Source organism: Aliiglaciecola sp. CAU 1673 (genome assembly GCF_029223185.1).
Lineage (GTDB): Bacteria > Pseudomonadota > Gammaproteobacteria > Enterobacterales > Alteromonadaceae > Bowmanella.
The window spans coordinates 55,919-113,589 of sequence record NZ_JARHUG010000016.1 but is presented as its reverse complement, the minus strand read 5'-3'; the positions used below and the strand labels follow the sequence as shown (position 1 = coordinate 113,589).

The window sequence follows — 57,671 nt, the reverse complement described above, 5'->3', positions numbered from 1 at the left end:
GAAGATCACTATACCATGTGCAGCGCGCACAAAGGCTTCCAGACGCTTCTCGATATCCGGCATGATGACCAGTTCATTGACAATGGGATTTGGCGGCTCTGCGGCAATAATGCTGGGTTCGGTAATACCCAGATAACGTCCATTTTTGTAGCGTTGCTTGGCGTGGCCAATGGTGGCGCCTTTCATCGGACCTTTCATTGCCCCTGGACCACAGCCGGTGCAGATATTCATCTGCCTTAACCCCAATTGGTAGCCCACTTCCTTGGTGTAGCGATACTCTACTTCGCCGATGGAATGGCCGCCCCAGCAGACCACCATATTCGGATCCCAGTTGTGGCGAATGACTTCGGCGTTACGCAGCATGTCAAAAACCATGTGAGTGATATGCGTAGATTCGGTGATGCTGCCGAAATTCTCGTATCTGGCACCCATATGCAGCATGTCGCGCAGTACGGCAAACAGGTGTTCATGCACCCCGGTAATCAACTCATCGTCCACGAATGCCCGCTCGGGCGGGTTGATGAGTTCAATTTTTACGCCGCGTTCCCGCTGTAGCAGGTTGACGTCGAAATTAGCATAGGGTGCAAATAAATGTTCAAAGTCATCGTCATCGGCCCCGCTGTTAAGGACCGCAAGGCAGCAATTTCTGAAGATTTGATAGAGTTCGCTGGAGGTGGAGCGTTTGAGGCTATCGACTTCTAGCTGGGAAAGCAGGCTGAGTGAGCCTACTGGATTAAGCTGTACGCTTCTGTTCATGATACACCTCGCTCGACTATACAACGGTTGCGCCCTTCGCGTTTGGCTTGATACAAAGCACGATCGGCACGGTCAAAGACGCTTTCAATACTGTCACCTGCACAGAAATTGGAGGCGCCGATGGAAACCGTGATGGTGACGCTTATATCTTTAAATTTAAAGGGAATATTTTCTATTTGCTGGCGAATATGTTGTAGCGGCTTTTCCAGTTCATCCACCGGCGTCTGCGGCAGTAAAATCACAAACTCTTCTCCGCCCCAGCGCGCTAAAAAATCGGTGCTGCGCAAACATTTACTGATCTGCTGTGCAATCACCTGCAAGGTCTTGTCGCCGCCCGCATGACCATAGTTGTCATTGATGTCCTTAAACCGATCGATATCTACGAGCGCAAGGCAAAGATCTGTACCATGGCGGCGCCAACGCCGGTATTCCATATCCACTCTGTCATTGTAGGCATTTCTGTTGGGGATCTGAGTGAGCGGATCATGATGGCTATGGTAGCGTTGTTGCAGCAGACGATGCCGGTAGTCAGCGGTATCTTGCTCTAACTGTGACAGCTGATCTTTCATATCCTGGAGCAAAGACATCAGCATCATCTGCTCTTCCTTATCCACCGAGTCACGGCTGTCCAAGGTCTGCGCGATACGGGCCAGATAATCGACAGCCTGCTGTTTCAATTGCGATAAGTCGTTGGCCTTACCAATAGCCTGTGCCATGTCTGCCATTTGCTCGCGCATGGCACTGCTAGTTTGTATCTTAAGCTGATATTTTTCCTGGCTGTCCTCGATGGATTTACCTACATTGCTACTAACGGTACTAAGCGTCTTATACAAACTCGAAATAAAGCGCTCGGCATGTTTTCGTTCTTTGACCAGATCCTTAAGGATGGCCCTGACTAGCACCAAGCAGCATTCAAGCAATTCGCGGTGGCTTAATCCTCTGACTAACTTTTCCTTGATACTTTTCAAGTGGTCGCCGTTGTCATCAGTCGGACTTAATTGGGTTACCAGTTCGCGCAACTCATTGCAGATTTCCTGATGCAGCTCGGCCACTTCGCTACCTGTCGGCTGGTTATTTGAGGAGGATTTTGCCCCCTGCCCCTGAGGTTTATTGGCCAGCGCTTTTTGATAGAGTGCCAATGCCGCTTCAAAATGCGATAGGGAGCTGTTGATATTAGGTTGGCCTTCTTTGAGGGTCAGCAGGAAACCCTGGATATCCTCTTTAAGGGGAGAGGGCAGGCCATTGTCTTGCTGCAAGGCTTTTACCGCAGACTCCAGCATGCTCTGTGTTTTAGCCGTATGAGCGCGAAGATGATCGGCATTTTCCATCAGCAAGCCGGTAAGCTTGCGGATGCTGACATCGGCCAAAGTAAAATTTGCCTTACCACCGAGGTGAGAGCGAAGTTGCTGCAATTCCTTATCCAGCTGTGGGGAGACACCCTCGTAGAACTTACTGATCCTGATAATGAATTGGGCAAGAGTATCTATCTGATGCTTTAGTCCGCGAAGGGCTTTTTGCTGCGAGGAAGTAGAGTTCAATTGCACCATTATGATATCCGAATCTATGTCCTTCTCAGGTTGAGGACGCCCCTTTGAGACCTTAGGTGAGTGTGGCGGCGTTAACCACCATAGGGTCAGTATAATGGCTGTTTTGCTCTATCAAAATCTTTTTCACTAAGAGTGTGATGCAGTGGGGATTGGCGAACAGTCTGGAGACAGCCAGAAAAGAAAAAAGCAAGGAACCGAAATTACCTTGCTTTTTTTGTCAGTCGTCTGACAAAGGACGCTTAACCAAGTAGTAGGGCAGGCGTTCTTGAGGATATTGGTTTGACATTGTGAGTCCGCCAAGTCTTTGAGAAACGCTCACATTCTAACCTGATTTTGCAAAAATGAAAGTCTTGCTGAAAGTTTTCTGTCGGAAAGTCATTTTCTATTGTCTTATCAGCCTGCCATTGGCATACGGCCGTTCATAGTTGCTACGGAACGGATTGATGTCTAAACCGCCCCGTCTGGTGTATCTGGCATAGACGGTCAGCTTTTCCGGTGCACAGTGACGCATGATATCGCAGAAGATCCTTTCAACACATTGCTCGTGAAATTCGTTGTGTTGCCTGAAAGAAATCAGATAGCGCAACAGGCTTTTAGGTTCAATCTGTTTACCTTCATAACGAATTTGGACGCTGGCCCAATCGGGTTGATTGGTGATCAAGCAGTTAGATTTCAGCAGATGACTCACATAGGTTTGGCTGACCTGGTTATCCAGCGTCAGCAAACAGCTTGGCTGCAGCTGATATTCGGACACCTCGATATCCAAATCATCCAACAAGTCGCCTTTTAGCGAAACAACCTGATAGGCATCAATATCGTCCAGATGAAACAATCGTACTTTGACCGGTGCCCCTGCGCAGGCGGAAAGATCTTTGCTCAGGGTTGCTGTTAAGCTTGCTTCGTTCTCCACTTTCCACTGATTAAAGCTGTTTAAATAGAGCTTGAAGGATTTTGATTCGATCAGGTTCGGGCTGTCGGCCGGCAAAATAGCCTGCATCAACGCTACGCGGGGCTTGCCTTTGCTGTTCAGCCAGGACAATTCGTAGCTGTTCCAAATATCGACTCCGCTGAAGGGTTGCTGTGCCACTATGCCTAATTCATCGCGGTTTAATGAGCGGGGCACTGCTTGCAAGAGTTCGGGAGCATAAACTTCAGGGTAGGCAGATGTTTTACCCAGAGTCAGTGAATCTAATTGGAAAGCTGATGTCGGTTTTGTCATGAACTGGCCGCTATGGTTAGAATGGCGCCATTCTAACATTTTTAAGTGCAATCCATGAATCAGCAGTTGTGTGCCACTCTTGATGCCTTTGTAGATAAGTACATGGCCTGGCATCAGGCGCAAGAGATCGCTTTATGCACTGACTGGGATCCCGACTGGCCGTCGTCATGTAAGCAGTCAGAGCCCAATGGTGAAGGTGTTATTCACTGGCAGCCGGTGCGCAATACCAACACCCTGGATTTCAGCAGTACTGAACAGGCGCTGGGCATAACGTTTCATCCGGATCTCAAGACGTTTTACAGCCGTTATTGGTCGGAAGGCCTCAATGCCAGTACTGACAGGGGACGCTTACAGCTTTTGCAATTATGGAACGAACAAGATTTTGAACGCTTACTGCAGAATTTAGTAGGGCATGTACTAATGAAACGCCGCTTAAAGCAACCTATTACAGTCTTTATTGCGGTTACTGACAATGAAGACTATGTCATCAGCCTCGACAATGACAGCGGTCAAGTAGTGTTGGAGCGGGTTGGCTTGCCGGCACAAGAAGTCCTTGCTGACAATCTTTCGGCATTTATCGATAGCCTGAATGTAGAAGCGACATTAGATTAGTCATCTGCTTTAGCTTCAATCAGGGCCTCGAGCCTGGCTACCCGCTCTTCCAATGCCTGAATACGCTCCTCCTGGCTCAACCGCGCCTTTGTCGTTTGTGAAGGCTGTTTGCTCGCCGTAAGTTTGCCACCTGTTTGTTTCCATTTCTGTAATACAGACAAAATGTCGGGTAAAGGCAGGGTTTTTTGGCTAATGGCTTTTATTAGGGCCACTGAAGGTTGCTTCCCCTGCTGTTGCAAAGTCTGACAAAGTTCGATGATGTAATTGCTGTTACTCATGCTGATCCGTTGATGTTTTTAATTTGGCAAAAATGACCACTAATTGGTTGGTTAACTCACCTTTGCTGTTTCTGAACCCATGTTGATAATTTAAAAGTTAATAAAAACAATAGGATATGGATTGGCTTTATTCTTGCTGTCTGAATGTGACCGTGAAGGTTTCAAGCGTCAAATCTTCACCATAATAAATCACCATCAAATTTTCGGGGATACTATGAGAACAAAAAAACTACTGGTTGCGGCACTGATCCCAGTGGCTTTGACTTTATCTGGCTGTGTGATATCCGTGGATGGCGACGGACACTATGTGGATGATGCCGAAAAACGCGAACTTAAAAATCGCAAACACCTTGCTAACCTGCAACCGGGTATGAATGTGAATCAGGTGATGGACAAGATGGGCACGCCTGACTTCAATGAATTTTTGCAAAGTGGCGAGAACAACTATCAGGTCCTCTATTACCGTACTCAGCGTATGGCCGGTGACGGTATGACCACCAAGGATGAATGTACACCGGTGGTAATTAAAAACGGTCAGCTGTCGGGCTGGGGTGAATTGGCCCTGACCAAAATCTAGTTCGGGAGGGCTGCCGATGGCAGCCCTTTTCTTGCCGGCAACTCTATCTCAGCCGCATATTCAGCTGATCGATCACTTCCGCCCACTCAGCATCTTCCGTCAGCGCACTTTTAATAAAACTGGATTGTGCATTGTTCCAAAAAGCGGCCTGTTCCAGTTTCGTTTCGCTATCTAAGCCACGGTATCGTTCAATAAATTGGTTGATGGACTTCTCATCATTGTCCAAGCCCAATTGTTCAAACAGATCAGAAATCGTCGGTGCATTCAGATTCATTACTTCACTCCAAAGTGCAACTTAACAAGTTGTTAACATGAAAGTGCTGGGTTACATTGTCTTTGAGCCTATTGCTGTCCATATAAAGGAAAGGATAGCCAGGCTTCCCGGGGGCACTGTGGTGATAGCTCCCTTAGCTTTAAATATAGTCAAATTTAAGTGGGGCAATATGATGAGTGCGGCAACGCTATCTGAACAAGAAATCAAAGCGGTCTTTCTCAGTGCAGAAGACTTAAAAGTGGCCTGCTCCATTTTGTACCAGGCCTATCATGATGACCCACTCTTTATGCAGATTTTTCAAGTTGACAAGGAAGGTTATGAATCACGCCTGCGCGCTGCTATCCGAGAGGAGCTGAACAGCTTCTGGATGGCTCGTCAGCCTATGATTGGACTCTTTGAGGGGGAGCGGCTGTTAGCTGTTGCATGCCTGATAAGTCCTGATGCTTGCTTTGGTCCCGGGCGTTTCTGGCATTGGCGGTTGAAGATGTTGCTGACCGCAGGATTCTTTGGCACCAGACAGATGGTGGAAAAGGAAATTAAAGTTAAAGCCCATGTGCCAGCGGCTCACTACCATATGCTGTCCTTTATTGGTGTACACCCTGATCACCAACACCACGGACTTGGCCATATCCTGATGGGCGCCATAGATACTTTGTTACAAGAAGATCCGGTCAGTGAGGGGGTGGCGGTATATGTGACGGTGCCCAAGTGCAAAGCCTTTTTTGAAGATGGTGAATATCAGTTGCTGGAGGACTTGGAAACAGGGCAGATTAAAGGCCAGCTAATGTTCCGCAAGAGGCAATAATGGCAAAAGCGCGCTTCACTTCCTTCGCTGAATTTTATCCTTACTATCTGCAAGAGCACCGGGATAGCAGATGCCGGCGATTACACTATCTTGGCAGTACCTTGGTGCTGTTGGTATTGGCCTTTGCCCTCTTCACTGGTCAATTTGTGTGGTTATGGTTAATGCCACTGGTGGGGTACGGGTGTGCATGGCTCGGTCACTTTTTTTTCGAACACAATAAACCCGCTACTTTTTCTTATCCCTTTTATAGCTTTTTGGGTGACTGGGTAATGCTAAAAGATGCCTGTAAGTCGGCTCTTGGCAGAAAAACGCCCCTGGACCAACTGACTGCCCAGGAAAAGGTGTAGGAAAGTCTCTCCATACTTTGTAAGACATCTCTCACAATTTTGTAGGAAAAACAGGTTTTATGCTGTCGATAAAGCTCCTACGAAAAATCCTAACCTTTTGAAATAAAAGTGTTTGTAAGGCATCTCTCTGAAGTGGGATAGGTTCCTACACGTCAGTTTCATTTTCCTGTCACACACAAATCGTCTGCGCTGGTATATCTTTATACCCGTCACAAGGAAACACGATGGGTCACGGATGAACTTGGACAACCTCAGGATGAGGAATGCCGCTAAGAGGGAGGCGGCGCAAAGGATAAAGGAAAAGGGACACGCTCAGGATGAGTGTCTTACTCGGGAAGAGTAAGTTAAAAGGGTTAGAAATGCCAGAGGGAGCTGGGTCAAGGATCAGTGAAAGCAAGGGTTGCTTTATAGGGATTTAGAAATTGGTAGGGGCGTGGCCATTTGGCCACGCCTTTATTATTTCAGGCTGACGTTTTTTTATACGCGATAGGGCGGCAGGTCAGTTTGCAGCACTTTCAGCCCACCCATAATCAATTTGCCTTGATAAGCATCTTCACCATTGCCTGAGAACTCAAAGGTAAATTCAGAGTGCCAATCCAGCTTCCCGCGGATAGATGTGAGCCGGGTTTTTACCCGCGACAATGAAATAAGCTGAAGTCCCTGTTGCTGACAATACTGCTCAAGATAGACATGGGCCTTTTCTGAAATGGCGCGAATGCGCCAGAACTGAAGCCCAACCACCACTATTACCATCATCAGAATGAGATCAAACAGGGTCATCAGTTTTGCTCGCTAAAGAGTTGGCCGATGGCTTGGGTCAGCGTTTCACTTTTCTGTGGTGCCCTTAGCAATTTAAGCAGGCCTTCTCTCAACACAGGAATACGCACTAAATCGGCAAATACAGGCGAGAATAATTCAGGACATTGTGCCGCCAGATTGTTCAAATAGTCTTGCAGTAACGCCTCATCGCTGAGGTGCTGCCAATGGCGACCTGAGATCACAATCAGGATATCTCCACAACTGGCCCAGGATTGACCCAATAGCCAATGCAGATGCTGCATTACCACAATGTTGTCGACGCTTTGAGACAGGGCTCTAAGACAGGCTTGTTGCAGTGGAATGTCACCGGAATGCATCTGTGCCATCTGAACAAGCTTCGCTGTCAGCGCTGTGTCGATAGCTTGGTTTTCCATGGCTCCCAAAAGAGTGTGCAGGACATCTGGATGCAACTTCTCCATTTGGGTTGCAAGCAGTGCTCCTGTTTGCGGCTCGTCGAGGTTTGCCACTACGTCGGTGAGCCCTTGCATGGGGACCTCTCGCCAGTCTTGCTCGTGTGGCGATGTCAAATAGCTGATGGCTTGCTCAAAATAGGAAGATTTCGGCAGTGCCAGGGCTTTTCTGACCAGGCTATTGAAGCTGGCTAACTGTTGTTGTCCGGGTAAAAAGCGGTAAGGATGTTCAGGTAGCTGGTCTGTCAGCCCTTCCTGGCTCGATGCCAGCGCTTCGAGCACAATCCCCAAAAAGTGATTACGGGCCGCACCGACAAGCAGGCCTCGTTCATCCAAAGGCAGCTTTAAAAACCAAATATAGTGCTGGTGGGATAATTGCTTATTCCAGAACACCAGGCCAAACCAGGCATACCCTAAACGCGGGTATGGATGGGGGATTTTATTGGTTTCAATGTCCAGAAATTGCTGACTATCGAGCCGGCGGATCCCCCGGCCGAGATCGAAGACCAGATATTGGCAGCCAGCTTGAAGCAGAAATTCACTAATCGTACCTATTGAGGTCATGATACCCTTCGTCATTAAATCAAAGAGGCTGATGGCAAAGCACTGTTTACCAATCTGAATAGCCTCAAAGGCGAGCGATTATAACCCGAGTTGTAACGATGTCGAATGACGCCCCTAAACCCTGGGAACAGCATTCCCACAAAAATACCAATTTATATGAAGCCAGCCATTCACTGGTGCATGCGCTAGAGCATCGTCTTCGTGAGCAAGGTTACTGGAGTGACATCGAACCCAGTGCACAGGCATTGGCCAGTCAGGCCCCCTTTTGTTGTGACACCCTGCGCTTTGAGCAGTGGCTGCAATTTGTGTTTATTCCCAAAATGCGCTTATTGATTGATTCCCAACAACCGCTGCCGAAGGCTATGCAATTGCAACCCATGGCTGAGATAAGCTGGGGAGAAAAGGCTAATCCGGCTCTTGTGGCTGCGTTGCTTGCCTTTGATCAGCTTTATTCGAAGGACCGTTAGCGTGCTCGATATCCTCTACCAAGATGAGTACATGGTTGCTATCAATAAACCCGCCGGTTTGCTAGTGCATCGCAGCATGATCGATCGCCATGAGACCCAGTTCGCTATGCAAATGGTCAGGGATCAGATCCAACAGCGGGTGTTCACTGTGCATCGCCTGGACAAGCCCACTTCTGGTGTTTTGCTCTTTGCGCTGGATGCGGAGACAGCCCGAAAGTTAACCGAGCAGTTTGCTGCCGGCCTGGTGAACAAGACTTATCAGGCTATCCTTCGTGGTTACCTGAAAGGGCAGGGCACAGTGGATTATTCGCTAAAGGAAAAGCTGGATAAGATTGCCGACAAAAAGGCCCGTCAGGATAAAGCCCCTCAAGATGCAGTAAGTCATTATCAGGCACTGGCCCATTATGAGTTGCCTTTTGCGGTAAGGCCCTATGCCACAGCCCGTTATACCTTGGTTGAACTCAAACCCGAAACCGGACGTAAGCACCAACTGAGACGACATATGGCACATCTTCGCCACCCTATTCTGGGGGATGTGAATCATGGTGATGGCAAACACAACGCCTTGGCCAGGGAACAGTTTCAATTCCATGGCTTGGCCCTCACCGCCAGATGCATGCAGCTTCGACACCCAGTAACCGCAATTCCCCTTACTATTGAGGCGCCGCAAGATCCCAGGATCGCTGAATTACTCAATCAGTGGTGCGATTATCAACAGACAATGGAGTAACTATGGCCCAAATCAGTATTTTCTTCGGTAGCGTGTATGGTAATGCCGAACAGCTTGCCGAGCAGGTAGCGTCCAAACTTAAAGAAAAAGGCCACGACGCTCAGGTTATTGCTGAGCCGCAAATGGATGACTTTCAGATGGCCGAAGAGCTGCTATTTATCAGCTCAACCACCGGGCAGGGGGATATTCCCCCAAACTTGGAGGGCTTTATCCTCGATCTGCAATCTCGCTTTCCATTGCTACACGGCAAAGAGTTTGCGGTGGTGGGATTGGGCGACAGCAGTTACGGTGACACCTACTGCGGTGCAGGTCGAAGCATCTTTGCTTTACTGGAAGAGTTACAGGGCACTGCCAAGGCGCCTCTATTGCAGGTTGATGCCTGCGAGACCCTTGAGCCGGCTGAGGAAGTACTGCCCTGGATTGACGAGATTTATGGATAAAAAAACGGGCCTGTCGGCCCGTTCTCCCGCAGAGGTTATTCTGCGCCTCGTAACAGTGCATTAATGCCCACTTTGGCGCGCGTTTTCGCATCCACTTTCTTGACGATAATGGCAGAGTAAAGACTGTACTTACCGTCTTTTGATGGAAGATTACCAGGCACCACTACGGAGCCGGCCGGTACCCGGCCATAGTGGATTTCTCCGGTCTCGCGGTCGTAAATACGGGTGCTTTGGCCGATATAGACGCCCATGGAAATCACGGCACCTTCTTCTACAATTACCCCTTCGACAATCTCAGAACGGGCACCGATAAAGCAGTTGTCTTCGATAATCGTTGGGTTGGCCTGTAAAGGCTCAAGCACACCGCCAATGCCCACCCCGCCGGAAAGGTGCACGTTTTTACCAATCTGTGCACAGGAGCCCACGGTAGCCCATGTATCGACCATGGTACCTTCATCCACAAAGGCGCCGATATTGACATAGGAAGGCATCAAGACCACGTTTTTGCCGATGTAACTGCCGGTGCGCACGGTCGCCGGTGGTACTACTCGTACACCTTCGGCGGCGAATCGATTGGCATCATAATCACTGTATTTGAGCGACACTTTGTCGTAAAAGCGGCTCTGTGCCCCTTCCATCACTTGGTTGTCATGCAGTCTGAAGTACAACAGCACAGCTTTTTTCAGCCATTGATGGACTACCCATTCGTCGGCAATCTTCTCTGCCACGCGGGCTTCTCCTGAATTTAACAAGGCAATAGCTTGTGTGACTGCCTGTTTGATTTCCGCGTCCACATTGGCGACTGAAATATGATTACGCTGCTCGAAGGCGGTTTCGATGATGGATTTAAGTTCTGTCATGATTCACCTGGTATTTGGTCCAAGGCCGAGATTAACTGCTGCTTCAGTAATACTTGTTCACTTGACGTCAGTGCCTGCCCTTGGCTGTTTGTTAGGATAAAAAGGTCTTCCGCCCGCTCGCCGATGGTGGTGATTTTGGCCATATGTAGCGACAAGTCAAAGGCCACAAATTGCTGACTGATTTTGGCTAAAAGTCCCGGTGCGTCAAGGGCTTCTAACTCAAGCAGGGTCATATTCGCCTGATTAGTGAAAAATCGCATTTTGGTGGGCACATTAAGCTGTTTCATCAGTCTGGGCATCTTGCGGTTATTCACATGCCGCTGGCCCGGCTTAGCCAATTGGCTGAGCACAGCTTGCTTAAGACTTTGTTGCCTGGACGGGGAGCTGATGCGACTGCCATCGTGCTCCAGGATAATAAAGATATCAAAAACGTATCCGTCATTGGTACTCATGATCTGTGCATCATGAATGGAGCAATTGCGACTATCCAGTACTGAGGCTACCTGGGCAAACAGGCTGGAGCGGTCTTTTCCATAGAGGATAAGTTCCGTACCGGCTTTGGAGGTATCGTCGCTAAGCTCCACCAGATCCCGTTCGGGCTCTTGATGAGAGAGGATCATATTGGCATGCCACACCAACTGGTCCGGCTTAAAACGCACAAAATAGTCCCAGTCCAACCTACTCCAGAAGGCCTGAACTTCTTGCTCCGATTTACCCATAGCGAGCAAATGTTGCAAGGCAGAGTGCTGATGCTCCTCGACTTTGGAGCGCAAATCTATCTGATATTCCTCACCGCTTTGCAGGGCTTTTTGGGTCATCAGATATAACTCACGCAATAATGAGGCTTTCCAGTCGTTCCACAGATTGTCGTTAGTGGCGCGGATATCTGCCAGGGTCAGGGCGTATAGGTGTTCCAGATAGGTTTGATTGCGTACCTTACTGGCAAACTCACGGATCACTTCAGGATCGTAGATATCCCGTCGCTGTGCGGTGACGGACATCAGCAGATGATGCTTTACCAGCCACACACACAGGGCTTTATCCTTTTCGGCGATACCATGACTGTCACAAAATGCCGCCAAATCCTGTGCCCCCAGATCAGAGTGATCGCCGCCACGGCCTTTACCGATATCGTGGAAGATGGCTGCGATATACAGCAGTTCTGGCTTGTCCAGATTGAGCATAATGCGGTGGCAGCGGGGGAACTGCTTGGCTGAATCTGTCTGACTGAAATAATAAATATGTTTAACCAGTCGGTGGGTATGTTCATCCACGGTGTAGGCATGGAAAAGGTCAAACTGCATCATGCCGACAATCAGGTTCCACTCATTCAGGTACGCTTGCATGATGCCGTGTTTATGAGCTAAATCCCAAGCCAGGCCGAAGAAGGCGGGATGGCGAACCAACTGCATAAAGATAGCGCGGCAGGTCGGATGTTCGCTGAAATAATGCTCGCGGAACTGGCGGCGGGCGTTTCGTAATAATCGTAAGGTTTGCGAATGCAGGCCGGTAGCCTTGGGTGTGTCGGCCACCAGTAACAAGAAAGCCAGGAGTTTTTCCGGTCGATCGAATACTTGCTCATGTTTGGCCTGGATCAGGCCATCTGCCAACATGAATTCCTGATTGATAGGTTCATACTGACGGACCTTTAAGGCCAGGATATCCTGACGAAAGCGCTGCAGCAGCATGTCGTTGAGTTCGGATATGCGCCGAACCGTACGAAAAAATGCCTTCATCATGGTTTCGACAGAGGCTTTACCGTCGTCACCATAACCCAAACGTCGGGCTACCTCGGGCTGATAATCAAAGAGCAGTCGGTTTTCGCTGCGTCCAGCCACCAGGTGCAGGGTAAAGCGGATTCGCCACAGGTGGTTGCGACACTCGATCAATTCCTCAAATTCGCGGCGGGTAAAATACTCCTGCTCCACCAATTCCTGGCCCTTAAGCACTTTAAAATGCTTCTTTGCCACCCAGCCGATGGATTGGATATCGCGCAGACAGCCCGGGTTTTCTTTGACGTTGGGTTCGAGGTTATAGGAGGTGCCATTGAATTTGGCGTGTCTGGCCTGCTGCTCTTCAAATTTGGCCAAAAAGAAGTCTTTGCTGGTCCAGAATTGCTTGCCTTGTACCTTGTGTTGCAGGGCATCGAAGGTATCGCTGCTACCAGCCAATAACCGCGCTTCAATCAGGTTCGTGGCGATAGTAATGTCCTGATTGGCCAGCTTAATGGTCTCGCTTAGAGTGCGCACCGATTGGCCGACATCCAGGCCGATGTCCCATAGCAGAGTGATAAAACGGCCAAGTTTTTCCTTTATATCCGGGGCCAATGCCTTCTTGGAGAGTAGCAGAAGGTCAACATCTGAATGGGGCTGTAACTGGCCACGGCCGTAGCCGCCCACGGCTACCAAGGCTAAATCCTTGTACTGATGCATTTCCAGCAATCGCCAGGCGTGACGCAGTATGGCATCGACGAAGGCGGCTCGGCCGGTAACCAGGCTATCCACTTCAGCCAGGCCGGCGTCATCATTAAGCCACTGATAACAGTTTTCGACACAAGCCTTAAAGGCGGCCTGGTTGTCGATAGTACTGATTTGTTTAATTTGGCTGAGCAAACTTTGCAGCGACAAGAGATACCCTTACACGCACATGGTTAATGGCCGGCCTTTAATGGATCAGGCCGTTTTTTCCTCAGCTTTTAAAACTCTGGCAATGCTTTCATCATTACGCAGGGTCAGGATTTCGCAGCCGTCTTCGGTGACCAGCAAGGTATGTTCCCACTGGGCGCTTAAACTGCGATCTTTGGTGACCACCGTCCAGCCGTCTTTGAGCATTTTGGAATAGCGTTTCCCAGCATTAATCATGGGTTCAATGGTCAGACACATACCGGCTTGAAGCACTTCACCGGTACCAGGTTTGCCGTAATGCAAAACCTGCGGTTCTTCATGAAATTCTTTACCAATACCATGGCCACAATATTCCCTGACTACTGAGTAGTTATGCTGCTCGGCATGTTTTTGAATCACATGACCAATATCCCCGAGGCGAATACCGGGGCGAACCATCTTAATGCCCAGATACAGGCATTCCTGGGTAACCCGAATCAGGCGTTCGGCCAGAATGGAAGGTTCGCCTACGACAAACATCTTGGATGTGTCACCGTGATAGCCATCTTTGATGACAGTTACGTCGATATTGATAATGTCACCGTCTTTGAGGATCTTATCTGACGGAATGCCATGGCAAATGACATGGTTGACTGAGGTGCAGATGGATTTGGGAAAACCATGATAATTAAGCGGTGCCGGCGTTGCCTTCAATTCGTTGACTATGTAGTCATGGCAAATCTGGTTAAGCTCATCGGTACTGACCCCTCTTTTTACATAAGGGCCAATCATTTCCAGGACTTGGGCAGCCAGTGCGCCGGCCACACGCATTTTCTCGATTTCGGCCGGAGTCTTGATTATCGCAGTCAATCTCTTGATTCCGTTGGTCAATTTTTATCAAAGTTGAGGCGCATTCTAGCCTGAATGAGTCCCTGCGTATAGGTTGAAGACCAATCCAGCGCATCACCAAAGTTGTATCCTCAGAGCGCATATGGTATAAAGCGCCCGCAAATTTCAGACCTCCTGGCCAACTGGTTACGGGGTCATTGCAAAAACCATTAAACAACACACATACATCGACACAGTTCTCGGGGTGTCTGCGTTCGCTGAAGCGAATGACGGATCGAGGTCTGGGATGTATGGAGGCCTAACCCCGTTTGAGGAAATATTATGGCAAACGTATCTATGCGTGACATGCTGCAAGCCGGCGTTCACTTCGGTCACCAAACTCGTTACTGGAACCCTAAGATGAAGCCTTTCATCTTCGGTGCTCGCAACAGAGTTCATATCATCAACCTGGAAAAAACCGTTCCTATGTTCAACGACGCGTTGAACTACCTGGGTAACGTTGCCGCTAAGAAAGGTAAAATCCTGTTTGTTGGTACCAAGCGCGCTGCTGGTGATGCCGTTAAAGAAGCTGCAGGTCGTTGTGACCAGTTCTACGTCAACAAGCGTTGGCTGGGCGGTATGCTGACTAACTGGAAAACCGTTCGTCAGTCTATCAAGCGTCTGAAAGAGCTGGAAGTAATGGCTCAGGACGGCACTTTCGACAAGCTGACCAAGAAAGAAGCACTGATGTTGACCCGTGAAATGACCAAGCTGGAATCCAGCCTGGGCGGTATCAAGGATATGGGCGGTCTGCCAGATGTATTGTTCGTTATCGATGCCGATCACGAACACATCGCAATCAAAGAAGCCAACAACCTGGGTATTCCAGTAGTTTCTGTGGTTGACACCAACTCCAACCCTGATGGCGTAGACTACATCATCCCCGGTAACGACGATGCTATCCGTGCCGTTCAGCTTTACCTGAATGCTGCTGCCGATGCTGTCAATCAAGGCCGTGAGAAGAATCTGGAAGCCCAAGCCGAACGCGACGACTTCGTAGAAGCTGAATAATAAGTCATTCGACTGTAACAGCGGACCCCGATAATGGTTCGCAAACACAGGGGCGGTCACGCCCCTGTTTTTCAACGAACAACCTATTGAGGAATGAATAATGGCAGTGACTGCAGCCCTCGTAAAAGAACTTCGTGAGCGCACTGGCGCCGGCATGCTGGATTGCAAAAAAGCCCTGGAAGAGACCAGCGGTGATATCGAGCTGGCCATCGAAAACATGCGTAAATCAGGTCAGGCTAAAGCCGCCAAGAAAGCTGGCCGTATCGCCGCTGAAGGTGTGATCCTGACTAAAGTGGTTGGCAATATTGCTTCCATGATGGAATTGAACTGTGAAACTGACTTCGTTGCCCGTGACGACAGCTTCCTGGCGCTTGGTGAGCAACTGATCGAATTGGCCCTGGCCAACAAAATCAATGACGTTGACAGCCTGAATGCCCTGGAACTGAACGGTGTCAAGGTTTCCGAAGTTCGTGACAACCTGGTTGCCAAAATTGGTGAAAATATCAACGTACGTCGCGTAGTGACTGTTGAAGGCAACACGCTGGGTGCTTACGTACACGGCGGTCGTATCGGCGTATTAACCATCCTTGAAGGTGGAAACGAAGATTTGGCTAAAGATGTTGCGATGCACGTAGCTGCTGCTAACCCACAGTTCGTTAAGCCAGAGCAAGTATCTGCTGAAGTCGTTGAGAAAGAGCGTGCCATCCAGATCGACATCGCGATGCAAAGCGGCAAGCCTGCTGAAATCGCAGAGAAGATGGTTGCTGGCCGTATGAGCAAGTTCACCGGTGAAATCAGCCTGACTGGTCAGCCTTTCGTCAAAGATCCTAACCAATCTGTTGGTGATCTGCTCAAGTCAAAAGGTGCCGACGTGATCAACTTCATCCGCTTCGAAGTGGGTGAAGGTATCGAGAAGAAGGCCGATGACTTTGCCGCAGAAGTAGCTGCTCAGGTAGCCGCTGCTAAGAAATAAGGCGCTTGTCCCGATTTGCCCATTAGAAGGCCGATCGGGGCGAATAAATTACGCCTGCGACTTTTGCCATAGGGCATTGTCATATACACTACGGGCACCTCACATTGAGGTGCTTTTTTTTAGCCTTTGCACTCATTGGCAAGGCCTATCAGATGAAACTTCAGCCAAGGTTTATAATTACCAGCTGAATCAGTGGATTAAATATCCCTGCTGAGAGGTTAGTGAGCGCTTTGAGCCGGTGTCTGCGCCCAGTCGAATGATTTATATAGGAAGCATCTACCCATGAGCATCAACCCGAAATCTGCCTATCGACGAATTCTGCTTAAACTCAGTGGTGAAGCCCTGATGGGGGATGAAGGCTTCGGCATTGATCCCAAAGTGCTGGATCGGATGGCTCAGGAAATCAAAGAGCTGGTGGAACTGGGGGTGCAAGTAGGCTTGGTTATCGGTGGTGGTAACCTGTTTCGTGGCGAAGGCCTGGCCAAAGCCGGGATGAACCGCGTGGTTGGCGACCATATGGGTATGTTAGCCACAGTGATGAACGGCTTAGCCATGCGTGATGCCCTGCACCGTGCCTTTGTCAATGCTCGTCTGATGTCTGCTATCCCCCTCAATGGCGTATGTGACGCCTACAATTGGGCAGAGGCCATCAGTCTTCTGAAATCCGGGCGTGTGGTGATCTTCGCCGCCGGTACCGGTAATCCCTTTTTCACCACAGATTCTGCAGCCTGCCTGCGAGGTATAGAGATTGAGGCTGATGCGGTATTAAAGGCCACCAAAGTGGATGGCGTTTATGATTCAGACCCTGCTAAGAACCCCGATGCAGTAATGTACAAGCAGATGAGTTATCAGGAAGTGCTGGAAAAGGAGCTAAAGGTAATGGATCTGGCCGCTTTTACATTGGCCAGAGATCATAACCTGCCGATTCGCGTGTTTAATATGAATAAACCCGGTTGCTTAAGAGCCGTGGTGATGGGCGAAAATGAAGGTACGCTTATCGACCATAGCGAAAACCTGGACCAATAGATTCCATACCCGGAGGAAACCGGGTTTTGCTTGGCGGCGAGAGTCGCTGCGACAAGGGTGGCAACAAGTTACCCCCGATGAAAATAAAGAAAACGGCAAATTTCAAACAGGATAGTGAAGATGATCAACGATATTAAAAAAGACGCCCAAGAGCGTATGAGTAAAAGCATCAGCGCGCTGAAGAGCCAGTTCAGTAAGATCCGTACTGGTCGTGCGCATCCCAGCCTGTTGGACGGCATTATGGTGTCTTATTACGGCGCTGATACCCCCTTGCGTCAGCTTGCCAATGTCCATGCCGAGGATGCCCGTACCCTGACCGTTCAGGTATTCGACAAGAGCGCCACTCAAGCCGTTGAAAAAGCCATCATGCAATCTGATCTGGGCCTCAATCCCATGAGCTCCGGCACTACGCTGCGCATCCCATTGCCGCCACTGACCGAGGAACGTCGTAAGGACTTGATCAAGGTAGTTCGTGGTGAAGCTGAAGCCGGCCGTGTTGGGATCCGTAATGTGCGTCGTGATGCCAATGCCGATATCAAAGAACTGGTAAAGGAAAAGGAGATCAGCGAAGACGAAGGTCGTCGTGGCGAAGAAGACGTACAAAAGCTGACCGATGATTACATCAAGCAAGTGGATCAGTTGCTGGCTGAGAAAGAAAAAGAGCTGATGATCATCTGATCCAGCAGCTCAGTCGAGGTCCTTCTTGAATAACGACGAGAAACTTCCCAGGCATGTTGCCATCATCATGGATGGCAATGGCCGCTGGGCAAAGCAGCGGGGTAAAATCCGCACTTTTGGTCACAAAGCCGGTGTCGACTCTGTGCGCAGCGCGGTGTCTTTTGCCCGCAAACGTGGCATCGAGGTACTGACTTTATTCGCTTTTAGCAGTGAAAACTGGAACCGTCCCGCTGACGAAGTCGGCGTGTTGATGGAGCTGTTTAATTTGGTGCTGAAAAGCGAAGTCAAAAAATTGCACAAGAACGATGTACGCCTGAAAGTTGTCGGTGATACCAGCCGCTTCGATGCCAAGTTGGTGGCGCGTATTCATGAAGCAGAAGCCCTGACCGCCAATAATCAATCCTTAGTCCTGAATATCGCAGCCAACTATGGCGGCCGTTGGGATATCGTGCACGCAGCAAAAGAGCTGGTTGCACAGGCTGTTAGTGGTCAAATCCAGGCTAGTGACATCGACGAGTCTTTATTTGATCGTCACACCAGCTTAAGTGAGCTTCCGCAATTAGATCTGTTAATTCGAACCGGTGGTGAGAGCCGGGTCAGCAACTTTTTGTTATGGCAGCTGGCATACGCAGAATTGTATTTCACGCCGACCCTGTGGCCGGACTTTGATGAAAATGCCTTTGCCAGTGCCATCAATGATTACTCGGCCAGGCAGCGACGTTTCGGTCTGACCGGTGAACAAGTAGATGCCTAATCGCCAAAGGACGAGCCCCTTGTTAAAACAAAGAATAATAACAGCATTGGTTCTGGCGCCCCTGGCACTGGGCGCCATTTTGTTCCTGCCTGTGGATGGCTTTCAATTGTGTATGGCGCTGATCATCGGTTTGGGCGCATGGGAATGGGCCAATCTGATGAGCATCAGCAATAAGCTCGGAAAAGCGGCCTATACATTGTTAATGGTTGCCGCATGTGCCGGGCTGGCCTTCTATGTGCCGGTAGCGGCCATCTGGTATCAGGGACAGCTTAACAGCCTGTATCTGGGTATTCTGGCTGCGTCGGCCTTATGGTGGGGCATTTCCCTGTTAATGATTTTGGCCTATCCCAAATACACTTCTGGCTGGCGTAACAGTCTGTGGTTAAGGGGCTTGTTTGGGATCTGCACCTTACTGCCAACCTGGGTGGCGGTGGTAGCCTTGCGCACAGAGCTCTATGATGTGGAGCCGCTCTTCGGTGCGTCACTGATCTTTTATGTTCTGGGTATTGTTTGGGCCGCCGATATTGGCGCCTTTTTTTCCGGCGTCAAGTTCGGACGCCACAAACTTCGCCCCAATGTTTCTCCTGGCAAGACCCTGGAAGGGCTGGCTGGTGGCGTTGCTGCTTCCTTGGCAATTATTGGTTTTGCCGCCATGCATTATCAGGTTAATGCCAGCATGATTTGGACCCACCTTGCCATTGGTATTATCACAGTGGGTGTATCGGCCTTAGGTGATCTCAATGAAAGCATGTTTAAGCGCTGTGTGGGCTGTAAAGACAGCGGCACGCTGCTGCCCGGCCATGGTGGAATTTTGGATCGTATCGACAGCCTGACGGCGGCCTTGCCGGTATTCACCCTCTGCCATGTGCTGTGGATGACATAATGCAGAATGTCACACTGCTGGGAGCAACTGGCTCCATCGGGCAAAGCACTCTGGATGTGTTGTCGAGGCACCCTGATGAATATCGCGTTTTTGCTCTGACAGCGCATCGTCAGCTCGACGCTTTGATGGCGCAGGCAAAGGTGTATCAGCCACGCTACGTGGTGATTGCCGACGAATCAGATTATGCAAAAGCCAAGTCTCTGATGAGTGAGACAGGTGTCAATGCTGAGTTATTGGCGGGTCCACAGGCGCTCGAATTCGTCAGTGGCCATGACGAGGTGCACACTGTCATGGCCGCCATTGTCGGTGCGGCAGGATTAATGCCTACCATGGCGGCAGTAAAAGCGGGTAAGCGGGTTTTACTGGCCAATAAAGAGTCCCTGGTCATGTCCGGGAAACTGTTTATGGATGAAGTGAGCCGAAGTGGTGCCACTTTGTTGCCAATCGACAGTGAGCACAATGCCATTTTTCAATGTTTACCTGCAGATTACCGCTACGGACAACCGCAGGCATCGGGCATTGCCAAAATCTTACTGACCGGCTCAGGTGGTCCGTTTTTAAATACGCCCAAGCAAACCCTTGCATCGGTCACCCCTGATCAAGCCTGTGCCCATCCCAACTGGAGCATGGGCCGTAAAATATCGGTGGACTCTGCCACCATGATGAACAAAGGCTTGGAGTTTATAGAAGCCTGTTGGTTGTTTGGTGTGGCGCCTGCGCAGATCCAAGTGGTCATTCATCCACAAAGCGTGATCCACTCTATGGTCCAATACCTGGATGGTTCGGTGTTAGCGCAAATGGGACATCCCGACATGCGTACGCCCATTGCGCATGCACTGGCCTACCCGCATCGTATCGATGCTGGGGTGGCGCCTTTGGATTTCAGCCAACTGCTGGATTTTTCCTTCAGGCTGCCTGATTTTGAACAATATCCCAACCTGAAGCTTGCTATCGATGCCTGTGCGGCCGGCCAATACGCCACAACGGCACTGAATGCGGCCAATGAAATAGCGGTAGACGCCTTTTTACAGGGCCAATTGGGATTCACGCAGATAGCGGTGATCAATGCCACAGTGCTTGAGAAGATTGAGCCGTCTGAACTCGAGAGTCTGGAAGCCATCATAGAGTATGATGGCCTCGCCCGGATGTTGGCGAGACAAGCAATAGACAAACTGAGGTCTTGATGTTCACATTTTTTTGGAGCTTGCTGTTTTTTATTATTGCCCTGGGTGTACTGGTGGCCGTGCATGAGTGGGGACATTTTATTGTTGCCCGGCGCTGTGGCGTGAAAGTGCAGCGGTTTTCCATCGGTTTTGGCAAAGCCCTGTGGCGGCGCACCGATAAGCTTGGTACGGAATATGTGATAGCCGCGATACCTTTGGGTGGCTACGTAAAAATGTTGGACGAGCGCGCCGAGGACGTCCCCCAAGAAGATCAGCCTTATGCCTTTAATCGGCAAAATGTTTATAAGCGCATCGCCATTATTGCAGCCGGCCCGATCACCAACTTTCTGTTTGCCATTATTGCACTGATGCTGATGTACATGATTGGGGTGGAAACGGTTAAGCCTGTTGTGGGTGAGGTCAAGGCGCAATCCATTGCCGAGCAGGGCGGCCTGACACCTGGTATGCAGATTAGGGCCGTCGGCGGACGCCAGACCCTGGACTGGGAAGCGGTCAATCTAGAATTGGTTTCTCATATCGGCGATGATGAACTGACGATGCAGGTCAGTGATAATCAAGGTACTGCCCAGAGCACACTCACCCTGTCCCTAAAGAATTGGCAATTCGACCCGGATAAAAGCTCGGCGTTGTCCAGTCTCGGTCTTGTTCCCTTTCGACCACAAGCGACGACCACCCTGGCTTATGTGGCTGAAGATTCACCCGCTGCCGCGGCCGGCCTGGCTGTGGATGATAAAATCTTAGCCATCCAGGGAACTCCGGTGCAAGAATGGGAACAAATAGTGGACCGTATAGCCAGCCATCCCGGTCAGACCCGGGTATTTAGCATTGAGCGCAATGGCTACATGCTTGAAGTGGACGTGTTGGTGGGCAGTCGTGATGTTGACGGCGTAACACAAGGATATCTTGGCATTGTGCCATTGGCGGAAGCCTGGCCCGAATCTTATCTTTTCACTCACCAGTATGGTCCTGTGAATGCCCTGGTTGAAGGGGCAGGTAAGACCTGGCGTCTGATGGTGCTTAGCGTGGAAATGATTGGCAAACTGGTGACTGGCGATGTTTCAGTCAGCAATCTAAGCGGACCCATCTCTATTGCTCAGGGAGCGGGCATCAGCGCAGGCTATGGATTGGTATATTTTTTGAGCTTTCTGGCGTTAATTAGCGTCAATCTGGGGATTATCAACCTTTTACCTTTGCCGGTACTTGATGGTGGTCACCTACTTTATTATTTTATTGAGCTTTTGACGGGCAAACCTGTGCCGGAATCGGTTCAGGATGTTGGCTTTAGAATTGGGGGCGCGCTCCTGATGCTATTGATGACCATCGCCATTGTTAACGATATCGCTCGCTTATAGGCTGCAATCAGCAGGATGGACTGGCACTGTGGTGCTGTTACATCCAGTAGTATGGAAGAATAATAGTAAATGAAGTTGAAACAGATCGTTGCTGCCGGGGTTATGCTTTCCGGTGCCGCCGTTGCGTCGGCCAATACCCAAAGCGAATTCGTTGTCGAAGATATCAAGGTGGAGGGGCTTCAGCGCGTTGCGTTAGGCGCGGCGCTGACTTACTTGCCGGTTAAGGTGGGCGATCAGTTAAACGATTTCCGCATAGCCCAGTTAATACGTTCGCTCTATTCCTCCTCCCACTTTGAAAGCATCAAAGTGCTCAGAGACGGCGGCACATTGGTGGTGCAGGTTAAAGAGAGACCGACCATCAGCAAGATCACCTTTGATGGCAATAAAGACATTAAAGACGAACAACTTCAGGAAAGCCTGGATGACAGCAAGGTGCGTGTCGGCGACCCGCTGGATAAAACCGTAATGACCTCTATTGAAAACGGTCTGAAGGACTTCTACTACAGCATCGGTAAGTACAACGCTGATGTCTCCGCCATTATCACGCCTCTGCCGCGTAATCGTGTTGACCTTAAACTGCTGTTTGAAGAGGGTGACGCTGCCGAAATTAAACAGATCAATATTGTCGGCAATGAGGTGTTCAGTGATGAGGAACTGCTGGACAAGATTGAATTAAAGTTTGATACGCCGTGGTGGGATTTTCTCTCCGAAACCCGTTACCAAAAGCAAAAACTGACCGGCGATATGGAAACTATTCGCAGCTACTACATGGACCGGGGCTATCTGCGTTACAACCTGGACTCCACGCAAGTCTCCATGACGCCGGATAAGTCAGGCATTTACGTTGCTTTGAATATTACCGAAGGAGAACAGTACACCATTTCCGATGTGGAACTGATAGGTGATCTTTTAGGGCAGGAAGATATCATTTCCCAAATTTTACCCCTCAGAAATGGTGAAATGTATAACCTGGCTGAAGTCACCTACACCGAAGAATTTATCAGCAAATATCTCGGTCGTTTCGGGTATGCCTTCCCCACCGTTACCACTATTCCCGAGATCAATGATGAAGATAAAACCGTCAAGCTGACATTGTCGGTGGATCCGGGCAAACGAATCTATGTTCGTCGGATCAATTTCGAAGGCAATAATGTCACTTCAGATGAGGTTCTGCGCCGTGAAGTCCGGCAGATGGAAGGTGCCTGGTTGTCCAATCAGGCTCTGGAATCTTCTAAAGGCCATATGTCCCGTCTGACGTATATTGAAAAAGCCGAATTCGATACCGTGCGTCTGCCCGGTGAAGAAGATCAGGTGGATGTTAACTTTAAGGTCAAAGAGCAACCCTCCGGCTCCTTTAACGCCGGTATCGGTTATGGCGACCGCACCAAGCTGAGTTTGCAGGCGGGTATTCAACAAGATAACTTCCTGGGTACCGGTAAGCGCTTAGGCTTGAGTCTGAACACGGTTTCCTATCAGCAAAGCGCCAATATCACCTACCTGGATCCCTATTTCACTATCGACGGTATCAGCCTTGGCGGCAGTGTTTTCTACTCTGAGTTTGACGCTGGCAGCGCTAACCTCGAACAGTACAAAAACAAGTCTTGGGGGGTAGGGCTTAACTTCGGTTATCCGGTGAATGAATATAACCGTCTTGACTTCGGTCTGACCTATAAGTTTGATGAAATCTCCCAACTGCGTACTTATGAGCAGATTCGGGATTTCTACGAAGTCTTTGCCGATCCCAATAACCCGGATGCCGGTATTCAGTTCGACAGTTGGATCCTCTCAGCCGGCTGGACCCGTACTACCTTAAACAGAGGTATCTTCCCCACGGCCGGTTCATATCAGAGGGCATCATTAAAGGCCACCACGCCGAATTCCGATGCCAACTATTACAAGGCCAGTTTGGACACCAAATTCTACTTCCCCTTGTCGCAGGATCAGCGCTGGTCTTTCTTGGCCAGAATGGAACTGGGCTTTGGCAGTGGTTATGGCGACATCGATGGCAACGATCAATTGCTGCCTTTCTGGGATAACTTCCGTAGCGGCGGCAACGATTCCATGCGTGGTTTCGAAAACAACACCGTCGGTCCCCGTGCCGTTTACCGTTATCCCACCAGCATTACCGGTCCTGATGGCAATCAAATCGCCTTGGGACCCAACTCCGATGTCCTTGAAGTGTCAAGACGCTCTATCGGGGGGAATGCCCTGGTCATTGGTGGCGTAGAGTTAATTGTCCCCACGCCTTTTATTGGCGAGGAGATGGAGAACTCGGTGCGTACCAGTTTGTTCGTCGATGTGGGTAACGTCTGGGACACCGAGTTTGATCTCGATGACTATCGAGACCTATCGGAAGAGCAGCGTAATAAATTGTCTGATTTTAGCGACCCGGGACGCTATCGCGCCTCAGCGGGTTTATCAGTACAATGGTTGTCGCCCATGGGACCGATGATATTCAGCTTCTCGAGGATATTACAGGATGAGACAGGCGATGAGAGCCGCTTCTTCTCCTTTAACATCGGTCAGACTTTCTAATCAGGGGCCACAATTCCCCAATAATAGAGGCGCCACTTAAGGGTGTCGCCCGTTGTAAAAACGCTTACAGGAGAACATTTTGAATACGTTTAAAAAGTCGGCTCTTAACGCCGCTATTCTGGGTACTGCTTTGTTTGGTTCGGCTGCAATAGCGGCTGAGAAGATTGCTGTGGTCAATGTACAGGGGGTATTCCAGTCACTGCCACAGGCGGCGATGATTCAGGAAAACATCCGTGCTGAGTTCAAAGACCAAATCGAAGAAGCGCAGCGCCTGGAAAAAGACATGAAGTACTACTTAGAGAAACAGCAACGTGACGCTGCCACCATGAGTGAAAAAGAGCGTAAAGAGCTGGAAGAAAAACTGATTTCCCTGCGCAATGATTTTGCTGCCAAGGCACAGCCCCTGCAGAACAACATGCAGCGTCGTGGCGCAGAAGAGCGTAACAAGCTGCTGGGTAAGATCAAAGACAGCATCGATGCGATCGCCGCAAAGGACAAGTATGATTTAGTTCTGAATGCCGAAGCAGTACTGTTCCTGAAAGATGAAAGCAAAGACATTTCCAAGCAGATCATCGACCAGGTTAGCAAGAGCAACTAATTCCTAGGGCCTGCTTGATGAAAGCCTATTCTCTGCAACAACTGGCGGATCACATAGGGGCCCGGGTCCATGGGGATCCGGGGCTGGAAATCCGTGCGGTGTCAACCCTGGCAAGGGCTGGCAAAGGTCAGATTTCCTTTCTTTCCAATACTAAGTATCGTAGCCAGCTTGCAGACACGTCGGCCGATGCCGTCATTTTGCATGCCAATGATCTCCCCCATTGCCCATGTGCCGCTCTGGTGATGGACAATCCTTATGTTGGATTCGCACTGGTGGCCCAATTAATGGACACCACTCCGGCAGCCGCTGAGGGTATTTCCCCTTATGCGGTGATTGCCGATGACGCGGTGGTGGGGCAGGGGGTAGTGATTGGTCCTCATGCAGTGATTGAATCGGGCGTGATATTGGGCGATGGCGTACAAGTGGGTGCAGGCTGCTTTATAGGCAAGCACGCCAAAGTCGGTGCGCGCAGCAAGCTGTGGGCCAATGTCACCCTATATCATGATGTTGAGCTTGGAGAAGACTGTTTGATTCAATCTGGCGCCGTCATTGGTGCCGATGGATTCGGCTATGCTAATAACAAAGGGCAGTGGGTGAAGATCCCGCAACTTGGCAGGGTTATCTTGGGTAACCGTGTGGAGATTGGTGCCAGCACCACCATCGATCGAGGTGCGCTGGAAGATACCATTCTCGAAGACGGCGTCATCATCGACAACCAATGCCAGATTGCGCACAACGTTGTGATCGGTGCCCATTCTGCGATGGCAGGCTGTAGCGTGATTGGAGGCAGCACTAAAATTGGCAGACACTGTACTATCGGTGGCATGAGTGCCATCACCGGCCATGTGGAAATTGGCGACAATGTCCATTTTACCGGCATGAGTATGGTCACTAAAGGTATTATGGAGCCGGGGCTGTACTCTTCTGGTTTACCGGTGCAAGGCAATAAGGAATGGCGTAAAGCCATCGCCAATGTGCGAAATCTGGATAAATTAGGCCAACGTGTCAGAGCATTAGAAAAAAAGCATTCTCACGACGAAACCTGAGCAACGCGGTTCGATTAAGGACCCAGAAGGGAGGCTGTGCAAGCACATCCTCTCTCTGTTTGCAGGGGTAGGGTCATCCTATGGTTAAGGAGACAGCCGTTGGCTAACGAATTAAAGCAGATCGAAATAGAAGAAATCATGGAGCTCTTGCCCCACCGTTATCCTTTTTTACTGCTAGACAGGGTAACGGATTATACTTTGGGCGAGTCTATCCGCGCGTACAAGAACATCACCATTAACGAGCCTTGTTTTATGGGACATTTCCCTGGCAAGCCGATTTTCCCTGGCGTTCTTATTCTGGAAGCCATGGCGCAAGCTGCGGGTGTTCTGGGCTTTAAGTCAGTCGGCAATTCTGACCAACTTTACCTGTACGCGGGAATTGATAATGCCAGATTCAAGCGCCCGGTAGTACCTGGTGATCGTCTTGAATTTGATGTGAAATTGGTTAAGGAAAGAAGAGGCATCTGGAAATTTGCAGGTGTCGCCAGTGTGGATGGTGCGGAGGCCTGCAGTGCCGAATTTATGTGTGCTATGAGGAAAATGTAAGCGGTGATCCACCATACAGCCATCATTGATCCAACGGCCAAGCTGGGAGAAAACGTCCAGGTTGGTCCTTTCTCCTATATCGGCCCGAATGTGGAGATTGGTGATCACACCAAGATTGCCTCTCACGTGGTTATCAAAGGGCCTACCCGCATCGGCAGCCACAATCAGTTTTTTCAGTTTGCCTCTATCGGTGAAGATTGCCAGGACAAGAAATACGCCGGTGAGCCTACCCGTTTAGAGATTGGAGATCACAACGTATTTCGTGAATGTGTGACAGTGCATCGCGGGACGGTGCAGGATCAAGGCCTTACCAAGATCGGCTCACGCAACCTGTTTATGGCTTACGTGCATGTAGCCCATGATTGCATGATTGGGGACAATAACATTATGGCCAACAACGCCAGCGTGGCCGGTCATGTGCATATGGGGGATTGGGTGATCTTGGGCGGTATGTCCGGCGTGCATCAATTCTGTCATATCGGCTCTCACAGTTTCTGTGGTGCCGGCTCCATTCTGGTCAAAGATCTTCCTCCTTATGTGATGTGTGGTGGCGAGAAAGTCACTCCGCATGGTATTAACACCGAAGGTTTGCGCCGTCGTGGTTTTTCCAAGGAAGCTATCCTGGAAATCCGCCGCGCCTATAAAATTCTTTACCGCAGCGGCAAAACCGTGGAAGAAGCTTTACAAGAGCTGAGGCCCATGGCTGAGCATCAGAACGAGCTCAAAATCCTGGTGGATTTCATTGCTAATTCGCCGCGGGGCATTATTCGCTAACGATGAGTCAGCCCATTCGTATTGGTATGGTCGCCGGGGAAGCCTCCGGCGATATTCTTGGCGCCGGATTAATTTCTGCCTTGCGTAAACGTCATCCGCATATTCAGTTTGAAGGTATTGCCGGTCCCAGGATGCAACAGCAGGGCTGTCATTCGCTGTTCGATATGGAAGAGTTGTCGGTGATGGGGCTGGTAGAGGTGTTATCCCGTATCCGTCGCCTGTTGTTTATCCGTAAGTCCCTGGTCGAGCATTTTTGTGCCAACCCACCCGATGTGTTTGTGGGTATCGACGCACCCGATTTTAACCTTGGTCTTGAGAAGCGTCTTAAGGCAAAGGGGATAAAGACAGTGCAGTATGTCAGCCCTACGGTTTGGGCTTGGCGTGAGAAGCGCATCTTTACCATTGCCGAGGCAACCAACTTGGTGCTGAGTCTGTTGCCCTTTGAAAAGGCCTTCTACGACAAGTATCAGGTGCCCTGCACCTTCGTCGGCCATACACTGGCAGATGCTATTCCCCTGCTGCCAGATGTCGAAGCCGCGAGGCAACAATTTGCACTGGCGGCTGATGATAAAGTCCTGGCCTTGTTACCCGGCAGCCGCGGCGGCGAAGTCTCACGTTTGCTCGAACACTTCGTTGGCGCAGTTAGCCTGCTGGTAACATCCGTACCCGATGTAAAAGTCTTATTACCTGCCGCTAATGCCAAGCGCCGAGAGCAGATTGAGACTTGGCTGGTCGAACACGCTCCCTCCTTACCAATTATGGTAGTGGATGGCCAATCCCGTGAGGTGATGACCGCTGCCGATGCGGTGCTTCTCGCCTCCGGCACAGCGGCGCTGGAAGCCATGCTGTGTAAAAAGCCCATGGTGGTGGCCTACAAATTCAACTGGCTGACCTATCAGATTGCTAAAAAAATGGTCAAGGCGCGTTATTTCTCCTTACCTAACCTGTTGGCCGACGAAGCCCTTGTGCCGGAACTCTTGCAACATGAAGTCACGCCCGAAGCACTGGCCGAGTTACTGGCGCCTATGCTCACAAAAGGTGCCCCTGAGATGGTCACACGCTTTGCTGAATTGCATGAGTCCTTACGCAAAAATGCCGATGAAGAGGCGGCTAAGGCCATCGAAGACCTGCTGGGATTGACTTCGTCATGAACGCGGTTACCTTGATTGCCGGTGTCGATGAAGTTGGCCGTGGTCCGCTGATTGGCGATGTGGTCACAGCTGCGGTTATTTTGGACCCGCATCGCCCGATTGCTGGCCTGGCGGATTCCAAAGCCTTATCTGAGAAAAAGCGTCAGCGTCTTTTTAATGAAATTCAGGATAAAGCCCTGTGTTTTGCCATCGGTAGGGCCACACCGGCTGAAATCGACCAACTCAATATTCTGCATGCTACCATGCTGGCCATGACCCGGGCGGTCGAAGGTTTATCTATAACGCCACAGCATGTGCTGGTGGACGGCAATCGCTGTCCCAAATGGTCTTTCTCTTCTGAAGCCGTGGTGAAAGGCGACAGCAAGGTGGCCGAAATCAGTGCGGCGTCGATTTTGGCCAAGGTCACCCGGGATACAGAAATGGCCGAGCTGGATGCGCAATTCCCAGACTATGGCATTGCCAAGCATAAAGGCTATCCCACAGCTTTCCATCTGCAGCGATTGGCAGAGCTTGGACCTACGCCCTTTCATCGTTTGAGCTTTAAGCCGGTACAACTGGCGCTTCTGGCCAAACAAGGAGTGATCAATGGCTGACCCCGGTTTTATTCACCTGCGGGTGCACAGTGATTTTTCCATGATCGATGGCCTCAACAAGGTCAAACCTATCCTCGGAAAAATCAAGTCCCTGAACATGCCAGCCGTGGCCATCACCGACCAAATGAACTTCTGTGGCCTGGTACGTTTTTACGGCGAGGCCCATGGCAATGGTATTAAACCCATTATCGGCGCCGACGCTTGGGTGCAAAGCGAAGAATTAGGTGAACAGATTTTTCGTCTTACCCTGCTCGCCGCCAATAATCAGGGCTATCAGAATATTACCCAGCTCATTTCTAAGGCCTATCAACGAGGTCATGTGCAGGGCAAGCCGGTAATCGATAAAGCTTGGCTGGCGGAACATCGCGAAGGGGTGATCTTGCTCTCCGGTGCCAAAGAAGGCGACCTTGGTATTGCCCTTAGCAAGGGCAACCAGGAAATGGTGAATGCCATTACTGCTTTCTACCAACAGCATTTTCCTGATCGCTATTATGTGGAACTGATCAGAACGGGCCGTGCGGGAGAGGAAGAATATCTGCATCAGGCAGTGGCATGGGCTGCTGAGCAAGACCTGCCGGTAGTGGCTACCAACGAAGTGTGCTTTATCGAGCAGGAAGCCTTCGATGCCCATGAAATTCGGGTATGTATCCATGATGGCTACACTCTGGATGACAAGCGTCGTCCCAAAAAATACAGTGAGCAGCAATATCTGCGTAGCGCAGAGGAAATGGCTGAGCTGTTCGCCGACATTCCCGAGGCACTGGCCAATACGGTAGAAATTGCCAAGCGTTGCAACGTTACCGTTAAGTTAGGTGAATACTTCCTGCCTAATTTCCCCACCGGCGACCTCAGCATTGAGGATTTTCTGGTCAAGAAGTCCGAAGAAGGCTTGGAAGAGCGTCTCGAATTCCTGTTTCCTGACCCAAAAGTCAGGGCAGAGCGACGCCCCGAGTATGATGAGCGCCTGGCCATTGAGCTTCAGGTAATTAACCAGATGGGCTTTCCCGGTTACTTCCTGATCGTAATGGAGTTTATCCAATGGAGTAAGGATAACGGTATACCGGTAGGACCAGGACGGGGTTCGGGTGCCGGTTCCTTAGTGGCCTATGCCCTGAAAATTACCGACCTTGACCCGCTCGAGTTTGACCTGCTTTTCGAACGTTTCTTAAACCCTGAACGGGTATCCATGCCAGACTTCGACGTCGACTTTTGCATGGACAGGCGTGATGAGGTTATCGATCACGTCGCCGAACTCTATGGCCGTGAAGCGGTATCCCAGATTATCACCTTCGGCACCATGGCGGCTAAGGCAGTGGTGCGCGATGTGGGCCGGGTACTCGGCCACCCTTATGGCTTTGTAGACAAGATCTCCAAGCTTATTCCCGGCGACCCCGGTATGACTCTGAGCAAAGCCTTCGAGGAAGAACCGCGCCTGCCGGAGCTCTATGACCAAGATGAAGAAGTGCGCGAACTGATTGATATGGCGCGCATTCTCGAAGGGGTTACAAGAAACGCCGGTAAACATGCCGGTGGCGTGGTCATTGCGCCGACTAAGATCACCGATTTCTCGGCGCTGTATTGTGATGATGAGGGCAAGAACCCGGTTACCCAATTTGATAAAAACGATGTGGAAACCGCGGGTCTGGTGAAGTTCGACTTCCTGGGATTACGTACCCTGACGATTATCCAGTGGGCCATCGATATGATCCGCGAGGGCAAAGGCAAGGAAATCGATATCGCCGCTATCCCGCTCGATGATCATCCCAGCTTCAGGCTGTTGCAAAACGCTGAAACCACGGCCGTATTCCAGCTCGAATCCCGCGGTATGAAGGAGCTTATCAAACGTCTTAAGCCAGACACCTTCGAAGATATTATCGCGCTAGTGGCCCTGTTTCGTCCGGGGCCGCTGCAATCGGGCATGGTGGATAACTTTATCGACCGTAAGCACGGCCGCGAGGAGATCTCCTATCCCGACGTACAGTATCAACACGAGTGTCTGAAGGAAATTCTTGAACCCACCTACGGCATCATCCTCTATCAGGAGCAGGTGATGCAGATTGCCCAGGTCATGTCTGGCTACAGCCTGGGGGGCGCTGACTTATTGCGCCGGGCTATGGGTAAGAAAAAGCCCGAAGAGATGGCCAAGCAGCGCAGTGCCTTCGAAGAAGGTGCAAAAAATAACAACATCGACGGCGAACTGGCGATGAAGATTTTCGATCTGGTGGAGAAGTTCGCTGGATACGGCTTTAACAAATCGCACTCAGCCGCTTATGCCCTGGTGTCTTATCAGACCCTGTGGCTGAAGACCCATTACCCAGCCGAATTTATGGCCGCGGTCATGTCCGCCGATATGGATAACACGGATAAAATTGTGACCCTGGTCGACGAATGTCAGCGTATGCAACTGACAGTGCTACCGCCTGATGTAAACACTGGCCAGTACAAATTTACCGTCAATCCGCAAGGGCAGATTGTCTATGGTATCGGCGCGGTTAAAGGGGTCGGCGAAGGTCCGATTGAAGCCATTATCGAAGCCAGGCAGGAAAAAGGCGCGTTTAAAGACCTGTTTGATTTCTGCGCCCGCGTCGATCTTAAACGGGTCAACAAGCGTGTATTGGAGAAGCTGGTGCTCTCCGGGGCCATGGATAACCTGGGTCCCCACCGTGCTTGCTTGATGGCGAGTCTGCCGGATGCTATTGCTGCTGCCGGTCAGCACGCCAAGGCGGAGTCTTTCGGTCAGTCGGATATGTTTGGCTTGCTGACCACCGAGCCGGAGGCGGTTAAGCAAGCTTTTGCCGATGTACCTCCTTGGCCGGAAAAAGTGTGGCTGGACGGGGAGCGTGAAACCCTGGGCTTGTATCTAACCGGCCATCCGATCAATCAGTATGCCGATGAAGTGCGTCAATATTGCCGTGGCCGCCTGGTGGATGTGAAACCCACAGGCCGCGAAGATAGCACCACAGTGGTAGGCCTGGTTATCGACATGCGCATCATGGTCAACAAGAAAGGCCGGCGCTGGGCCATTGTCACCTTGGATGATAAAAGTGCGCGCCTGGATGTACGTTTCTTCCCCGATATGTTCGAACAATACGAAGCAGTGCTGCAAAAAGACAGAATTTTGGTAGTATCGGGACAGGTCAGCTTTGATGACTTCTCGGGCGGCAATACAATGTCGGCCCGCGATGTGATGGATATCATTCAGGCTCGGGAAAAGAATGCCAGGGCCATCGTATTACAGATTGCTAAGCACTGGTGCGAGCCTGTGCGGGTGGACAGATTGCAGCAGGTGCTGACCGGGTTTAAGGGCGGCAGTTGTCCGGTCCATCTGCACTACCAACACCCTGACGCAGAAGCCATGCTCTGTGTAGGAGCTGGCTGGTATGTCACCCCGGAAGATGAATTGTTGCATGAATTAAAGCAGTTACTGGGAACGGAACAGGTCCGGCTGACCTTTCACTGACGCATTTCTCTGCTAGGCTGGATAGCAGGCAGGAAAGCAGGAGAGCGCCAGTGGGCGTGGCCAAACCCCATAATAATCACATAGGGTAGTGGAATGAGTTTGAACTATCTGAGTTTTGAGCAGCCAATCGCTGAGTTGGAAGCCAAGATTGAAGAATTACGCTTGGTCAACCGCGGTGGCGAGTTTGATGTGGGTATGGAAGAAGAGATCACCCGGCTTAAAGGCAAAAGTGCCGAGCTGACCCGTAAGATCTTCTCCGACTTGGGCGCTTGGCAGGTATCACAATTGGCCCGTCATCCCATGCGTCCATACACATTGGACTATGTTTCTCGCATTTTCACTGACTTTGACGAGTTGGCTGGCGATCGCGCTTTTGCTAACGATAAAGCCATTGTCGGCGGCCTGGCCCGTCTGGATGATCAACCGGTGATGATCATTGGTCATCAAAAAGGCCGTGATACGGCCGAGAAAATCAAACGTAACTTTGGTATGCCTAAGCCAGAGGGCTACCGTAAGGCCCTGCGCCTGATGGAGATGGCAGAGCGTTTTAATCTGCCGATCATCACTTTTATCGATACCCCCGGAGCATACCCTGGTGTAGGCGCGGAAGAACGCGGCCAAAGTGAAGCCATTGCCCGTAACCTTAAAGTGATGTCTGGCCTTAAAGTGCCTATCATCTGTACGGTGATCGGTGAAGGTGGCTCTGGCGGTGCCTTGGCCATTGGTGTGGGCGATAGGGTCAATATGCTGCAATACAGCACTTATTCTGTGATTTCCCCCGAGGGCTGTGCTTCAATCTTGTGGAAAAGTGCCGAAAAAGCCTCTCTGGCTGCCGAGGCCATGGGCGTCAGCGCCAGTCAGATTAAGAAACTAGGCCTTATCAATCATATTATTGACGAGCCCTTAGGTGGTGCCCATCGCAATCATGATGAGACCGCAGCCAATCTTAAGGCTTGCCTTAAGCAGCAACTGGCACAGCTGAAAAAGCTGTCCACCGAAAACCTGCTAAATGAACGCTATGAGCGTTTGATGTCCTTTGGCTATTGCTGATTGAAATCGCTACACTAGGCCGCATTCGCGGCCTTTTTTATTTCTGCCATCACCTTTGTGTTTACCGCTTTTCAACGATTTCTAACACCTTATCTGAACGATAAGCCCATTTATGTGGCTTACAGCGGCGGCATGGATTCGCAGGTGCTGTTGCATCTGCTCGTCACGCTCAGGAATCAGATACCCTCCCTTAACATTGGCGCTGTACATATTCACCATGGTTTAAGTAGCAATGCAGACAGCTGGCAGGTACATTGCGCGAATATCTGCGAGCAGTGGCAGGTGTCTTTTCTGACCGCCAGGCTAAGCCTGCGTCCGGATGCAGGCGAAAGTCTGGAAGCCGCAGCGAGAAAGGCCCGATATGCAGCTATCGCCAAGCTTGTGCCGGCCAACAGCGTCGTTCTTCTTGGACATCATCTGCAGGATCAATTGGAAACCATGCTGTTGCAGCTTAAACGCGGTGCAGGGCCCAAAGGCTTAAGTGCCATGGGAAAAGAAACGCTGCGTGACGGCCATCTATACCTTCGACCGCTATTGGAAATCGAGCGCGACGATATTCTTGCTTACGCCAAGGCTAATAAACTGCAGTGGATTGAAGATGAGTCCAATGCCGATGAGCGCTTTGATCGCAACTTTTTACGCCACAACATCTTGCCTATGCTGCAATCACGCTGGCCGGCCATGGCTAAAGCAACCGCCCGCAGTGCCAGGCTCTGCGCCGAGCAGCAATCACTTCTGGATGAGGTGGTAAGCGGTTACTTACAAAAACTCAGAAGGGCCCCAACAATACTGGATATTCCGCTGTTGATGGCGCACGCCCGGGCCTGGCAGCAACAGATTATTCGCTTGTGGTTAGCCGGCTTGGATGCGCCAGCCCTAAGTGAAAAACAGCTTGATATGCTAAAAGACGAAGTATTGTTGGCGCGGGAGGATGCTAACCCCTGTTTGAGTTTTGGCGGCTATGAATTGCGTCGCTTTGATAATGCTTTATATCTGCTAAAGCAGGATGGGGTCATGAACGATTTTTCTGTGTTATGGCATGGTCAACATGAACTAGCCCTGCCGGATGGGCGCATAGTGCTCTTTAGCCGTTCATCGGATAATCAGCATCCTGATACTTTATGTCTGTCGGTGCCTGATGGGGCCATGGTGTCATTGCAAACGGGGGGATTCAGTCAACGTTTTCGCCCTGTTGGTGCGCCTCACAGCAAGCCCCTGAAGCAATGGTTTAAGCAATGGCGTATGCCGCCCTGGGAGCGCGAGAGGCTAATCATGGTCCGTGTTGATGATACTATTGCCGGCATCCTTGGCTTTGGGGCCGATCAAGCCTTTTCTCCAGTCAACCCGGGTGACGGACTGTTATGTCTTTGCCTTAAGCGGCAAGAAACTGCCTCTGACTAGGCAAAACGCAGTACATCATTGCCGGTCTGCTTGGCCCGATACAAATCCTCGTCTGCCCGCTGGAACAAACTGATGGCGTTATCTTCAGGCAAGCATTTGGCCATGCCGATAGCACATTGGGCGCGATGCCTTGCCAATAACGGGTCTTGGGCCATAGCACGGTGGATGCGCTGACTGATGCACAGCAACGAGGTACTGTCCGCTTCTTCAATCAGGCAGCAAAACTCATCGCCGCCGAAGCGAAAGGCATAGTCTGTCTCCCTTAAGCTACCGCTGATGGCTTGTGCGGTGGCAATCAACACCAAGTCGCCTTCACCATGGCCGTATCTGTCGTTGATGGCTTTGAATTTGTTCATATCCAGCACCATCAGACCAAAGGGATGGCCGTGACGACGCATTTGCCCCAGATGGCGCTGCATGCACTCATCAAAACTGGCACGATTGCCAAGGCCGGTAAGGTGGTCCTTGGTCGCCAGGCTTTTCAGCTGGGCATGGCACAACGCGTTTTTGAGTGGTTGTTGCAGGCATTCGTGCAACTCATTCAATAGACGAATGTCACGGCCGCCGACGGCGCGTTGGAAATGGTACTTGATCTGTGCACTTTGAAAGGGCTCCAGGCGACAATCCTGCAGCTGGAAATACTGGCAGCCCTGCGGTGCTCCCAGGTTAATGCAAAACTGCTGCGCACGGAACTCCAGCGCTCCCAGGTCCAGCCGGCCTTTGAGCAATTCAAAGTAATCGTTAATCAGCCACTGCAGATCCAATGTTGCACTGAGCCTTTGCGTAATCAGTAGCAACTCACTGTCACTCAACAACTTTTCCATTTGATTGAAACTAAAATAGCTTTCTGCGGCTGTGCTATCGTAAATGGGTGTCAGCTGTTCCAAGGTTTCGCTCCTGACAAATAATCGGCGCAAGGACCAAAAGCCAAATGCCTCACTGTTCATGTTGAGAAATTTGCAAAATGCATGCCTGCCCAAGAAATCAGCCGCAAAAATAAGTACAAGGCGTTGAATGGAAAGTGATTTTGTTGATGTGTTGCTATTGATGGGGCTGGCTGTCGCCAATGTCTGGTTGTTCAGGCGCGTCAATTTACCGCCAATTTTGGCCTATCTCAGCTGCGGGCTATTGGCCGGGCCTGAACTTCTCAATCTTTATGACAATCCGGACAAGATCCATTTTATTGCTGAGCTTGGCGTGGTGTTTTTGCTGTTTACCTTGGGACTGGAATTTTCATTACCTAAGATGCTGGCTATGCGTCATCTGGTATTCGGCCTCGGTTTGGGACAGGTACTTCTTACCCTTGGCGCTTTTATGGGAGGAGCCTTGCTGTTGGGCTTCTCCACGCCTCAGGCCTTTGTAATTGGCGCGATGGCGGCCTTGTCTTCTACCGCTATCGTGATTAAGCAGCTTTCTGAAATGGGAGCGATTAATACCGGCCGCGGACAAATGACGGTCAGTGTACTGTTGTTTCAAGATCTGGCGGTGGTGCCTTTCCTGATTGTGATCCCGCTTTTAGCCGCCGATGCTGGGCAAAATATGGGCGTGGTGATTGCAACGGCCGTTTTCAAAGGGGCCTTGGTGGTTGCAATTCTGCTCTCTGTGGGTAAGTGGTTGCTACCACGAATATTCAGTGAGGTAGCGCGAACCAGGACCGATGAGCTGTTTGTTCTTACGGCTTTGCTGGTCACGCTACTGGCGGCGGGGTTGACCTACCTGTTTGGATTATCCATGGCCTTAGGCGCGTTTTTAGCCGGTATGATGTTAAGTGAAAGCCAATATCGTTACCAGTTGGAAGCGGATATCAGGCCATTCAGAGACATTCTGATGGGACTGTTCTTTATTACCATCGGTATGCGTCTGGCCTTGACGCCATTGTTCGACCATCTGCACTGGGTATTGCTCGGCGTACTGGTATTGATGATTGGTAAAATTGTGTTGATTCGCCTAATTGCCTGGCTTTTCAAGTCACCGGGGCAAGATGCCTGGGCTGCCGGGATAAAACTCTGCCAGATGGGCGAATTCAGCTTCGTGTTGGCAGCTTTGGCGGTAAATCATCGAATAATCAGTCCAGAACTCAGCTCCATGCTACTGACCATTGGCGTTATCAGTATGGCGTTAACGCCTTACTTGATTCATCACAGCAAAGGGCTGGCTAAAAATCTGACCCAGCCACCGCCCGTTGAGCAGGAAGATATCGACGAGTCACATCAACGGCAACGGGATCATGCGTTGATCTTCGGGTACGGTCGGGTGGGACAAACCGTGGGGCGAATGCTGCGGGTTGAGGCCATTCCTTTTGTCGCCGTGGACGCCGACCCTATTCGTGTTCAGGAGGCACGCAGCGCCGGCGAACCGGTGCTTTTTGGTGATGGTGCCAGCAAGGATATATTGCGTGCCATTGGAGTGGGCAGTGCCAAGCTCGCCATTATTACCTTCGATGAGCACCATAAGGCCATCGGTCTGATTGGTGCCATTCAATCCCTGAATCCGGAATTGCCGATAGTAGTGCGCACCCGCAAGGAGCACCGCGCGGAAGACTTTTATCTGGCAGGGGCTTCACAGGTGATTCCTGAGATCCTCGAAGGCAGCCTGATGCTGGTATCTCAGGTGTTACATCTATCTGGCGTGCCCATGTCCAGAATTCTCAAGCGGGTAAGGGAGGAGCGCAAGGGCCACTATGGTCATATGCATGGCTTTTATCCCGGTGAAAACACCCAACTCAATATCGAAAGTCAGTCCAAGCTGGAATTTCTGCATGCGGTTATCTTAAGTCCGGACGCCTGGGCAGTGGGCAAACCGTTGCGGGAAGTGAACCTGGCGTCGGTAAAAGTGGTACTAAAAGGACTGCGCCGAAACAATCAGGAGTTTGCCAACCCTGATGCAGATACCCTGCTAAAAGCCAATGATGTACTGGTGATTGCCGGTAAGCCGCGTCGGGTTGAGCGTGCCGAGCGGTATTTATTGGAAGGCCATTAGATTTCTAAAAAACCGCGGATTTCTTCCTGGCGTTTCAGACCATCCTCATAACCTTGTTTGATCAGTGCCTGACAATACTGGCCTTCAAACAGCAAATAACTTAATAAGCTGGACTCTGAATCCGGACGAATACCCATGATGCGCATCAGGCTTCGTATGCCGCGCGGTAACCTGGCATAGTGCTTTGCGGCTATTTCGTTAAAGTTGACAGATGGGTTGATCAGCAGGCATTCCACGGGTTTAAGGTGAGTGGCCTGACGCTGCTTTTCCGGCAATAACGACAGCGTATGGTTAATCCGATACAGACGCTCTAAGTCTGAGTTTAAGGTATCGGCGAAAATGGTATCCAGCAAATGGCCAGCCACCATGGCGCTGCTGGGGTGATGCTGTAACTGATGACGTTTATCCGGTTTGGGCTGAGCCGTGCCCACAATCAGCACCTTCTCTGCGCCTAAATGGATAGGGGGGCTAATGGGTGACAACTGGTGAATGGAGCCATCACCAAAATATTGATCTTCCAGTTTTACACTGGGAAAGACCATGGGAATGGCGGAGGAAGCCATCAAGTGCTCTACATTGAGCATGGCACGTTTGCCACGGCGCTTGGCTCGTTGCCAGGGCATCAATTCCGGTTGTCCCTGAAAAAAGCTGATGGATTCGTTAGTACTGTAACTGGAGGCCGTCACACTCACGGCCTTGAGATGGCCATACAGGATATTTCTATCAATACGGGAAAGGTCCAAAGTATTTTTAAGCAGCCGCCTCAATGGTCGATTATCCAGCAAGCTTACCGGCTTATTGGCCAATTGCTCGGCGCGTAAATTCTGCATCTGTCCACTGAGCAGGTGGCTAAATACCGGCAAGAAGTCGCTGGCATACACATGGTGGGTGCGAAAATTCTTCCATACCCATTCCAGCTTGCGCACCCCAAGGTGATAGCAGGAGGCAAAGCAGGCCAGGGCCGTGGCATTAATGGCCCCAGCAGAGGTACCACAGATGATGGGAAAGGGCAGGCTATGGTTTCTAGGCAATAAATGGGTAATGGCTTTGAGTACACCGACTTGGTAAGCCGCTTTGGCTCCACCTCCGGAGAGTAACAATGCAAATCGATGCCGCTCTAGCATGTTTTATGACCTAAAGCTTATCGAAATCAAGACATTGGCCCTCGAAGGCGGCAAACAGCGATAGTGGCATCTGGCCCGCCATTACCACGCTGCGACAATGCTTCTCAATAGCTTCGACTTCATCGTCTGTGCGGAAATGATCGTGGCTGTATAAGGCCAGGCGTTTGGCTTTTGCTGCCATCGCCAACTTTACGGCTTCATCGGCGACAGAGTGTCCCCAGCCAGATTTACTTGGCATATCTGCACCAATGTATTGGGCGTCATGGATCAGTAAATCGGCATGCTCGGCAAAGGTGACCCACTCCTGGAAATGGGTGTCTTCTTTATAAGGCGGATAGAGTTCGTTGTCGGTGATATAGGCCAGTTTTGCGCCATCGGCCTGGATCAGATAAGCACTGCCTTTGCCTGGATGATTCATTAAGTAGCGACTGATTACTGCACTGCCAATGCGCCAGCTACATGTAGCCTTGTCAATGTCGATAATCTTGATATTGGCACTGAGATCCCCAAAGCTGACCGGAAAACGGCTGCCGCTCATTTGCTGGATGACGGCGTCAGGCTCTTCCGGGGAGGTCATTCCTGGCGTAATAAAGATATTACGGCCATTTTGATAAATGGGCATAAAGAACGGAAAGCCCTGAATGTGATCCCAGTGATTGTGAGAGAGCAGAAGGTGAATATCGCCTTTTTTAGCCATCAACGTCTCACCAAGCTTTTTAATGCCGGTGCCTGCGTCGAGAATGATGTCGGTGCCGTCATTCAATTCCACATGGACACAGGCCGTGTTGCCGCCGAAGCGCACAAACTCAGGCCCAGGTGCGGGAATAGATCCTCTGACGCCATAAAAGGTTACTTTCATATTCTGCCTGCTGCGTGGATTCCTTCATGCAGGCCGTCACGCTTTATGTCCTAATCGCTGGCTCTCAATCAACAGAGCGAGCGGCGTAACAGCCGACTTTAATGCTAGTGTAATGCAAAGGTGTCAGAAGGATAAGTATCGCTCAAAGTGCAATTGATTGTTTTTGCATAAGAATAGCGATAAATCTTTGAGAAGGGACAGAAAAAAGGCGCCCTTAGGCGCCTTTGTTACAGAGACTGGATAAAGGATATTACGTCATTGAGGCCGAGCATTTTCTTCTCGCCGGTGCGACGACACTTGTATTCCACCTGTTGCTCATCGAGGTTGCGCTCACCTACCACAATATGATGAGGAATTCCCAATAGCTCCATATCGGCGAACATGACACCGGGGCGCTCTTTACGATCATCGAACAGTACCTCAATGCCCGCATCGTTCAACTGCTTGTAAAGTGTCTCTGTAGCTTCCTGAATACGATGGGATTTGTGCATATTCATGGGGATCAATGCCACTTTAAACGGGGCAATGGCATCGGGCCAGATAATGCCGAATTTATCGTGATTCTGCTCGATGGCGGCGGCGACAATACGGGTCACGCCGATACCATAGCAGCCCATCGTCAGCATCTGATGCTTGCCTGACTCGGTCAGTACACCGCAGTTCATGGCCTTGGAATACTTATCTCCCAACTGGAAAATGTGTCCCACTTCAATACCACGTTTGATTTCAAGACTGCCCTGACCATCAGGTGAAGCATCGCCGGCGATTACATTGCGGATATCGGCCACTGCAGGCAGGGGCAGATCACGTTCCCAGTTGATATTGAAATAGTGCTTACCGTCGATATTGGCGCCGGCACCAAAGTCGCTCATCTGCGCTACGGTACGGTCAACAATTACCGGAATGGGGAGTTTAACCGGACCCAAAGAGCCAGGACCGGCACCAATGAGATCGCGGATTTCATCTTCTGTAGCAAAGGTCAGTGGGCTGGCCACTTGTTCCAGTTTCTCGGCTTTGATTTCATTGAGTTCATGATCGCCGCGCACCATCAGCGCAACCAGTGGGCTAGCGCAATCTTCGCTGGCACGCACAATCAGGGTTTTAACTGTTTTCTCAATAGGCAGATTAAACTGCTCTACCAATTCATTGATGGTTTTGGCATTTGGCGTATCCACCATCTGCATTTCGGCGCCAGGCGCAGCGCGCTCACCAGCGGGCGCAACTGCTTCAGCCATTTCCACGTTAGCGGCATAGTTTGAACTGTCGCTAAAGGCGATATCATCTTCGCCCGAGTCAGCCAATACATGGAATTCATGGGACAAGCTGCCACCGATACTGCCGGTATCGGCCAGCACAGGACGATATTGCAGGCCAATACGCTCGAAGATATTGCAGTAAGCCTGGTACATATCCTGATAGGTTTTTTCCAGACAGTCCTGACCCAGGTGGAAGGAATACGCATCCTTCATAATAAATTCGCGACCACGCATCACACCAAAGCGGGGACGCACTTCATCGCGAAACTTGGTCTGTATTTGATACAGATTCAGTGGCAACTGTTTGTAACTGCTGACTTCCTTTCTGACCAACTCAGTAATGACTTCTTCATGGGTTGGACCGAGCACGAAATCGCGCTGGTGGCGATCTTTGAGGCGCAGTAGCTCTGGACCATATTCTTCCCAGCGACCGGATTCTTCCCATAAATCCGCTGGTTGCACCATGGGCATCAATACTTCAATGGCACCGGCGCGATTCATTTCTTCGCGCACGATATTAGCGACTTTGTTCAGCACGCGAAGACCGGTGGGCAACCAGGTGTACATGCCCGAGGCAAGCTTGCGGATCATTCCCGCGCGCAGCATCAGCTGATGGCTGATGACTTCGGCGTCGGCAGGAGTTTCTTTTTGGGTGGACAACAAGTATTGACTGCTTCGCATGATTCTTCTCTAGTCGAATACCCGGCCGTGCCGGGCTCGGGGATTATCTGATGGATAAAAGGGCCACATTCTAGCAGTAGCCAAAGGCAGGCTAAAGACTAGAATGCGCACATTAATGCAAGGGCATTCAGGCGAGGGTAATTTCCATTACCAGCGCGCGATTGTCTGCAACTGTCCAGCGCACATTGATGTCTTCTAAACGCATGCCATAGGTTTCCTCTGCATTCTGCTGTTTTTTGTAGGCCGGACGCGGATCTTGCGCCAATACTGCCGCTATCAGATTGTGTAAATGGGCCTTATGCAGGTGCGCCATCTGTTCACTGGCCTGTTGGCTGAACTCAACTGCCATCAACGCTGGTTTGTCCTGCGCCATGCCGCCTGTGGCATCCGGCAACGCATCGGCATAGGGAATATAGGGTTTTATGTCCCAAAGGGGAGTGCCGTCCAACAAATCCATGCCGCTGACTATCAGCACGGGTTTGCCTTCGCGACTTTCCAGTCCTTGCAGCTTAACCACCGACATACCGATGCCATTGGGCCGATGGGTGCTGCGAGTGGCAAACACGCCCATTTTGGCGTTACCGCCAAGTCTTGGTGGCCTGACTAAAGGAGACCAACCGCGATCCTGGGTCTGGTGAAAGTGAAACAGTAACCAGAGGTGTGAGTAGTTTTCGATACCGCGAAAGCAGTTGATGTCATCAAACGGCGACTGAAAATGAATTTCTCCACGGGCCTCTGCCACCAGGCCGGGTTGCCTGGGAATGGCAAATTTTTCTTTGTAGGGGGTGCGGATAAAACCAATGGGACAAAGTTGCATCAATCTTTCTTGAGGAGCCGTGACCAGTTGCAAATTTACCATGTTTTTCAGGCATTCCCCTACTGATCTGTCCCCTAATTATGGATACACTGAGTCCCCAAATTTTCCTTTGTATGCCACAAAACCAGATTATTGATGTCAGTGATTGAATGACAGCAAGAAACAGGCTGCAGAGAACAAGCTTGTCGGACTTGAAATTCTTCGACTTACCCCAATATGCAAATCGCTTTGTCTAACGTATTGATCATTTAAGGAATCTTATGATCTCGGTAAAGAACCTCAGCAAAAAGTTCGGCGGTTTTACCGCAGTGGACAATTTATCTTTCGAGGTAAAACCCGGCGATATCGTCGGCTTCCTCGGCCCCAATGGTGCGGGCAAGTCCACTACCATGAAAATGCTCACCGGTTTTCTTGAGCCCTCAGGCGGTGAAATTCGCATTGCCGACATGGCCATGACCGATGCCAGCAAAAAAATCCAGAGGCGAATTGGTTACCTGCCCGAAGGAGCCCCCGCCTATGGTGATATGACACCTATCCAGTTTTTGAATTTCATCGCCGATATTCGCGGCTTAAAAGGCGAACGCAAGACGCAGCGAATTCGCGAGGTTATTCAGTTAATCGAACTGCAAGATGTGCTGGACAGGCCCATTGAAAACTTATCTAAGGGTTTTAAACGCCGTGTGGGATTGGCCCAGGCCATTTTGCATGATCCCGAAATCCTGATCCTCGATGAGCCTACCGATGGTCTGGATCCCAACCAGAAACATCAGGTGCGGGAACTGATCCAGAATCTCTCCAAAGACAAGATTGTGATCATCTCCACCCATATTCTCGAGGAAGTCACTGCTGTCTGTAACCGGGCAATGATCATTGCCGCAGGCAAGATGCTGTTTGATGCCTCTCCCGATGCACTGCAGCGAAAATCACGCTACTACAAGGCGGTTACCCTGCATTTTGGCCAACTGACTGATATTTCCGGTTTGGCGGAACTCAAGGGCGTTGCTGATATGGAAGTGGACAGGGACAGCGGCCGGGTGACCTTGTTTCCGGAGGAAGGCGTGGACTTGCTGGAGCCTGTCTCGGCTTATATCAAAGATCGTGCCTTACAGGTCGACACCCTTTATAGCGAGCAGGGCAGACTCGATGATGTGTTCAGACAAATGACGGCAGAGGTAAAAGGATAATGTCCAATATCTTGATTTTGTTTCGGCGGGAGTTCGCCAGTTTCTTTGCCACCCCGGTGGCTTATGTCTTTATCCTGATCTTTTTGATGTTAAGTGGGGTGTTCAGCTTCTATGTCGGCAATCTGTATGAGCGCGGGCAGGCTGACTTATTGCCTTTCTTTAATTTTCATCCCTGGCTTTATCTGTTCCTGGTACCGGCCATGGCCATGCGTACCTGGTCTGAAGAGCGAAAAAGCGGCACCATTGAACTACTGATGACATTACCGGTCACCACTTTTGAAGCGATGATGGGCAAGTTCCTGGCAGCGTGGTTTGTGCTTGGGTTGTCTTTATTGCTGACTTTCCCTCTGTGGCTAACGGTGAACTACCTGGGTAATCCGGACAACGGCATTATCCTGGCCGCGTATATTGGCAGTTGGTTAATGGCTGGTGCCTTCCTGGCGGTTGGGATTTGTATGTCTGCATTGTCCAAGAGTCAGGTAGTGGCCTTTATTCTGGCCGTCGTCGTTTGCTTCTTGTTTGTGCTCTCAGGTAGCAACATTGTGCTTGAAGCATTCAAAGGCTGGCTGCCGCCGATTCTGCTGGATACCCTTGCCTCTTTTAGTTTTCTGACTCACTTCGAAGCGATGGCCAAAGGCGTATTGGCCCTGGATGATGTGGGATATTTCCTGATAGCCATCGGCATCTGGCTGTATGGCGGTTTCCTGGCCATCGAACAGAAAAAGGCGGAGTAATAAAATGTCGAATAAATTGACCTCCTTTTTGGCCGGCGTGCTGCTACTGCTGGCCTTCTTTGTGTTAGTGCTGCTGAACAATCAGTTACTGGGCAGTGCCAGATTGGATTTGACCGAAAATCAGGTGTACTCGCTTTCCGATGGCAGTAAGCAGATTCTGGCTGAGATAGAAGAGCCGGTACAGTTGTACTTCTTCTTCTCGGACAAAGCCTCTAAGGGCATGACCAGCTTGCGTAACTACGCAAACCGGGTGGAAAGCCTGTTGCAGGAGTATCGCTCGGCGTCTGGTGGCAAGATCCAGCTGCATATTATCGATCCTGAGCCATTCTCCGAAGCTGAGGACGAAGCTAACCGCTTTGGATTGACGGCTGCTACTATCGGACAAGCCGGCGATGCTATTTACATGGGGTTGGCGGCACGTAATGCTTTTGATGATGAGAAGGTGATCGCCTTCTTTGATCCGCAGCAGGAGAGCTTTCTGGAATATGAAATCAGCAAGCTGATTTATCAGTTGAGCGATCCGCAAAAAGTGAAAGTGACACTGTTGTCTGATTTGGCGGTAAATGGTGGTCAAAACCCCATGACCGGGAGATTTGACCCTGCCTGGACCAGTATCAGTCAGCTGCAGCAGTTGTACGATGTGGAGCAACTGGGTACAGATGCCGATGCTATTCCTCAGGACACCGATGTACTGTTGCTTATCCATCCCAAAAACCTAAGTGATGCCTTGCAATTCAGTATTGACCAGTACGCCATGAAAGGTGGCAAAGTGCTGATGTTTGTCGATCCTCACCATGAGTCTGATCCCATGGGCGGCATGGGCGGTGCCAATAGCTCTGACCTGGAAAAGCTGTTCGCTGCTTGGGGATTCAGCTTTGATCCTGGCCAAGTGGTGCTTGATGCTGCTACTGGGTTGGATATTCGCACTCAAACAGGGGTTGCCAGACATATGGGCTTCCTGGGGCTTGGCGTTGATCAATTAGATAGCTCAGATGTGACAACCCGAGGTCTGGAAATGATCAACGGGGCATCTTTGGGTGCATTGAAGGTTAATGACGGAGCCGCTATCAAGTGGTCGCCATTGCTTCAATCCTCTTCGACCACAAGCCTGGTGGATAGCATGCGCTATGCCATGACCCGCGATGTGAAGGAGTTGGCCAATGATTTTGTCGATTCTCAGCAGGTGCATGTATTGGCTGCCAGGGTATCGGGTAAGGCTGAGTCAGCCTATGAAGAGACACCTGAAGGCGTCAATGCAGAGGATTTTAAGCAAAGTACTGACAACCTGAACGTGATTGTAGTCGCGGATACGGATCTGCTGACTGACAGGTTCTGGGTCAGCCAGGCAAATTTCTTCGGGCAAACCATCTTTACCCCCTTTGCGAACAATGGTGACTTCTTAACTAATGCAGTGGAAAACTTAGGTGGTAGCAATGCCCTTATCAGTATCCGTAGCCGCGGTACGTTCTCACGCCCCTTTGACCGGGTGCAGGAACTGACGGTTAAGGCCGAGCAAGCCTTTCGCGATCAGGAGCAGTTGTTGCAGCAGCAGTTGGACGAGACTGAGCAGCAACTGGCAGAGCTACAGGGGCAGCGTAATGATAGCGGTGCCTTAGTATTGTCTGAATCCCAGCAGCAGGCGTTGGAAGATTTTCTGCAGAAGAAAATTGAAATCCGTAAGGCCCTGCGTGAGGTACGCCATCAATTGGATAAAGATATCGAAGCACTTGGCAGTTGGCTGAAGCTTATCAATATCGCCGCGGCCCCGGTGATATTGGTATTGTTCCTGAGCTTGCTGGCCAGGTTATTGCGCCGGAAGGCTGGAGGGATGCAATGAATAAACACCTATTATCCCTGACGCTGATTGTCCTACTGGGGTTATTGGGCGGGTATTTACTGAATCAGCAAGGCGCCGATCAAGGATTGCCTGAGCGTGGACCGCTGCTACCTGAGTTGGCAGAGCAGGGCAACGCGATTCAATCCATTCGCGTACAGAACGCTCAGCAAGGAGATATCCAGGCCAAATTGCAGGATGGGCAATGGGTGCTTGCCAGCACTTTCCCTGCCGATGCAGAGAAACTGGCCGAGTTAGTGCAGGCGCTGGTGGATGCACAAAAATTGCAGCAGAAAACCGCTAATGCCGAGTACTTTCATCGTCTTGGCTTGCAGGATATTGAAGTGACAGACAGCGTAGCCAGCTTGCTCACTATTGATGCGGCCAATCAGCGTTGGCAGGTGCTGGTGGGTAATGTGCCTGCATCGGGTCATGGCCGTTATGTGCGTATGGCCGGTGATGAACAGTCCTGGTTAATCGACAAGGATTTGGACATACCGGTCACCGAGCTGGATTGGATGCGCCAGCCGATTTTGGATGTAAGCAAGGATGAAGTGACAGCATTGTCGCGCACCGACGAGCCCGGCTGGTCCATGGTGCGCAACGAACAAAGCACAGAGTTCGAACTGGCTGCCATGCCTACAGGCCGTGGGCTTAAATATGCCGCGGTGCTGTCGGGCGTAGTATCAAACCTGGTTAATTTGCATTTTGAGCAAGTACAGGCCTGGGATGCGTCCTTATGGCAAAGTTATACACCGGTTGCTGATTTTAGCCTTCAGACCAATTCAAAGGGGCAGATTAATATTCAACTGGCGCAGGCAGAGGGACGCCACTTTGTGCATTTTAACCAGGAGAGTGAAGAATCGGAGCCAGCCTACTGGCAACGATGGATATTCCAGATCTCTGATTTTTCGGCTGGACAGTTGAATAAAGTATTGGAAGATTTCCTGGCCGAGCCGCCAGCGCCACAGGACAAGCTTCCCGTAAGCAACTTGGATGAAGGGCAGTAGCTCTTCGGCTAGCAGCAAAGGCCCCTTAGCGGGCCTTTGTTATTTAACAGACTTGGTAACGGCTTTTTGACACTCTTTTAAGAGTGCAGCGAGTGCCCCGATGCCCATCTGATTGGCTTTCTCAACATTGCGCCTCGGAATACTGTCGGGATCCGGGTGATTGGCCGTAGCCCGCTCAATACTCTCTTCTCTTAACAGATGCAAAGTCGGGAGTGGAGCCCGATTGGTGTAATTGCCGGCTTCTTTAGGTGAGGCATCGTCAAAACAATAATCGGGATGGAAATGGGCAAGCTGATAGGTGCCCTCATAACCTTGGCGAGAAATAGCCAGGTTGGCTTCATCCACCATCAGTAAAAAGTCGTCAAAGTCCTCAAAGCCGGCGCTCAGCACCATTAGGGTGGTTGCTGTTTGTGGATGCTCATCCAGATATTGGCATTCATCCAACAGCCAGTCGACCACCTTCACCACTGAGCCGGTAGCCTTATGCACATAACGAATACTGTGGCTGACCACTTCGCGCTTGGCGAAGGGACAAAAATTCAGCCCCACCACCACGGTCTCTACCCAGCATTTCGTTAGCGCGATGACATCGACCTCTTCTGGCATGAATGAGCCGCTCCTTAACTGTGGAACTTCACATAGGCTTCAAGGGTATTTTCTATCAGGCTGGCGACTGTCATCGGGCCAACGCCACCTGGTACCGGGGTTATCCAGCCCGCTCGCTGCGCCGCTTCTTCAAAAGCCACATCGCCAACCAGTTTACCGTCATCGGTGCGGTTAATGCCCACATCGATAACGATAGCGCCAGGTTTAATCCATTCTCCGGGGATAAATTCAGGCTTGCCTACCGCCACAACCAATAATTCTGCCCGCTCCACATGGGATTTCAGATCTTTGGTAAATTTGTGGCAAGTAGTGACGGTACAACCCGCGAGCAGAAGCTCCAGAGACATAGGGCGACCGACAATATTCGAAGCGCCTACAATTACCGCATCCATGCCTTTGATAGGACGCTTGGTAGAATCAATCAGGCTCATAATGCCTTTAGGGGTGCAAGGACGCAGGGCGGGAATGCGCTGTGCCAGACGACCAATATTATAGGGGTGGAATCCATCCACATCTTTGTGAGGGTGAATGCGTTCCAGCACCTGCTCAGCATTGAGGCCGGCGGGCAAGGGTAGCTGCACCAAAATGCCGTCCACCTCTTTGTCTTCATTCAACTTGTCCACCAGTTCCAACAACGTCTGTTGGCTGGTATTGGCTGGCAGATCATAAGACTTGGAGAAGAAACCAACCTCTTCACAGGCATTCCGCTTACTGCCCACATAAACTTGTGACGCAGGATCGCTGCCAACCAGAATGACCACCAGGCCAGGGGGCCGTTTACCGGCACGGGTTATGGAGGCAACGTGGTTAGCCACATTGTGGCGCACCTGTTTGGCGATAAGTTTTCCGTCGATGATCTGTGCTGGCATTAGCTGAATGTTTCCGCTTTTCGAAGGGGGCGACATTCTCCCATGGGGAGACAAAACGGGCAATTCTGGACTCAACTTAGTGACGGATTTAAGCTAAAAAAAGCTCGTTGTTTAATCGCCCTGATGAAAATCTCAGCAGACGAACTTTTTACCCTTAAAAAAGGTTTGACGCTCTTGGGGCAAGCCGGTAGTATGCGCACCCCGTAGCCGCTGAGAAGTTGCTACGACAAGAAATCGGTGAGTAGCGCAGCTTGGTAGCGCACTTGTTTTGGGTACAAGGGGTCGCAGGTTCAAATCCTGTCTCACCGACCACTTCTTGTTTTGAACCTGGTTCGAAAAGCGCCCGTAGCTCAGCTGGATAGAGCAACGGCCTTCTAAGCCGTGGGTCGCAGGTTCGAATCCTGCCGGGCGCGCCACGCGACCTGCCGGATGATAACCGAAAGGGTTCAAAGCAGTAACGCCGGTAGGCACTAAAATACAATCTCCAGTGGTGGGCGTAGCTCAGTTGGTAGAGCCCCGGATTGTGATTCCGGTTGTCGTGGGTTCGAGTCCCATCGTCCACCCCACTTCCTTTCTAAATAATTTTTATCTTTCTTGCACTTAGTCGACTATGTCCATGTGTTTGTCCGCAAACCCGGGCATTTTTGCGTTTTTACGCTGGTATTGACAAGGTGCTGCCGATATAATGCCGCGTCATTTTATCAGGTCACAGTCTACCCTATTTCCTGCTCTGTCCTGTGAGGCCCGTAAAGAGGTCAATAAAACAGAGGGATAGAGGTAGCTTTTTCAAGAGCCTAGTGCGCAAAGTTGAGGTAGAAGAATGCAAGTTTCAGTTGAGACGACTCAGGGTTTAGAACGCCGTCTGACTATCACCGTGCCTGCTGAGAAGGTAGACACCGCTGTTAAGTCACGTCTTCAGCAATTGGCCAAAACCCAGAGGATCAACGGTTTCCGTCCTGGCAAAGTGCCAGTGGCTGTAATCCAGAAGCGTTACGGCCAGGCCGTACGTCAAGAAATCGCTGGCGAAGTGATGCAGCGTAATTTTTATGAAGCCATCATCAAAGAAAAGCTGAACCCAGCCGGTATGCCTTCTTTTGAAATGAAGAAGGATGTTGATGGTGAAGATCTGCAGTTTGTTGCTTCTTTCGAAGTATATCCAGAAGTTGAACTGAAGAGCCTGGACAAGATCGCTATTGACAAGCCTGTTGTGGAAATCTCCGACAAAGACTTGGACAACATGATGGAAACCTTGCGCAAGCAGCACGCCTCTTGGAAGGAAGTGAAGCGCAAGGCCAAGAAAAACGATCGCGTAACTATCGACTTCGTGGGCACAATCGACGGTGAAGAATTTGAAGGCGGCAAAGCCGAGAACTTCCAGCTGGAGATGGGCAAAGGCCGCATGATTCCAGGTTTTGAAGAGCCTATCGTAGGCAAGAAAACCGGTGAAGAAGTGGTTGTGGATGTTACCTTCCCAGAAGATTATCACGCTGAAAAATTGAAGGGTAAAGCCGCTCAGTTCGCCGTTAAAATCAATAAGGTTGAAGAGCTGGAGTTGCCTGAAGTAAACGAAGAATTCGTGAAGCTTTTTGGTATTGAAGATGGCAGCGTTGACGCTCTGCGTGCAGAAGTACGTAAGAACATGCAACGTGAGCTGGACCAGGCTCTGAAAAACCAAGTAAAAGAGCAGGTTATTAAAGGTTTGCTGGACAGCAACCCTATCGACCTGCCTAAAGCGTTGGTTGATCAGGAAATCGAGGCGCTGCGTCAGCAAGCTCTGCAACGTTTCGGTGGCCAGCAGAAAGGTCAAATGCCTCAGCTGCCAGGCGAGCTGTTTGAAGAAAATGCCCGTCGCCGTGTAAGCGTTGGTTTGCTGCTGGGTGAAGTGATCAAGCAGAACGAGCTGAAGCCTGATCAAGCGAAAGTAGATGCTCTGATCGAAACCACTGCATCTGCCTATGAAGACCCTGCTGAAGTGGTCGCCTACTACAAAGGCAACAAGGAACTGATGAGCCAGATGCAGAATGTTGCCCTGGAAGATCAGGCGGTTGATTGGCTGCTGTCTAATGCCAAGGTAAAAGAAGTTAAGAAAGCCTTCGACGAAATCATGAACAGACAGGCCTAATTTGGCTCTGTTTCGTTGACTTGTTCCGTCGTCAACTGATTAAATGCTCGGTATCTGCCGAGCATTTTTATTTTGGGAACAGAATCTTCTTATGATGCCGCACAACTCTATAGATCCAACCAATTCGCTGGTGCCCATGGTGGTGGAACAAACTGCCAAGGGTGAACGCGCTTACGATATTTATTCACGACTGCTGAAAGAGCGGGTGATCTTTTTAGTCGGTCAGGTCGAAGACCATATGGCTAACCTGATCGTTGCTCAGATGCTGTTCCTTGAATCAGAGAATCCTGATAAGGACATCTTCCTGTATATCAACAGCCCGGGTGGCTCGGTGACAGCAGGTATGGCTATTTACGATACCATGAAGTTTATCAAGCCCGATGTGAGCACTGTGTGTGTCGGTCAGGCCGCCAGTATGGGCGCATTCTTGCTGTCCGGTGGTGCCAAGGGTAAGCGCTATTGTTTGCCTAATTCGCGGGTGATGATTCACCAGCCATTGGGTGGATTCCAGGGACAGGCTTCGGACTTTGAAATTCATGCCCGTGAAATACTGTCCATAAAGGAGAAGCTCAATCGCTTAATGGCTGAGCACACTGGTCAGGATATTGAGATTGTTTCTCGTGACACTGACAGGGACAATTTCATGAGTGCCCAAGAGGCCAAGAACTATGGATTGGTGGATGAGGTGTTAACGCACCGCTTGGACGCCCGTCAGGATAAATAAATTGAGCATTTGGCCGATAGCAGTTAATACTTGTAGAAGTGATTAGCGCTGCGCCCGGTCAGACAGAGGTAAAGTGTAAATGAGCAATAATCATAGCGGGGAAGGCGATAACAAACTGTTGTACTGCTCTTTCTGCGGTAAAAGCCAGCACGAAGTGCGTAAGTTGATCGCCGGTCCCTCAGTGTTTATCTGCGACGAGTGCGTAGAGCTCTGCAACGATATTATTCGCGAAGAGATCAAAGAGATCGCGCCGAAGAAAAAGCAGAGTGCCTTGCCCAAGCCCAACGAGATCCACCGTCATCTTGATGACTATGTGATCGGTCAGGAGCATGCCAAGAAAGTCTTGGCAGTGGCCGTGTACAACCACTATAAGCGTCTGCGTAACGGTGACGTGCATGAAGGGGTTGAACTGGGTAAGAGTAATATCCTGTTGATTGGTCCTACGGGTAGCGGTAAGACTTTGCTGGCCGAAACCTTGGCGCGCTTCCTGGATGTGCCCTTTACTATGGCTGATGCCACCACCTTAACCGAAGCCGGTTATGTGGGCGAGGATGTGGAAAACATCATCCAGAAACTGCTGCAGAAATGCGATTATGATGTAGAGAAAGCCCAGCGCGGCATTGTTTACATCGACGAAATCGACAAGATTTCACGCAAGTCAGATAACCCATCTATCACTCGCGATGTGTCCGGTGAAGGGGTGCAGCAGGCCTTACTGAAACTTATCGAAGGTACCATTGCTTCCGTTCCACCACAGGGCGGACGTAAGCATCCTCAGCAGGAGTTCCTGCAGGTAGACACCTCCAAGATCCTGTTTATCTGCGGCGGCGCGTTTGCCGGATTGGATAAGGTGATTGAACAGCGTTCACATACCGGCACCGGTATTGGCTTTGGTGCAGAGGTGCGGGCCAGCAAGGACAAGTTGACGCTCAGTAAGCTATTCCAGCGCGTAGAGCCGGAAGATTTGATCAAATATGGTCTTATCCCCGAGTTTATTGGTCGTTTACCGGTTGTAGCCACACTGGAAGAATTGAATGAGGAAGCCCTGATTCAAATCCTGAGAGAGCCCAAAAATGCGCTGACCAAGCAATACGGCGCACTTTTTGCGATGGAAAATGTGGAACTGGAGTTTCGCGATGACGCCTTACATGCCATTGCCAAAAAGGCTATGGAGCGAAAAACCGGTGCGCGTGGTCTTCGCTCTATCGTAGAAGGTGTGTTGCTGGATACCATGTATGACTTGCCGGCCATGAGTGGCGTCGGCAAAGTAGTGGTGGACGAGTCAGTGATCAAAGGTGAATCCAAACCCATCGTAATATATGCCAAGGAAAAGAAGGCTGCGTCTGAGTAGTGCTCTTTTGCTTGATAAAGGCCCTTCGGGGCCTTTTTTATTGTCCCCAAAAATAAACTGATTAAAAACTCTGCAATTAACCACAAAAGGGCAAAAAATCTCATAGCTGATAAGCTTTTACTCTCGCCGCAAGCATTTTTATCCTGCTAGGATAGAAGCAGTCCCCGGGATACAGTGGCCGATTGATCTTTCAATTTGTATCCCCATATATAAACGACTTTGGTTTTAGGAAAGAAACAGTATGGCAAGTGAAACAGCCGATCGCGTCGAAATGCCGGTACTGGCGCTACGTGACGTGGTGGTTTACCCACATATGGTGATTCCCCTTTTTGTCGGACGGGAAAAGTCTATCCAGTGCCTTGAAGCGGCCATGAACAACGACAAGCAAATCTTTCTGGTCGCACAGAAGGATGCGGGGATCGATGAGCCCAACACCGATGACATTTATAAGGTCGGCACTATTGCCACTATTTTGCAGCTTTTGAAATTGCCTGATGGCACCGTCAAAGTGCTTGTGGAAGGGAATATCCGCGGCGAAATTCAGACTTATCTGCAGACCGAAGAATACTTTGTCGCTGAGGTGTTACGTCGCCAGGATCCACCTGTTGCCGATGCCGAGCAGGAAGTATTGATTCGCTCAGCTATTTCTCAGTTTGAAGGCTATGTCAAACTCAATAAGAAGATCCCTCCAGAAGTACTGACATCTTTAAGCGGTATCGAAGATGCGGCACGTCTTGCCGACACCATGGCCGCCCATATGCCACTGAAGCTGGCAGAAAAGCAGAAGGTGCTGGAAATGTCCCAGGTCAATGAACGCCTGGAATATCTGATGGCGTTGATGGAAGGTGAAATTGACCTGCTGCAGGTGGAAAAGAAGATCCGCACCCGCGTTAAAAAGCAGATGGAGAAGAGCCAGCGTGAGTATTATCTCAACGAACAGATGAAGGCAATTCAGAAAGAGCTTGGTGAATTGGATGAAACACCGGATGAGTTTGAAGCGCTAAGCAAAAAGATTGAAGCCGCCAAGATGACAGCAGACGCCAAGCAAAAGGCGATGGCAGAGCTGCAAAAGCTGAAGATGATGTCTCCCATGTCTGCAGAAGCGACAGTGGTGCGCAGCTATATAGATTGGCTGGTGTCAGTGCCGTGGTACAAGCGCAGCAAAGTGAAGAAAGATTTAGCCGCCGCCGAGCGTGTATTGGATGCCGATCACTATGGTCTGGAACGCGTCAAAGAACGCATTTTAGAATATTTGGCGGTACAACAGCGGGTACGTAAGCTAAAAGGCCCCATTCTGTGCCTTGTGGGCCCACCAGGTGTGGGTAAAACGTCACTTGGCCAATCTATTGCTAAAGCCACTGGGCGCGAGTATGTGCGTATGGCATTAGGTGGCGTACGTGATGAAGCTGAAATTCGTGGTCACAGGCGAACCTACATTGGCTCATTGCCGGGCAAGTTGATCCAGAAAATGGCCAAAGTCGGCGTAAAGAACCCGCTTTTCCTGCTCGATGAAATCGACAAGATGTCCTCTGATATGCGCGGTGATCCTGCTTCAGCGTTACTGGAGGTATTAGATCCTGAGCAAAACAGCACCTTCAGCGACCATTACCTAGAAGTGGATTACGACCTCTCCGATGTGATGTTTGTGGCCACCTCCAACAGCATGAACATTCCCGGTCCGTTGCTGGACAGGATGGAAGTGATTCGTCTGTCTGGTTACACCGAAGATGAAAAGCTTAACATTGCCAAGCGCCATCTGATCGATAAGCAGATGAGCCGTAACGGTCTTAAAAAAGGTGAATTGGTTATCGAAGAATCGGCCATTATCGGCGTAATTCGTTACTACACCCGTGAAGCAGGGGTGCGCAGCCTGGAGCGGGAGATCTCCAAGATTTGCCGCAAAGCAGTGAAGAATGTGTTACTGGATAAATCCATCAAGAAAGTGGTGGTGACCCAGGATAATCTGGCCGACTACCTCGGTGTACAGCGCCATGACTACGGTAAAGCGGATAAGAATAACCAGATTGGTCAGGTTACCGGCCTGGCCTGGACTCAGGTAGGCGGCGACTTGCTGACCATTGAGACGGCCGCTGTGGTCGGCAAAGGCAAGACCACTTTCACCGGTTCCCTTGGTGATGTGATGCAGGAGTCCATCCAAACGGCCATGACCGTCGTGCGTAGTCGCGCCAAGAAACTGGGTATTAACAGCAACTTTTACGAAAAGCGCGATATCCACGTGCATGTGCCGGAAGGTGCCACACCTAAGGACGGCCCCAGTGCCGGTATTGCCATGTGCACGGCATTGGTCTCCACCCTGACCGGCAATCCGGTGCGTTGTGACGTGGCCATGACCGGTGAAATTACCCTGCGTGGTGAAGTGCTGGCTATTGGTGGACTGAAAGAAAAATTACTGGCAGCGCATCGTGGTGGCATCAAAAGGGTCATTATTCCTAAAGAGAATGAGCGTGACCTGAAAGAGATCCCGGACAACGTCAAAAAGGATTTGGAAATTCACCCGGTACAGTGGATTGATGATGTATTAACCCTGGCCCTGGAGAATAATCCGGAAGGATTTGAGGTGGTCGAGTGGGTTGACGAGGTGGCAGAGCAGAAAAAATAGGCCTTTAGGCCTATTTTTTTGTTTTTTTTGCCGTTTCGGGGCTTTCCTGTCCCCAAAGTTGTGGTAGCCTTAGTCGGAAATCGCCTCAGGCCTTGTCCCTAAAGGGATCGCGGCGATTCGCCAAGGTTCGGTCGTGGACGTTATTTGGCTTGAAGTTCGTACACAAGCTTGTTATAACAATTTCGCAACAAATGTTTGCGGATCAGACAATATAATAACAATTGAAGGGGATGACATTGTGAATAAGTCTCAACTAATCGATAAGATCGCTGCTGGTGCTGATATTTCTAAAGCTTCTGCAGGTCGCGCACTGGATGCTTTCACCGATGCAGTGACTGAGGCGCTCAAAGGTGGTGATCAGGTTGCTCTGGTAGGTTTCGGTACTTTCGCTGTTCGTGAGCGTTCTGCTCGTAGCGGCCGTAACCCACAAACTGGCGCAACTATCCAAATCGCTGCAGCTAAGGTTCCTGCTTTCAAAGCTGGTAAAGCCCTGAAAGACGCCTGCAACTAATTCGATTGCTTTGTCTCAAAAAGGCGATGAGGTATCATCGCTTTTTTTGTTTCTGCAACGGCATTTCCCGTTGGTCTGCGAATCGCCGGAGGCGGATTTTTTTCCTTCCTAAATAGGCTATAATCCCGCCGTTTCAGGGAAATCCCGTGGTCGCAAAAAGTGGCCTAAAACTCAACCGGAGTTGTGAATCCAAGATGTTAGAGAGAATTAGAGAAGGCGCCCAAGGGTTTTGGGCAAAGGCTATTTTGGGCTTGGTGATCCTGACCTTCGCCCTGGCCGGTGTTGGCAGCTATTTGAACGCCAAAAGCGACAACCCTGTAGCCACAGTCAACGGCGAAGACATTCCGCAATCCAGTCTTGAGCGTGCCTATCAAAATGAACGGGCGAGAATGGAGTCTCAGTATGGCGAGGCTTTTGCCGACCTGATGGCCGACAGCGAGTATATGAAAAGTTTCCGCAGTGGCTTGGTGGATAGACTGATTGCCGAGAAGTTGATCGAGCAGACTGCCAAAGATATGGGGCTGCGAGTCAGTGACCAGCAAATTCGTGATGCCATCGTGTCGATGCCTGAGTTCCAGATTGCAGGTACCTTTAACAATGAGCGTTATCTGGCCGTACTTAGACAAGCCGGCTTTCAGCCAGCCGATTTTCGTGATCTGATGCGTCGCGACATGACTCGTCAACAGGTGGTTCGCGCTGTAATGGGCTCTGAGTTCAGTTTGGATAACGAAGCGCAGTATGCTTTTGGCCTGCAACAGCAAAGCCGTGATATCAAACACCTGAGCATTAATGCATCGACTTTCCGTGATCAGATAGAAGTCAGTGAGCAGGAAGTGCAAGCTCACTACCAGGCCAACATTGATCAGTTCGATACTCAAGAGCGCGTAGCGTTAAACTATGTAGAGCTAAAAGTAGAAGATTTGCTTAATGACATTCAGGTGTCAGACGAGGATATACAAACCTTTTACGAGCGTAATGCCGATAAGTATCGCACTGAAGCACAACGTCGTGTATCACACATCCTGTTTGAAACTGGCGATGATGCCAATGCCGCCCGTGAACAGGCAGAGCAAGTATTGGCTCGTTTGAAGGCAGGTGAAGACTTTGTCGAATTGGCCAAGACCTATTCTGCCGATACCTTTAGTGCTGAGAGCGGTGGTGACCTGGATTGGTTCGGTC

At 50.4% G+C, this 57,671-nt stretch carries 53 protein-coding genes and 3 tRNA genes (2 of these 56 running past the window's edge); 39 read left to right on the top strand and 17 right to left on the bottom strand.

The genetic code is table 11. The annotated features are described in order from the left end of the window. From ppnN to queF, 3 genes are all read right to left on the bottom strand, one after another. Window positions 1-756, bottom strand: partial view of a nucleotide 5'-monophosphate nucleosidase PpnN gene (gene ppnN / locus P2G88_RS15440; protein WP_275797513.1) — the 5' portion only. Its footprint begins 606 nt before the window's first position; the window shows 756 of its 1,362 coding nt (coding positions 1-756); it begins with the start codon at window positions 754-756; its stop codon lies off the left edge, out of view. Beyond that, a complete protein-coding gene (locus tag P2G88_RS15435) occupies window positions 753-2,303 on the bottom strand; it encodes a GGDEF domain-containing protein (protein ID WP_275797510.1) in 1,551 nt (516 codons plus the stop codon). Before P2G88_RS15435 ends, ppnN begins: the two co-directional genes overlap by 4 nt. Before the next feature lie 382 nt (window positions 2,304-2,685). Continuing rightward, the gene (gene queF, locus P2G88_RS15430) at window positions 2,686-3,522 is read right to left on the bottom strand and encodes an NADPH-dependent 7-cyano-7-deazaguanine reductase QueF (protein WP_275797508.1); all 837 of its coding nucleotides are present in this window, start codon (window positions 3,520-3,522) and stop codon (window positions 2,686-2,688) included. A 54-nt stretch (window positions 3,523-3,576) separates the two neighbouring features. On the opposite strand from queF, the gene syd reads away from it, so the two are divergent. Further along, window positions 3,577-4,134, top strand: a complete 558-nt coding sequence (gene syd, locus P2G88_RS15425) for a SecY-interacting protein (protein WP_275797506.1) — start codon at window positions 3,577-3,579, stop codon at window positions 4,132-4,134. Here syd and P2G88_RS15420 read toward each other — a convergent pair. After that, window positions 4,131-4,412 carry a hypothetical protein gene (locus P2G88_RS15420; RefSeq protein ID WP_275797504.1) on the bottom strand — a complete coding sequence of 94 codons (282 nt, stop codon included), beginning with the start codon at window positions 4,410-4,412 and terminating at the stop codon, window positions 4,131-4,133. The genes syd and P2G88_RS15420 overlap by 4 nt on opposite strands. A gap of 214 nt (window positions 4,413-4,626) precedes the next feature. Here P2G88_RS15420 and P2G88_RS15415 point away from each other — a divergent pair, with 214 nt between their 5' ends. Beyond that, on the top strand, window positions 4,627-4,989 hold the full coding sequence (locus P2G88_RS15415) for a DUF3192 domain-containing protein (RefSeq protein ID WP_275797502.1): 363 nt from the start codon (window positions 4,627-4,629) through the stop codon (window positions 4,987-4,989). Between the two features lie 43 nt (window positions 4,990-5,032). Here the strand turns inward: P2G88_RS15415 and P2G88_RS15410 are convergent, their stop codons facing one another. Then, on the bottom strand, window positions 5,033-5,263 hold the full coding sequence (locus P2G88_RS15410; RefSeq protein WP_275797500.1) for a DUF2789 family protein: 231 nt from the start codon (window positions 5,261-5,263) through the stop codon (window positions 5,033-5,035). A 172-nt stretch (window positions 5,264-5,435) separates the two neighbouring features. On the opposite strand from P2G88_RS15410, the gene P2G88_RS15405 reads away from it, so the two are divergent. Further along, the gene (locus tag P2G88_RS15405) at window positions 5,436-6,068 is read left to right on the top strand and encodes a GNAT family N-acetyltransferase (RefSeq protein WP_275797498.1); all 633 of its coding nucleotides are present in this window, start codon (window positions 5,436-5,438) and stop codon (window positions 6,066-6,068) included. Next, window positions 6,068-6,415 carry a DUF962 domain-containing protein gene (locus P2G88_RS15400; RefSeq protein ID WP_275797496.1) on the top strand — a complete coding sequence of 116 codons (348 nt, stop codon included), beginning with the start codon at window positions 6,068-6,070 and terminating at the stop codon, window positions 6,413-6,415. Before P2G88_RS15405 ends, P2G88_RS15400 begins: the two co-directional genes overlap by 1 nt. A 477-nt stretch (window positions 6,416-6,892) precedes the next feature. Here P2G88_RS15400 and P2G88_RS15395 read toward each other — a convergent pair whose 3' ends face one another. Both P2G88_RS15395 and P2G88_RS15390 read right to left on the bottom strand, forming a co-directional pair. Further along, window positions 6,893-7,195 (bottom strand): DUF3301 domain-containing protein, encoded by a 303-nt coding sequence (locus P2G88_RS15395; RefSeq protein WP_275797494.1) that lies wholly within the window; start codon window positions 7,193-7,195, stop codon window positions 6,893-6,895. Further along, on the bottom strand, window positions 7,195-8,208 hold the full coding sequence (locus tag P2G88_RS15390; protein WP_275797492.1) for a DUF3549 family protein: 1,014 nt from the start codon (window positions 8,206-8,208) through the stop codon (window positions 7,195-7,197). Before P2G88_RS15390 ends, P2G88_RS15395 begins: the two co-directional genes overlap by 1 nt. A 98-nt stretch (window positions 8,209-8,306) precedes the next feature. Here P2G88_RS15390 and P2G88_RS15385 point away from each other — a divergent pair, with 98 nt between their 5' ends. Genes P2G88_RS15385 through P2G88_RS15375 form a run of 3 tightly spaced genes read left to right on the top strand, consistent with a single transcriptional unit; the run spans window position 8,307 to window position 9,845 of the window. Beyond that, the gene (locus P2G88_RS15385) at window positions 8,307-8,675 is read left to right on the top strand and encodes a YqcC family protein (protein ID WP_275797490.1); all 369 of its coding nucleotides are present in this window, start codon (window positions 8,307-8,309) and stop codon (window positions 8,673-8,675) included. 1 nt (window position 8,676) lies between these two features. Then, a complete protein-coding gene (gene truC / locus P2G88_RS15380; RefSeq protein WP_275797488.1) occupies window positions 8,677-9,405 on the top strand; it encodes a tRNA pseudouridine(65) synthase TruC in 729 nt (242 codons plus the stop codon). A gap of 2 nt (window positions 9,406-9,407) precedes the next feature. After that, the gene (locus P2G88_RS15375; protein WP_275797486.1) at window positions 9,408-9,845 is read left to right on the top strand and encodes a flavodoxin domain-containing protein; all 438 of its coding nucleotides are present in this window, start codon (window positions 9,408-9,410) and stop codon (window positions 9,843-9,845) included. A 35-nt stretch (window positions 9,846-9,880) separates the two neighbouring features. On the opposite strand, the gene dapD is transcribed toward P2G88_RS15375, so the two are convergent. The 3 genes from dapD to map are packed head-to-tail and all read right to left on the bottom strand — an operon-like array spanning window position 9,881 to window position 14,178. Continuing rightward, window positions 9,881-10,705: a 2,3,4,5-tetrahydropyridine-2,6-dicarboxylate N-succinyltransferase gene (gene dapD / locus P2G88_RS15370; RefSeq protein WP_275797484.1), complete on the bottom strand. Its 825-nt coding sequence runs from the start codon at window positions 10,703-10,705 to the stop codon at window positions 9,881-9,883. After that, the gene (glnD, locus tag P2G88_RS15365; protein ID WP_275797482.1) at window positions 10,702-13,332 is read right to left on the bottom strand and encodes a [protein-PII] uridylyltransferase; all 2,631 of its coding nucleotides are present in this window, start codon (window positions 13,330-13,332) and stop codon (window positions 10,702-10,704) included. Before glnD ends, dapD begins: the two co-directional genes overlap by 4 nt. A gap of 45 nt (window positions 13,333-13,377) precedes the next feature. Further along, on the bottom strand, window positions 13,378-14,178 hold the full coding sequence (map, locus tag P2G88_RS15360) for a type I methionyl aminopeptidase (RefSeq protein ID WP_275797480.1): 801 nt from the start codon (window positions 14,176-14,178) through the stop codon (window positions 13,378-13,380). A 300-nt stretch (window positions 14,179-14,478) separates the two neighbouring features. Between map and rpsB the strand changes: the two genes are divergently transcribed. From rpsB to tilS, 18 genes are all read left to right on the top strand, one after another. Continuing rightward, window positions 14,479-15,207, top strand: coding sequence for a 30S ribosomal protein S2 (rpsB, locus tag P2G88_RS15355; RefSeq protein ID WP_275797478.1), 729 nt, complete (start codon window positions 14,479-14,481; stop codon window positions 15,205-15,207). A 100-nt stretch (window positions 15,208-15,307) separates the two neighbouring features. Further along, entirely contained in the window at window positions 15,308-16,180 is an 873-nt protein-coding gene (gene tsf, locus P2G88_RS15350; protein WP_275797476.1) for a translation elongation factor Ts, read from the top strand. A 282-nt stretch (window positions 16,181-16,462) separates the two neighbouring features. Further along, the gene (gene pyrH / locus P2G88_RS15345) at window positions 16,463-17,206 is read left to right on the top strand and encodes a UMP kinase (RefSeq protein WP_275797474.1); all 744 of its coding nucleotides are present in this window, start codon (window positions 16,463-16,465) and stop codon (window positions 17,204-17,206) included. 120 nt (window positions 17,207-17,326) lie between these two features. Beyond that, window positions 17,327-17,884: a ribosome recycling factor gene (gene frr / locus P2G88_RS15340; protein ID WP_275797472.1), complete on the top strand. Its 558-nt coding sequence runs from the start codon at window positions 17,327-17,329 to the stop codon at window positions 17,882-17,884. A gap of 25 nt (window positions 17,885-17,909) precedes the next feature. Next, complete coding sequence (uppS, locus tag P2G88_RS15335) at window positions 17,910-18,638, top strand: polyprenyl diphosphate synthase (RefSeq protein ID WP_275797469.1); 729 nt, start codon at window positions 17,910-17,912, stop codon at window positions 18,636-18,638. 19 nt (window positions 18,639-18,657) lie between these two features. Continuing rightward, window positions 18,658-19,521, top strand: coding sequence for a phosphatidate cytidylyltransferase (locus tag P2G88_RS15330; protein ID WP_275797467.1), 864 nt, complete (start codon window positions 18,658-18,660; stop codon window positions 19,519-19,521). After that, window positions 19,521-20,705: a 1-deoxy-D-xylulose-5-phosphate reductoisomerase gene (gene ispC, locus P2G88_RS15325; RefSeq protein ID WP_275797465.1), complete on the top strand. Its 1,185-nt coding sequence runs from the start codon at window positions 19,521-19,523 to the stop codon at window positions 20,703-20,705. Before P2G88_RS15330 ends, ispC begins: the two co-directional genes overlap by 1 nt. Beyond that, entirely contained in the window at window positions 20,705-22,057 is a 1,353-nt protein-coding gene (gene rseP, locus P2G88_RS15320; RefSeq protein ID WP_275797463.1) for a sigma E protease regulator RseP, read from the top strand. The genes ispC and rseP overlap by 1 nt, the downstream gene beginning before the upstream one ends. 69 nt (window positions 22,058-22,126) lie before the next feature. Further along, on the top strand, window positions 22,127-24,592 hold the full coding sequence (gene bamA, locus P2G88_RS15315) for an outer membrane protein assembly factor BamA (protein WP_275797461.1): 2,466 nt from the start codon (window positions 22,127-22,129) through the stop codon (window positions 24,590-24,592). Between the two features lie 79 nt (window positions 24,593-24,671). Beyond that, on the top strand, window positions 24,672-25,190 hold the full coding sequence (locus tag P2G88_RS15310; protein ID WP_275797459.1) for an OmpH family outer membrane protein: 519 nt from the start codon (window positions 24,672-24,674) through the stop codon (window positions 25,188-25,190). A 14-nt stretch (window positions 25,191-25,204) separates the two neighbouring features. Further along, window positions 25,205-26,236, top strand: a complete 1,032-nt coding sequence (gene lpxD / locus P2G88_RS15305) for a UDP-3-O-(3-hydroxymyristoyl)glucosamine N-acyltransferase (RefSeq protein ID WP_275797458.1) — start codon at window positions 25,205-25,207, stop codon at window positions 26,234-26,236. A gap of 99 nt (window positions 26,237-26,335) precedes the next feature. Further along, window positions 26,336-26,782, top strand: a complete 447-nt coding sequence (fabZ, locus tag P2G88_RS15300) for a 3-hydroxyacyl-ACP dehydratase FabZ (protein ID WP_275797456.1) — start codon at window positions 26,336-26,338, stop codon at window positions 26,780-26,782. 3 nt (window positions 26,783-26,785) lie between these two features. After that, window positions 26,786-27,556 carry an acyl-ACP--UDP-N-acetylglucosamine O-acyltransferase gene (gene lpxA, locus P2G88_RS15295; RefSeq protein ID WP_275797454.1) on the top strand — a complete coding sequence of 257 codons (771 nt, stop codon included), beginning with the start codon at window positions 26,786-26,788 and terminating at the stop codon, window positions 27,554-27,556. A gap of 2 nt (window positions 27,557-27,558) precedes the next feature. Next, window positions 27,559-28,707, top strand: a complete 1,149-nt coding sequence (gene lpxB / locus P2G88_RS15290; RefSeq protein ID WP_275797451.1) for a lipid-A-disaccharide synthase — start codon at window positions 27,559-27,561, stop codon at window positions 28,705-28,707. Beyond that, window positions 28,704-29,300, top strand: a complete 597-nt coding sequence (gene rnhB / locus P2G88_RS15285) for a ribonuclease HII (RefSeq protein WP_275797448.1) — start codon at window positions 28,704-28,706, stop codon at window positions 29,298-29,300. Before lpxB ends, rnhB begins: the two co-directional genes overlap by 4 nt. Then, window positions 29,293-32,760 carry a DNA polymerase III subunit alpha gene (gene dnaE / locus P2G88_RS15280; RefSeq protein WP_275797446.1) on the top strand — a complete coding sequence of 1,156 codons (3,468 nt, stop codon included), beginning with the start codon at window positions 29,293-29,295 and terminating at the stop codon, window positions 32,758-32,760. Before rnhB ends, dnaE begins: the two co-directional genes overlap by 8 nt. A 93-nt stretch (window positions 32,761-32,853) precedes the next feature. After that, the gene (accA, locus tag P2G88_RS15275) at window positions 32,854-33,810 is read left to right on the top strand and encodes an acetyl-CoA carboxylase carboxyl transferase subunit alpha (protein WP_275797444.1); all 957 of its coding nucleotides are present in this window, start codon (window positions 32,854-32,856) and stop codon (window positions 33,808-33,810) included. A gap of 57 nt (window positions 33,811-33,867) precedes the next feature. After that, window positions 33,868-35,211 (top strand): tRNA lysidine(34) synthetase TilS, encoded by a 1,344-nt coding sequence (gene tilS / locus P2G88_RS15270; protein ID WP_275797442.1) that lies wholly within the window; start codon window positions 33,868-33,870, stop codon window positions 35,209-35,211. On the opposite strand, the gene P2G88_RS15265 is transcribed toward tilS, so the two are convergent. Continuing rightward, the gene (locus P2G88_RS15265; RefSeq protein ID WP_275797441.1) at window positions 35,208-36,098 is read right to left on the bottom strand and encodes a GGDEF domain-containing protein; all 891 of its coding nucleotides are present in this window, start codon (window positions 36,096-36,098) and stop codon (window positions 35,208-35,210) included. The two genes, tilS and P2G88_RS15265, sit on opposite strands and share 4 nt — an antisense overlap. 127 nt (window positions 36,099-36,225) lie before the next feature. Here P2G88_RS15265 and P2G88_RS15260 point away from each other — a divergent pair, with 127 nt between their 5' ends. Next, on the top strand, window positions 36,226-38,190 hold the full coding sequence (locus tag P2G88_RS15260; protein ID WP_275797438.1) for a monovalent cation:proton antiporter family protein: 1,965 nt from the start codon (window positions 36,226-36,228) through the stop codon (window positions 38,188-38,190). Here P2G88_RS15260 and P2G88_RS15255 read toward each other — a convergent pair. The 4 genes from P2G88_RS15255 to tsaA form a co-directional block, all read right to left on the bottom strand. Further along, window positions 38,187-39,314 carry a patatin-like phospholipase family protein gene (locus tag P2G88_RS15255; protein WP_275797437.1) on the bottom strand — a complete coding sequence of 376 codons (1,128 nt, stop codon included), beginning with the start codon at window positions 39,312-39,314 and terminating at the stop codon, window positions 38,187-38,189. The two genes, P2G88_RS15260 and P2G88_RS15255, sit on opposite strands and share 4 nt — an antisense overlap. Window positions 39,315-39,324: 10 nt before the next feature. Next, complete coding sequence (locus P2G88_RS15250; RefSeq protein WP_275797435.1) at window positions 39,325-40,173, bottom strand: MBL fold metallo-hydrolase; 849 nt, start codon at window positions 40,171-40,173, stop codon at window positions 39,325-39,327. 227 nt (window positions 40,174-40,400) lie between these two features. Beyond that, a complete protein-coding gene (locus tag P2G88_RS15245) occupies window positions 40,401-42,110 on the bottom strand; it encodes a proline--tRNA ligase (RefSeq protein WP_275797433.1) in 1,710 nt (569 codons plus the stop codon). A gap of 127 nt (window positions 42,111-42,237) precedes the next feature. Further along, a complete protein-coding gene (tsaA, locus tag P2G88_RS15240) occupies window positions 42,238-42,927 on the bottom strand; it encodes a tRNA (N6-threonylcarbamoyladenosine(37)-N6)-methyltransferase TrmO (RefSeq protein WP_275797431.1) in 690 nt (229 codons plus the stop codon). Window positions 42,928-43,187: 260 nt separating this feature from the next. Between tsaA and P2G88_RS15235 the strand changes: the two genes are divergently transcribed. From P2G88_RS15235 to P2G88_RS15220, 4 genes are read left to right on the top strand one after another with little or no spacing between them, the layout of a single operon-like run. Further along, complete coding sequence (locus P2G88_RS15235; RefSeq protein ID WP_275797429.1) at window positions 43,188-44,111, top strand: ABC transporter ATP-binding protein; 924 nt, start codon at window positions 43,188-43,190, stop codon at window positions 44,109-44,111. Beyond that, complete coding sequence (locus P2G88_RS15230) at window positions 44,111-44,845, top strand: ABC transporter permease subunit (RefSeq protein WP_275797427.1); 735 nt, start codon at window positions 44,111-44,113, stop codon at window positions 44,843-44,845. Before P2G88_RS15235 ends, P2G88_RS15230 begins: the two co-directional genes overlap by 1 nt. A gap of 4 nt (window positions 44,846-44,849) precedes the next feature. Continuing rightward, entirely contained in the window at window positions 44,850-46,682 is a 1,833-nt protein-coding gene (locus P2G88_RS15225) for a Gldg family protein (protein ID WP_275797425.1), read from the top strand. Next, window positions 46,679-47,689: a DUF4340 domain-containing protein gene (locus P2G88_RS15220; RefSeq protein WP_275797423.1), complete on the top strand. Its 1,011-nt coding sequence runs from the start codon at window positions 46,679-46,681 to the stop codon at window positions 47,687-47,689. Before P2G88_RS15225 ends, P2G88_RS15220 begins: the two co-directional genes overlap by 4 nt. Window positions 47,690-47,728: 39 nt before the next feature. Here P2G88_RS15220 and P2G88_RS15215 read toward each other — a convergent pair whose 3' ends face one another. Both P2G88_RS15215 and folD read right to left on the bottom strand, forming a co-directional pair. Next, complete coding sequence (locus tag P2G88_RS15215; RefSeq protein ID WP_275797421.1) at window positions 47,729-48,295, bottom strand: DUF1415 domain-containing protein; 567 nt, start codon at window positions 48,293-48,295, stop codon at window positions 47,729-47,731. 14 nt (window positions 48,296-48,309) lie between these two features. After that, window positions 48,310-49,164 (bottom strand): bifunctional methylenetetrahydrofolate dehydrogenase/methenyltetrahydrofolate cyclohydrolase FolD, encoded by an 855-nt coding sequence (gene folD, locus P2G88_RS15210; protein ID WP_275797419.1) that lies wholly within the window; start codon window positions 49,162-49,164, stop codon window positions 48,310-48,312. Between the two features lie 235 nt (window positions 49,165-49,399). Here folD and P2G88_RS15205 point away from each other — a divergent pair. The 9 genes from P2G88_RS15205 to P2G88_RS15165 form a co-directional block, all read left to right on the top strand. Next, window positions 49,400-49,476: transfer RNA gene (locus tag P2G88_RS15205), tRNA-Pro, on the top strand. A 27-nt stretch (window positions 49,477-49,503) separates the two neighbouring features. Beyond that, window positions 49,504-49,580: transfer RNA gene (locus P2G88_RS15200), tRNA-Arg, on the top strand. Window positions 49,581-49,654: 74 nt separating this feature from the next. Beyond that, window positions 49,655-49,730 (top strand) — tRNA-His (locus P2G88_RS15195). A 254-nt stretch (window positions 49,731-49,984) separates the two neighbouring features. Beyond that, complete coding sequence (tig, locus tag P2G88_RS15190; protein ID WP_275797416.1) at window positions 49,985-51,286, top strand: trigger factor; 1,302 nt, start codon at window positions 49,985-49,987, stop codon at window positions 51,284-51,286. Between the two features lie 94 nt (window positions 51,287-51,380). After that, window positions 51,381-52,010: an ATP-dependent Clp endopeptidase proteolytic subunit ClpP gene (clpP, locus tag P2G88_RS15185; protein ID WP_275797528.1), complete on the top strand. Its 630-nt coding sequence runs from the start codon at window positions 51,381-51,383 to the stop codon at window positions 52,008-52,010. Between the two features lie 79 nt (window positions 52,011-52,089). Further along, window positions 52,090-53,361: an ATP-dependent protease ATP-binding subunit ClpX gene (gene clpX, locus P2G88_RS15180; protein WP_275797414.1), complete on the top strand. Its 1,272-nt coding sequence runs from the start codon at window positions 52,090-52,092 to the stop codon at window positions 53,359-53,361. A 241-nt stretch (window positions 53,362-53,602) separates the two neighbouring features. Continuing rightward, a complete protein-coding gene (lon, locus tag P2G88_RS15175; protein WP_275797413.1) occupies window positions 53,603-55,981 on the top strand; it encodes an endopeptidase La in 2,379 nt (792 codons plus the stop codon). 238 nt (window positions 55,982-56,219) lie between these two features. Continuing rightward, window positions 56,220-56,492, top strand: a complete 273-nt coding sequence (gene hupB / locus P2G88_RS15170) for a nucleoid-associated protein HU-beta (RefSeq protein ID WP_275797412.1) — start codon at window positions 56,220-56,222, stop codon at window positions 56,490-56,492. Between the two features lie 194 nt (window positions 56,493-56,686). Beyond that, a protein-coding gene (locus P2G88_RS15165) for a SurA N-terminal domain-containing protein (protein WP_275797410.1) crosses the window boundary here: on the top strand, window positions 56,687-57,671 show its 5' portion. Its footprint extends 914 nt past the window's final position; 985 of the gene's 1,899 nt are visible here — the first part of the coding sequence; the start codon lies at window positions 56,687-56,689; its stop codon lies off the right edge, out of view.

Bases quoted from the DNA above. Each gene is read 5' to 3' on its own strand.
- P2G88_RS15435 (WP_275797510.1), bottom strand. From the start codon at position 2,303: ATGGTGCAATTGAACTCTACTTCCTCGCAGCAAAAAGCCCTTCGCGGA.
- queF (WP_275797508.1), bottom strand. From the start codon at position 3,522: ATGACAAAACCGACATCAGCTTTCCAATTAGATTCACTGACTCTGGGT.
- syd (WP_275797506.1), top strand. From the start codon at position 3,577: ATGAATCAGCAGTTGTGTGCCACTCTTGATGCCTTTGTAGATAAGTAC.
- P2G88_RS15420 (WP_275797504.1), bottom strand. From the start codon at position 4,412: ATGAGTAACAGCAATTACATCATCGAACTTTGTCAGACTTTGCAACAG.
- P2G88_RS15415 (WP_275797502.1), top strand. From the start codon at position 4,627: ATGAGAACAAAAAAACTACTGGTTGCGGCACTGATCCCAGTGGCTTTG.
- P2G88_RS15410 (WP_275797500.1), bottom strand. From the start codon at position 5,263: ATGAATCTGAATGCACCGACGATTTCTGATCTGTTTGAACAATTGGGC.
- P2G88_RS15405 (WP_275797498.1), top strand. From the start codon at position 5,436: ATGAGTGCGGCAACGCTATCTGAACAAGAAATCAAAGCGGTCTTTCTC.
- P2G88_RS15400 (WP_275797496.1), top strand. From the start codon at position 6,068: ATGGCAAAAGCGCGCTTCACTTCCTTCGCTGAATTTTATCCTTACTAT.
- P2G88_RS15395 (WP_275797494.1), bottom strand. From the start codon at position 7,195: ATGACCCTGTTTGATCTCATTCTGATGATGGTAATAGTGGTGGTTGGG.
- P2G88_RS15390 (WP_275797492.1), bottom strand. From the start codon at position 8,208: ATGACCTCAATAGGTACGATTAGTGAATTTCTGCTTCAAGCTGGCTGC.
- P2G88_RS15385 (WP_275797490.1), top strand. From the start codon at position 8,307: ATGTCGAATGACGCCCCTAAACCCTGGGAACAGCATTCCCACAAAAAT.
- P2G88_RS15375 (WP_275797486.1), top strand. From the start codon at position 9,408: ATGGCCCAAATCAGTATTTTCTTCGGTAGCGTGTATGGTAATGCCGAA.
- dapD (WP_275797484.1), bottom strand. From the start codon at position 10,705: ATGACAGAACTTAAATCCATCATCGAAACCGCCTTCGAGCAGCGTAAT.
- rpsB (WP_275797478.1), top strand. From the start codon at position 14,479: ATGGCAAACGTATCTATGCGTGACATGCTGCAAGCCGGCGTTCACTTC.
- tsf (WP_275797476.1), top strand. From the start codon at position 15,308: ATGGCAGTGACTGCAGCCCTCGTAAAAGAACTTCGTGAGCGCACTGGC.
- pyrH (WP_275797474.1), top strand. From the start codon at position 16,463: ATGAGCATCAACCCGAAATCTGCCTATCGACGAATTCTGCTTAAACTC.
- frr (WP_275797472.1), top strand. From the start codon at position 17,327: ATGATCAACGATATTAAAAAAGACGCCCAAGAGCGTATGAGTAAAAGC.
- ispC (WP_275797465.1), top strand. From the start codon at position 19,521: ATGCAGAATGTCACACTGCTGGGAGCAACTGGCTCCATCGGGCAAAGC.
- rseP (WP_275797463.1), top strand. From the start codon at position 20,705: ATGTTCACATTTTTTTGGAGCTTGCTGTTTTTTATTATTGCCCTGGGT.
- bamA (WP_275797461.1), top strand. From the start codon at position 22,127: ATGAAGTTGAAACAGATCGTTGCTGCCGGGGTTATGCTTTCCGGTGCC.
- lpxB (WP_275797451.1), top strand. From the start codon at position 27,559: ATGAGTCAGCCCATTCGTATTGGTATGGTCGCCGGGGAAGCCTCCGGC.
- rnhB (WP_275797448.1), top strand. From the start codon at position 28,704: ATGAACGCGGTTACCTTGATTGCCGGTGTCGATGAAGTTGGCCGTGGT.
- dnaE (WP_275797446.1), top strand. From the start codon at position 29,293: ATGGCTGACCCCGGTTTTATTCACCTGCGGGTGCACAGTGATTTTTCC.
- accA (WP_275797444.1), top strand. From the start codon at position 32,854: ATGAGTTTGAACTATCTGAGTTTTGAGCAGCCAATCGCTGAGTTGGAA.
- P2G88_RS15260 (WP_275797438.1), top strand. From the start codon at position 36,226: ATGGAAAGTGATTTTGTTGATGTGTTGCTATTGATGGGGCTGGCTGTC.
- P2G88_RS15255 (WP_275797437.1), bottom strand. From the start codon at position 39,314: ATGCTAGAGCGGCATCGATTTGCATTGTTACTCTCCGGAGGTGGAGCC.
- P2G88_RS15250 (WP_275797435.1), bottom strand. From the start codon at position 40,173: ATGAAAGTAACCTTTTATGGCGTCAGAGGATCTATTCCCGCACCTGGG.
- P2G88_RS15245 (WP_275797433.1), bottom strand. From the start codon at position 42,110: ATGCGAAGCAGTCAATACTTGTTGTCCACCCAAAAAGAAACTCCTGCC.
- tsaA (WP_275797431.1), bottom strand. From the start codon at position 42,927: ATGCAACTTTGTCCCATTGGTTTTATCCGCACCCCCTACAAAGAAAAA.
- P2G88_RS15235 (WP_275797429.1), top strand. From the start codon at position 43,188: ATGATCTCGGTAAAGAACCTCAGCAAAAAGTTCGGCGGTTTTACCGCA.
- P2G88_RS15230 (WP_275797427.1), top strand. From the start codon at position 44,111: ATGTCCAATATCTTGATTTTGTTTCGGCGGGAGTTCGCCAGTTTCTTT.
- P2G88_RS15225 (WP_275797425.1), top strand. From the start codon at position 44,850: ATGTCGAATAAATTGACCTCCTTTTTGGCCGGCGTGCTGCTACTGCTG.
- P2G88_RS15220 (WP_275797423.1), top strand. From the start codon at position 46,679: ATGAATAAACACCTATTATCCCTGACGCTGATTGTCCTACTGGGGTTA.
- P2G88_RS15215 (WP_275797421.1), bottom strand. From the start codon at position 48,295: ATGCCAGAAGAGGTCGATGTCATCGCGCTAACGAAATGCTGGGTAGAG.
- folD (WP_275797419.1), bottom strand. From the start codon at position 49,164: ATGCCAGCACAGATCATCGACGGAAAACTTATCGCCAAACAGGTGCGC.
- tig (WP_275797416.1), top strand. From the start codon at position 49,985: ATGCAAGTTTCAGTTGAGACGACTCAGGGTTTAGAACGCCGTCTGACT.
- clpP (WP_275797528.1), top strand. From the start codon at position 51,381: ATGCCGCACAACTCTATAGATCCAACCAATTCGCTGGTGCCCATGGTG.
- clpX (WP_275797414.1), top strand. From the start codon at position 52,090: ATGAGCAATAATCATAGCGGGGAAGGCGATAACAAACTGTTGTACTGC.
- lon (WP_275797413.1), top strand. From the start codon at position 53,603: ATGGCAAGTGAAACAGCCGATCGCGTCGAAATGCCGGTACTGGCGCTA.